The following is a 55,347-nucleotide window of genomic DNA, read 5'->3' as shown; positions in this document are numbered from 1 at the left end:
ACCTGCGGTGAAGGTGAGCTCGGGACCGGGTGACGGCAGGACCTGCCCGGCGCGCATGACGGCGACGATCGACACTTTGGTTCGCGTTCGCATTTCGGTGTCCCCCAGTGTGCGTCCGTCGAAGGGTGAACCCTCCGGAATCGGCAGCTGCTTGGTCATGATGCCGGGAACGTCGCGATGCTCCTCGGTGAGCTGTGCCACCAGCTGCGGGGCGCCGAGCAGGTTGCCGAGCGTCGCCGCCTCGTCGGTGGTCAGCGGCACCGAGGCGATGCACGCATCCGGGTCGTCGGTGCGGGACACGATCAACTCGACGTCGCCGTCCCGATGGTTGATCACGCCGATGCGTTTGCCTGCCCGGATCGCGAAGTCCTTGCGCACACCGATGCCGGGAAGCGGGGTTACTTCTACGTTCACGCGCCTAACGTATCCCAGCCGCGTGACAAGCTCAGCAGCAGGCAGAATGAGCGACCGGGTGTTCAGCCGAGGAGTGAGGGAGTGGCCGTGACTGCAGTGCTGCGCGGCGTGGTCGCGTTGGACGGCCCGTCCGGCACCGGGAAGACCACGGTGGCCAGGCGGCTGGCGCAGCGACTCGGCGCCGGATACCTGGACACCGGTGCGATGTACCGGGCCGTCACGCTCGCCGTGCTGCGCTCCGGGACGGACGTGGGCGACGCGGATGCGGTGGCCAAGGTGGCCGAGCAGGCCGAGGTCGTCGTCGGCACCGATCCGGGCGCGCCGTTCGTCAAGCTGGGGGAGGAGGACGTCAGCGCGGAGATCCGTGGCGAGCAGGTCACGTCCGCGGTGTCCGCGGTCGCCGCGGTGCCGGCCGTGCGGGAGCACTTGGTCGCCATGCAGCGTGCGCTGGTCGCCGAGGGGCTGAAGGCGGCGGGCGGCATGGTGGTGGAAGGCCGGGACATCGGCACCGTCGTGGCGCCGGACGCCGGGCTGAAGGTGTTCCTGACGGCTGACCCGCAGGTGCGTGCCGCGCGGCGGGCCGCCCAGGACAGCGCCGCGGGCCGCCGGGTGGAGCAGGAGTCCGTGCTGGCCGCGGTCGAACGCCGAGACCGGCTGGACGCCACCCGGGCGACCAACCCGATGCGCCCGGCCGACGATGCGGTGCACCTGGACACCAGCGAGCTCGACATCGAGCAAGTGGTCACCGCGCTGCTGGAACTGGTGGCGCAGCGCGACCTGCTGCACACCGGGGCGCCACGGTGAGCGACACCGGATTACCGGCCGGGGCCAGCCCGCTGCTGCACGACGTGGCCAGGGTGATCGCCCGGCATCTGTACCGTCCGGCGTATCGCATCCGGGTGCACCACGCGGACCGGGTGCCGCCGAGCGGGCCGGTGCTGCTGGTGGCCAACCACATGTCGCTGATCGAGCCGCAGCTCATTTTCGGGTTCGTGCCGCGGCGCCCGGTGTTCCTGGTCAAGCAGGAACTGTTCGACACCCTGGGCGGGGTCACCGGCGTGCTGCTGCGCAAGCTCGGCCAGCTTCCGGTGCGCCGGGGCGAGCCGGATCGCACGCCGCTGCTGGACGCCGTCCGGCTGCTCCGCTCCGGCGGCTTGGTCGCGGTGTTTCCCGAGGGTACGCGCGGTTCCGGTAATGTCGAGAAGGCTGAACACGGTGCGGCCTGGCTGGTGCGCGCCTCGGGGGCACGCGTGGTGCCGGTGGCCGCCCGCGGGACGGCGCGGCCGCCGGGAGGGCGGCGACGCTTCCGGCCGACCGTGGACCTGCTGTTCGGTGAACCGTTCACGCTCGACGTCCCGCGCGGGCGGGACGGATTGCGGAGCGGAACCGAGACCGTGCGAACCCGGCTCGCGGCGACCGTGGCCGAGCTGGACGAATGGCGTGCCGGGGCAGGCGGTGCCGCCCCGGGCAGGAGTGAGGCGCGATGAGCGAGGAGACCGAGACCTACGCCGTCGGCGAGCTGCCGGACGTGCTCGGTGACGACGGCGGTACCTGGGAGTCGGAATCGGACTTCGCCGAGGCCGACGCCGCGGGCGAGGCCTCGGACGGGGCAGACCAGCAGGTCGTGCAGGCCCAGCCGGTGGTCGCCGTGGTGGGCAGGCCGAACGTGGGCAAGTCGACGCTGGTGAATCGCATCCTCGGCAGGCGGGAAGCGGTCGTGCAGGACACCCCGGGGGTCACCAGGGACAGGGTCGCCTACGACGCGTCGTGGGCGGGACGCCGGTTCACCCTGGTGGACACCGGTGGCTGGGAGCCGAAGGCCAAGGGGCTGCAAGCGGCGGTGACCGCGCAGGCCGAGCTGGCGATGACGACGGCCGACGTGGTCGTGCTGGTGGTCGACGCCACGGTGGGGGCCACGGCGACCGACGAAGCGGTGGCGAAGACGCTGCGACGGTCGAAACGTCCGGTGGTGCTGGCGGCGAACAAGGTGGACGACGAGCGCCTGCTGCCGGAGGTGGCGGCGCTGTGGAATCTGGGGCTGGGCGAGCCGTATCCGGTCAGCGCGCTGCACGGCCGCAACTCCGGTGATCTGCTGGACGCGGTGGTGGCGGCACTGCCCGATGCGCCGCCCGAGCGTGTGATCACCGGCGGTCCGCGCCGGGTCGCTCTGGTCGGCAAACCGAACGTGGGGAAGTCGAGCCTGCTCAACAAGCTGACCGGGGAAGACCGCAGCGTGGTGCACGAGGTCGCGGGTACCACGGTCGACCCGGTGGATTCGCTCGTCGAACTGGACGGCGAGAAGTGGCGGTTCGTGGACACCGCGGGCCTGCGCAAGCGGGTGAAGACGGCCCGGGGGACCGAGTACTACGCGTCGCTGCGCACCAAGGCCGCGATCGACGCGGCGGAAGTGGCCGTGGTGCTGCTGGACGCGAGCGAGCCGATCGCCGAGCAGGACCTGCGGGTGCTCACCATGGTGGTCGAATCAGGGCGTGCCTGCGTGCTGGCGCTGAACAAGTGGGACCTGGTCGACGAGGAACGGCGGTACCAGCTGGAGAAGGAGCTGGATCGTGGCCTGGTCCGGATCCCGTGGGCGGAGCGGGTGAACATCTCGGCGTTGACCGGGCGCGCGGTGCACAAGCTCGCCCCGGCCATGCGCAGGGCGCTGGCGTCGTGGGATCAGCGGATACCGACCGGGCAGCTGAACGCGTGGCTGTCCGACATCGTCGCCGCCACGCCGCCACCGGTCCGGGGCGGCAAACAGACCAAGATCCTCTTCGCCACTCAGGCGGCCACGCGCCCGCCCACGGTCGTGCTGTTCACCACCGGGTTTCTGGAAGCGGGCTACCGGCGTTTCCTGGAACGGAAGCTGCGTGAGCAGTTCGGGTTCACCGGCAGCCCGATCCGCTTCAACATCCGGGTGCGTGAGAAGAAGGCGCGCAAGTCAGCCAAGCGGCGGTGAGAACTTGCCGGCTTCGTCGGGGCATCGCCGGCTGGCCAGACGCCCCGACGAAGCGGCACGTCTCGCCGAGCGGGGTAAGTCAGGCGACGGACTCGAGGTTGAGCGCTGCCTTGCCCGCTTCGGTCAGTACGGCGGGTACGCGCTCGCCGGCGCGTCCCTTCCGCACCGCGGCGATCAAGCCGCGACGGACCAGTTCACGGGCGGTGGCCTGGTCGCAGAACGCCAGGCCGTCGATGAAGAGGTCCGGTACGCGGCTGCAGGTGAGTTCGGCCGTGTTTTGGGCCACCGCGCGCAGGGTGGCCCGCTCTCGATGGTTCAACTCGACGACCGGCCCAGACACGGTCGCGCTCCCTTCCTGCTTCCCGGCCTGTCGCCGGGACGTTGGTCACTATTAAACCTCGTGATAGCTAAATCACACTGGCGCAATGTGGCCGACGACACAAAGAGGTCACGCCGCGCGGCCCGAATGCGGTATAGGGCCGAGCGCCGCCCGGCCCGCGGGGGTGATCTCGGCGGGGACGCGTTCGCCCGCGGCGCCCGGCCTGCCCGGGGCGATCAGCCCGCGGTGGGCCAGCCGGCGCACGGTGATCTGGTCGCAGCAGGCGAGCCCGTCGATGAACAGGTCCGGCTCCGCGCTCAGGGTGATCTCGGCACCGCCACGGGCCACCGCCCGCAGTGTCGCCCGTTCCCGGTGATTCAGTTGTTCGCCCGGTTCCGCACCGCCCCCGGTCATCGCCGCACCTCCACGATCCCCATTGGTCAGCGCCCGCGTGACTTGCCTGTGTGACTTGCCTGTGTGACGTTGTGTCGCTCGGCACAGTTCCGTCGTTAGCCGAGTGGGTGACCGTGGCGGGTTTCGAAGGCGAGCCGAGACGTGCCGGTGATCGTCGCGCAACGTGCCGCGCTGTCCGGCGCTCGCCGCACGATGCCGGGGCCGCCACTCCGGCCGTTGTGGGTCCGCGCTAGGCTGTGCAGTGGACGGGCTGTGGCGCAGCTTGGTTAGCGCACTTGACTGGGGGTCAAGGGGTCGCAGGTTCAAATCCTGTCAGCCCGACCGCGGAGATGCCCGAGGCATCAGGCCCCGAACCTACCGCCGTAGGTTCGGGGTTTTTGCGTTCCTGTTCGGCCGCAACCGGGTTCGGCGGTGGCTAGGTCTCCGGTGCGGTAATGCCTGCGACGGCGAACCATCGGTTCATGTCCGTCAAATGGTTCATCGACGTCCGGCGGTTTCGTTGCGCCGGTGCGGCTTCGGCCAGCCAGGGTGCGTTCATCTCAGTATGTCACTTGCTTTCCGTCAGCATGCTGTCTGCGCAGGTCAAGTAGGGCACTCGGGTCCAACGGTCGAGTGCTGCCAGGAAGTTCGAGCGCATCGCGACAATTCTGCTCGCGGGATTTCGCAATGGTTGTCCGCGACCTGAGGTCGGGCATTCGAAACTGCCCAGCAGGGGCTGGAATGACGCCGGTAGTATGGCGCTGTGACGGATTTCTGGCTGCAGCGCACGACCACGCGTGCACCGAAATCGTCCAGGCGGAGGCCAGCCGGACACCGCGCAGGCATGTCGATGAGCCGAAAGGATCGCCGCGACGATGCCCACGATGCATGACGTCGCGAAAGCGGCGGGGGTGTCGCAGGCCGCGGTGTCGTACGCGTACAACCGGCCGCACAAACTCTCGGAGGCCCGACGCGCGCACATCCTCGCAGTGGCCGAGAAGCTCGGCTACGCGGGGCCGAACCCGGCGGGACGGAGTTTGCGTACCGGGCAGGTCGGCGCGCTCGGCCTGATGATCACCGATTCGCTGCCGTACGCGTTCGACGATCCGGCGACGACCGAGCTGCTCAAAGGTATCTCCGAAGTGGGGGAGCTGGCGGAAGTCGCGTTGACGTTGCGATGCGCGACTACGGGGCCCTCTTTCTCGGTGACCGCACCTGTGTGCCGTACGGCGACAAGGTGATCGGCACCAACCACGTCCTGCCGACCCGGGGCGCTGCCCGCTACACCGGCGGCCTGTGGGTGGGGAAGTTCCTGAAGACTGTGACGTATCAAGAAGTGCGGGACAAGATGAGTTCGGCCCAGCTTGGCGAGATCTGCGGTCGGCTGTCCAGGGTGGAGCGGTTCGAAGGGCATGCCCGCTCCGGTGACTTGCGCGCCGCCAGATTCGGTGGCGGCCAGATCGACTGGGCCCGCCTGGACGAGCTGACGAAACGGTGAGTGACAACGACCTTCGGTTCGCTTGCCAGCACCTGGCGGGCGTGTGCGAGCACAGCGGTTACCGTGAGGCTGAACCGTCCGCAACGGATGAGTGGACTCGTCGAGCGCTCGGTTCTCGGGGTTTGCGTCACGACGGAGTGTCCAGGATGAAGCTGATCGAGGAGACGCCTTACCGGTTCCGGATCGACCCGTCCGGCGACATGCGCGTGCCGGGCGTGGTCTTCGCGTCGAAGCGGCTGCTGCCCGAGGCTGCCGGGGATCAGTCGCTGCAGCAGGTGGCCAACGTCGCGACGCTGCCGGGGATCGTCGGCGCCTCCTATGCCATGCCGGACATCCATTGGGGATATGGCTTCCCGATCGGTGGTGTGGCGGCTACGGACGTCCGTGCCGGGGGAGTGGTCTCGCCCGGCGGTGTCGGCTTCGACATCTCGTGCGGTGTCCGACTGCTCGGTGCAGACCTCAGCCGTGCGGAGTTCGCGGAGGTCCGCGACAAGCTGATGGACGCACTGGCCAGGAAGACGCCGCGCGGGGCCGGCAAAGGCGCGATCTGGCCCATGAAGAGCCGTCGCGAACTGGAGCGGGTGCTCACCGGCGGCGCGCGGTACGTGGTGGAGCAGGGCAAGGGCAGTCAGCGGGATCTGGATCGATGCGAGGAGTTCGGGGCGGTCTCCGACGCCGATCCGGGCCAGGTCAGCGACCGCGCGGTCGAGCGTGGGCTGGCCCAGCTGGGCAGCCTCGGCTCGGGGAATCACTTCCTCGAGGTGCAGGCGGTCGAGCAGGTCCACGACGAGAAGATCGCGGCCGCTTTCGGGCTGCGCGAGGGCCAGGTGTGCGTGATGATCCACTGCGGCTCGCGCGGACTCGGCCACCAGGTCTGCACCGACCACGTGCGTGGCATGGAACGGGCGATGCCCAAGCACGGCATCCGGGTGCCGGATCGGCAGCTGGCCTGCGTGCCGGTCGAGTCCGCGGAAGGCCGTGCCTACCTCGGGGCGATGGCGGCCGCGGCGAACTACGCCAGGGCGAACCGGCACCTGCTGGGGCTGGCCGCGGCCGAGGTGTTCCGCACCATCACCGGACGCGGCCTGGCGTTGATCTACGACATCTCGCACAACCTGGCCAAGCTGGAATGGCACCAGGTCGGCGGCGAGCGGCGGGAGCTGTGCGTGCACCGCAAAGGTGCCACCCGCGCATTGCCGCCGCGGCATCCGGACTTGCCGCCGGATCTGAGCGAAGTGGGCCAGCCGGTGCTGATCCCGGGCTCGATGGGCACCGGCTCGTACGTGCTGGCCGGTGTGCCCGACGGCGGGGCGTTCCATTCGACGTGTCACGGCGCTGGGAGGGTGCTCAGCCGCACCCAGGCGGTGAAGTCGGTCGACGTCACGAAGATGCTCGATCAGCTCGAGCGGCGGCACGGGATCGCGGTGCGTGGTGCCTCTCGCCGTGGTCTGGCGGAGGAGGCGCCGGAAGCGTACAAGGACGTGTCCGAGGTGGTGTCGGTCGCCGAACGAGCCGGCCTGTGCCGGATCGTCGCGAAGCTGGTCCCGCTGGGTGTGGTCAAGGGATGACGAGCGAGCGCGGACACCGCATCGTGCCGCACACCGCGGACATCCGGATCGAAGCGTGGGCGCCGACGCGTGAGGCGTGCCTCGCCGAGGCGGTGGCCGCGATGGTCGGCAGCTTCGCCGACATCCGCGCGCAGCCGGAACGATCGGTGTCCGCAGAGCTTGCCGCGGACACCGACGACGACCGCCTGGTCGCTGTGCTCGACCAGGTGATCTACGTGCTGGACACGGAGAACGCCGTCGCGGCCGGCCTGACGGTGGACATCGGGTCACGGATGCTGCGAGTGGTCATGCCGGTCGCGGATCTGGAGGGCGTGGAGATCATCGGCGCGGTGCCCAAGGCCGTGGCACTGTCCGGGCTGAGCATGGACCATCGCGACGGTCGGTGGTGCGCGGCGGCCATCATCGACGTATAGCCGCTCTGCCCGGGTCGCGCGCGGCTCCCGCAGGAGAGCCGTTCCGTGTGATGTCGGCAGTACCGGGTGCAACGAATGCTCAAGCGATGTGCACGCGATCAAGTGCCCGATTGATCACGTCGACCAGGGGTTCCTTGCCGCCCTGCTCGAACCACAGCGTCCCGGCGGTGCGCAGCACCGTCATGAACGTCGTGGCGGTGAGCCTGGCGACTTCGTGGGTCATGCCGGGCTCGCGCTCCTGGAGGACGGCGGCGATCTCCCGGGCGAGTGCGAAGTGGTCGGCTGCCTGCCTGGCCATCAGGGACGGATGCCGCATGAGCAGCCGGAACTGCTCGATGCGGGCAAGATCGGGTGTGCTCTTCTCACCGTAGAGCTGGAGCGCGCTGCGCCGAAGGGCGAGCCACGCCTTCTCCCCCGGAGGCCGGCCGCGCAGTAGGTCGAGCAGTTTCCTGGTGCGTTCCCGCTCCGCGTGCAGGATGGCCTCTTCCTTGTTGGCGAAGTAGTTGGAGAACGTGCGCCGGGAGACACCGACCTCGTCGGCGATCTGCTCCACGGTGACGTTGTCCAGCCCCTCGCGAAGCGCGAGCTGCAATGCGACCTCGTGCAACGCCTGCCGGGTCGCCGCCTTCTTCCGATCGCGGAGGGACTCTGCGGTCGCCATGAGAGCACCTTATTCGATATGGCTTATTTCACTCTGCGAAAGTTTGCTCAGTGGGAAACGTTCGCCCGCCCGGCGGCGTTGTGCATCACGGGGGAACAGCCGCGTCGATGGGAAGGAGCCGGATTTGGACACACCAGAGGTGATGGGGCGACGGCAGGTGCTCGAGTCGTTGAGCGGGCTGCTGCTTGTCCTGTTCGTCGCGATGATCAGCTCGACGGTGGTGTCCATCGCCCTGCCGCGCATCATCGGCTCGCTCAACGGCTCGCAGACCCAGTACACCTGGGTGGTCACCGCGACGCTGCTGGCGATGACCGCGAGCACGCCGATCTGGGGCAAGCTGGCCGACCTGTTCAGCAAGAAGCTGCTGCTGCAGATCGGCATCGCCATCTTCGTGCTCGGCTCACTGTTCGCCGGGCTGTCCCAGAACGTCGGCCAGCTGATCGCGGCCCGCGCGTTCCAGGGTCTCGGCGTCGGCGCGTTGCAGTCGCTGGTCCAGGTGGTGATCGCGGCGATCATCCCGCCCCGGGAACGCGGCAAGTACAACGGCTACCTGGGCGCCGTGATGGCGCTGGCGACGGTCGGTGGGCCACTGCTCGGCGGGCTGATCGTGGACGTGTCGTGGCTCGGCTGGCGGTGGTGCTTCTTCGTCGGCGTGCCCATCGCCGTGATCGCATTCGTCGTTCTGCAGAAGACGCTGCAGCTGCCCACCGTGCGGCGCCCGGACACCACGGTCGACTACCTGGGGGCGTCGCTCATCGCCGCCGGTGTCAGCCTGCTGCTGATCTGGGTGTCCTTCGTCGGCAACTCGTTCGCCTGGCTGTCGTGGCAGACCGCGGCCATGGCAGGTGGGGCAGTGGCGCTGCTGGTGGTGGCCGTGTTGGTCGAGGCGCGGGTGGCCGAGCCGGTCGTGCCGCTGCGCATCGTGACCAGACGGACGCCCGCACTGGCCATCCTGGCCAGCATGGCGGTGGGCATGGCGATGTTCGGCGGCGCGGTGTTCCTCGGGCAGTACTTCCAGGTGGGCCGCGGCTATTCGCCCACCGAGGCCGGGCTGCTCACGATCCCGATGATGGCCGGGATGCTGGTGTCGTCCACCGTGTCGGGCCGGTTGATCAGCCGGACGGGCAAGATCAAGCCGTACGTGATCGCCGGGACGGCGATCCTGGTGCTGGGGTTCGTGGGGCTCGGCCTGATGGACCACGCCACCCCGCTGTGGGAGGTCGGCGGTGCCATGGTCGTCGTCGGCATCGGCGTCGGCATGACGATGCAGAACCTGGTGCTGGCGGTGCAGAACGCGGTTCCGCTGTCCGACGTGGGTGCGGCCACCGGCGCCATCACGTTCTTCCGGTCGCTCGGCGGCACCGTCGGCGTGTCGGTGCTCGGTGCGGTGCTGGCCAACCGGGTCACTGCCGATCTGTCCGCGGCCTTCGGCGGGACCGGTGCGTCGCTCGGCGGTTCGGGCGGGCCCAGCGCGCTGAACCTCGAGGCGTTGCCGCCGCAGGTTCGCGAGGTGGTGCAGTCGGTCTACGGGGACGCGACCGCGCACATCTTCCTCATCTCGGCCGCGGTCGCGGTGGTCGGCGTGATCGCCGCGCTGCTGCTCAAGCCGATCAGGCTGCGCACCACGTTGGACATCGAGTCCACGCCGGCGAAGGAAGTGGCAAGGGCCGAGTCCGTTCCGGCTTCGGCGCGCTGACCGTTTCCGCTGCCGCTGCGGACGCGCGACGCAGGGATGCCCGCGTCAGCGGCGACGACGGCCGGTGCGCTATCGTGGAGCGCGCACTCCAGGACGCGGGGTGCGGCGGGCTGTGGCGCAGCTTGGTTAGCGCACTTGACTGGGGGTCAAGGGGTCGCAGGTTCAAATCCTGTCAGCCCGACCATCGAGACGCCTCAGGACATCGGAACCCCTGGATCTACGGGTCGTAGGTTCGGGGGTTTCGTGCTCTCCGGAGGCTGCAAGAGCCGCAGGCACACCCGGGCGTGCGAACACGACCGAGACGATACGCAGATTGATCTCGGTCATGTCGGGCAAGCGAGAACAGCGTCGAGGTCGTCTCGCTCACGGCAGAAGGGAGACGGTGACTGGGCAGTCACACCGGACAGAGCCTTGGTCACGGGGGAGCCCTCCGGCCGGCCCAAGTGGCCACTTGTGGCAGCAGGGGGTGGCGTTCAAGCGCTGTCTTCCTGCCGGTGCATCTCGGATCGAGCGGCCGCCTTGACCATGTCGGTCAGCGTGTCGAGTGCCGGGCTGCGCAGACGCCACCGCTGCCAGAACAGATCGACGTCGACCGGCCCGGTGCCAGGAATGCACACCAGATCGCCGTGCTGCAAAGCGGGGACGAGCTGGGGGACAGGAATCAGGCCCCAGCCGAGGCCGGCACGGACGGCCTCGAAGAAGTCGGCCGAGCTGGGAACCCGATGGATCACGCGGGGCCGTGACGCTTGGTGGGCGGCGAGGACGGTGTCCTGGAGCCGGTCTTTCTCGTTGAACACGAGCATCGGCATGGCGGACCAGTCCACGTCCGCACCGTGCTGATGCTCGGCGAGCAGTTCCGGGGATGCTGCAGCCCGGTAGCGCAGCGAGCCGAGAAATTCGACGTTGCATCCCTGCACCGGCCTTGGCTCCTTGGTGACCGCGGCGAGGACTTCGCCTCGGCGAAGCAGCTCGTGGGAATGCCCCTCGTCCTCGACGGCGAGCTGGAGTGCAGTGTTGCGGAGCCGGCCGATGGCGGACAGCACCGGCCGGAACCACGTCGCCAGTGAGTCGGCGTTGACTGCCACCCGCAGCTCCACGACGTCGTCGTGCCCCAGTTCCGCACCGGCCTCGGCCGTCAGCATCCGCAGCTGCTGGGCGAGCCGGAGAAGTGGCGCGCCGGCGTCGGTGATCTCGGCGGGAGTCGTCCTCCGGACAAGCACCTGGCCTGCGGCTGATTCCAGCGCGCGGATGCGCTGGCTGACCGCGCTGGGGGTGAGGTGCAGCCTGCGGGCTGCGGCCTCGAACGATCCGTCCTCGGCGATCGCGAGCAGCGTTTCGAGCTGGGCGGGGTGGAAGCGCACGAGCTCAGTGAAGCACAGCTTCAAATACTGAAGAATCTTTCGCTGAACTGTTCCCGATCGCGCCTTAGCGTGGAATGCGTGCTCGTTCCTTTCGGTGCCGGGTTCCTGACCGGGGGATCCCTGATCGTCGCCATCGGAGCTCAGAACGCGTACGTGCTGCGCCAGGGGATGACGCGAAGCCACACCGCCGCAGTGATCGCCGTGTGCGTGGTGTCCGACATCGTTCTGATCACTGCCGGTGTCGCCGGTGTCGGGACAGCCGTCGCCCACGCTCACTGGCTCATCGACGCCGTCACCTGGTTCGGCGTCGCGTTCCTGTTGTGGTACGCGGCGAGTTCGCTCCGCCGGGCGTTCTCTCCGGGCGCGTTGATCGCCACCGACGGGAGGCCGGTGGGGGAGTCCCGTGGCCGCGTCATCGCCCGGACCGTTGCGTTGACCTGGCTCAATCCGCACGTTTACTTGGACACCGTGCTGCTGATCGGCTCGATCGCTGCCACGTACGACGCTGCCCACGGTGCGCTCGACGGTCGGTGGTTGTTCGCCGCGGGCGCGGCAACGGCCAGCGTCGTGTGGTTCACCAGCCTCGGGTTCGGGGCACGCAAGCTCGCACCGCTACTGGCCCGCCCGCGCGCATGGCAGCTACTCGAGATCGTCGTCGCCGCCACGATGCTCCTGGTCGCGGCCAAGCTTGTCCTCGCCCGGGTCACCGCACCAGGCGCGTGACGTCCCGAGGAAGCCAGTGCTCGGTCAGGAGCTTGAACATGGCTCCGGCGTCGGCCGCAAGATGCCGCACCAGGTTCCAGGTGTGGAAGTAGCTCAGGTAGTAGGCGGACATCGGTGAGGGTTTCATGGCGGGAACCACGGCGGTGATCTCGTCGTCGTCGTAGAGCGCCCACTGCGCCAAATAGTCGGCGATGTCGTCGTTCGCCCGGCCCTCGGCGGCCATCAGGGCAGTGTTGGCCCACACACCCCACAGCATGTTCTTGGCCAGGTGGATGTCGGCGACATCGCTTCCGTCGTACTCGATCCCGGTGTCCGGAAGCACTGTGTGGCGAAGCCATTCCGTCGCTTCGGTGCCGGGGAAGATGACGGACTCGGCGGCCAGCCCGATGCCTTCGCCGAGCGCGAGAGACGGTGAGAAGAGGAAACGAATTCGCTGGTCGAGGCGGGTGGCTCGACGGATCTTGGTGCGTGTCTCGGCGATGTGGCCCGGGTGGCTTTCGTGGGCCACGTTGTAGATCAGATCGGCGACGTTGAAGGGTCTGCCGGCGTTGACGAAGATCGTCGACGGCGCGGTCGGCCGGTACAGGCCGGCGAAGTGGAAATGAGCGTCAGGCACGACCTGACAGTCGACGGCGTCGTCGGGCTCGATGCCGAGGATTCGGCGAGTACGCACTCGGCACTCGTGATCTGTCTTGAGGACGAGACGTTCCATCAACCGAAGATCGGTGACCGAGTAGTGCCGCTGCCACGCCTGGTAGCGCTCCGCCAGGGACCCGTGCCGGGGCGGCAGCGCTCGGTCGAGCAGTTCGTGGGCGTGTTCGAAGATGGTCTCGGGAATCCACTCCGCCGGCAGGCCGACGATCGCGTCCACCAGGTCGCCGAAGGGCATCGGCTGCCCGGTCGTGAATCGCGCGACTGCCTTCATTGCGTCGAGATGGGCGACGAGGTGCGGCGAGTCTGCGTCAGCCAAGAGCTCGTCTGCCTCGTCGATCAGCAATTCCGCCGCAGTGGGCTCTTCTGCCGCCACCTGTGATTGCCACTCTGCCGGACCGTAGTAGAGCAGGGCGCTGCCATGCAGCAGGCGATTCAGTCGTAACGCGAGGAAGCAGTAGCGGCGCTGCCAGTCCTGATCGTCGCTCATGCACCTGGAAAGTAGTCGTACGGAATTCCGTACGGTGTACGGTGGAACCATGGACTCGGTTTGGTTCCGAACGGAACCCGCTCACCGGCCCCGGCTCTCCCGGAAACGCATCGTGCAAGCCGCCGTCGGCCTGCTCGACGTGAGCGGGCTGGACGGCTTCTCGATGCGTGCGTTGGCCCGGCGGCTCGGCGTGGCGCCGATGTCGGTGTACGAGTACGTGTCGGGTCGGGAGGACGTCTTGGACTTTGCCCTCGACGCGGTGATCGGGGAGATCGAGCCGGCCGCGGACGGTATGCCGTGGCGGGACGCTGTGCTGGAACAGCTGTGCCGGATGCGCGAGGTCATGCTCAGGCACCGCTGGATGCCCACGCTGATGTCGACGCGGCCGCTCATCGGCCCGAACGCGCTGCGTCGTTCGGAGCGGTTTCACGCCTCGTTGATCGAAGCGGGGCTGACGGGCGCCACTCTGGTCGCGGCGGTCGGCGCACTCACCAACTACGCGATCGGGTTCGCGGCGGCGGAAAGCTCCTGGTGGGCCACGGTGCGCACACCCGAAGGTGACAAGCAGATCCGTTCGGCGGTCGCGGAACATCTTGCGGCTCACGCTCCGCTGCTCGCCCAGCATGCTCCGGTCGAACTCGACGATTTCGACGAGCAGTTCAGGCTGGGCGCCGAGGTCATTCTGGACGGAATAGCGATGCGATCGTCCGGCGGTCGGTGCCGATCTGGGAGCCGCGACGACAGTGACCGATCGTGATCACACCCTTCGACGTCGCGTGGCGGTGGGCGATCACACGCGGCCGACGCTGGACTTGGTGCGCGCCAATGCCTCGCGGATGGCGGTCTTGGCCTTCTGGTACGAAGTCCGCACGATGTCAGCGGCAGCGTCGCTGTCCCGATTCCGTACTGCTTCGATGAGGTCCGGCTTGTAGTGCCACAGGCTGACGTTGCCCTTCTCGCTGGCCTTGCTCGCCCAGACGACCTTGTACGGGCGACACCTGTCCCACAGGCCCCGGATGAGGTCGACGAGGACAGTATTGCCCGAGGCTTCGTACAGCGCGCCGAGCAGGAGTTCGTCCTGGTGCAGGGCCTCGGTGACGTCATCGTTCCGGGCAGCCTGCTCGAGCAGCTCCCAGTGTTCCTGCATACGGTCGGCCACCACGAGCGGCGCCGCCCGTGTGCCGAGCCGAGCGCATTCGCCTTCCAGCAGGATGCGCACGTCGTAGGCGTGTTCGAGCTCGGTGACGTCGAGTTCGCGCACGGTGGCGCCTTTGTAGGGCTCGTGCACGGCGAGGCCGGATTCCACCAGTCTGCGTACCGCCTCGCGCACCGGCATCACGCTTGTGCCGACGCGGTCGGCCAGATCGCGGATGCGCAGTCGGTCGCCCGGAAGCAGTTCTCCGTTGATGATCCATCCGCGGAGCAGCGCGAAAACCTGATCGGCAAGGGGAGCGGCGACGACGGGTGCCGCCGGGTCCGCCTGTCCGGGATCGCGTAGGTAAGCCACAAGACGATCCTACCGCGCGAGATCTGTTATCACATCGGGTTGACTGTGATGTGTGATCACATTTACCGTCGTCCGTGTGACGAACCCCGGTTCGGGTGATCGGGCCACGGTTCGGGACGCGGTCGGCGGATCCCGACCACGGCCCGGGCTGCCGACGTTCCGGCAAACCGACCGTGACTCGGGCGGCCGAGGCACCGGCGAACCGAGCACAGGCAGTCCGGGTCGATGGCACCCGGCGCCCGGTCGTCCGGACCGCGCATCGGGTGACGGGCGTGCGGGTGCACCGAACGACAGTTCGGGTGACCAGAGTTCGGGGGCACCCGCAAGCGCCGGGTGGACCTGGGATTCGGGTGCACCGAGGTGCGGTGTTTTGGACTCGGTTTCGGTGACCGGAGCACTGCCGACGGGGAACCCCGGATGTCCCGGCCCGCTAGGGAGTGCAGGACGTGCCGCCTGATCCGCGCGAGCGACGGGCGCCGATGTGAAGGGAGTACTACGTGACTGGCGAGCTGGCGGGAGCCGCCCGATGACGATCGTGGTCATCGGCGCGGGCGTCATCGGACTGGCATGTGCCTACGAGCTGTCCGATCTCGGTCTCGAGGTGACCGTGCTCGACGCGGGCGCGGTGGGCGCAGGAGCTTCGGCTGGCAATGCCGGGTGGATCACGCCGTTTTTGTCAGTCCCCCGGGCCGCGCCAGGCGCGGTGCGGGACGCGGTGCGTAGCCTCTTCAGCTCTGCAGCCCCGGCACGTCTGCGCCCGCATCTGGAGTGGGATTTCGCCTCCTGGGTCATGAGGTTCCTGCGGGCCTGCTCCAAGAGGCGAAGCAGCCGGGCAACGGCCGCCCTCCAGGCCCTCGCCCGTCACGCCCATGAGCACGTCGACTCGCTCCTCGAGCGCGGCGTCACCTTCGAGCACCACACCGAAGGGCTCGCCGTGGTGTTCAAGCGCGCCGCGAATCTTCAGCAGTTCCGGCGGCTGACCGATCGGATGCGCTCGCTGGGCTACGTCGGCGAGATCGAAGTCCACCGCGGCCAGGACATCGTCGCCTTCGATCCTGCCCTCCGCCCGGACCTGGCGGGAGTCGTCCACCTGGTCTCAGAGCGGCATGTACGCCCGGAGACGCTGACTGCCGGGTTGGCGAAAGCCCTGGCAGCCAACGGCGGCGCGGTCATCGAGCACGATGCGGCCGTCCGGCTCCAATCGCGACCCGGTGGGAAATGGACCGTCGACACCTCGGAGGGCCGGCAGCTCGAAGCCGACCAGGTCGTGGTCGCCGCGGGATACGCATCGCGCGCCCTGCTGAAACCACTGGGCGTGCCGGTTCCGCTGGAAGCTGCGAAGGGCACCAGCATGACGGCCTACGGCCGGGGAACGGCGCCCTCTCATCCGCTCAAGCTCTACGAAAGCATGGTCGCGTGCTCGCCGTTCGGTGGTGCGGTCCGGCTGTCCGGCACGTTCGACATCGGACGCCGTGACTTCGAACTCGACCGCAAACGCTTGGACACGGTCGTCCGCGAAGGACTGTCCTACCTGAAGACCTGGCGGCCCACCGAGATCGACGTCGAGTGGGTTGGTCACCGCCCGACGACCGCGGACGACCTGCCGGTGATCGGGCCCGTGCCCACCCACGAAGGCCTCTACCTCGCCACCGGGCACGGCACGCTCGGCGTGACGCTCGGGCCGGTGACCGGGGCCTTGGCCGCCCGCGAGATCGCCCAGCGAACCGAGCATGCCCTGCTCACACCGTTCCGTCTCGACCGTTTCGGCGTGCGTATCCGAACCCCCGAGCTCGTGTGATTGGAGCAGCCCCGTGATTGGTGTCAACCATCCCGTGCAAGGAAACTTCCGCGTACCGGCTCCACAGAACGAGCCGGTCCGGGAATACCGGCCGGGTTCGCCCGAGGCCGAGTCGCTGAAGGCGGAGATCAAGCGGCTTTCCGAGCTCACCCAGCCGATCCCGCTGGCCATCGGCGACAAGGTCTTCGAAACTGAGCGGTCCATGCCGGTCGTGGTGCCCCACGAACATCGCCGAGTGATCGGCAGGCTCAGCCTGGCCGACGAGCAGCACGTCCGCGACGCGATCACGGCCGCGTTGGAAGCACGGCACGAATGGTCCCGCCTGCCGTGGTGGGAACGCATCTCTGTGTTCCTGCGCGCGGCCGAGCTGTTGACCGGCAAGTACCGCGACGAGGTCAACGCCGCCACCATGCTGAATCAGTCCAAGACGTTCCACCAGGCCGAGATCGACGGCGTGTGCGAGCTGGCCGACCTGCTGCGGTACAACGCCTACTACGCCGAAGAGATCTACACCCGGCAGCCCCGTTCGGTGCAAGGCGAGAACAACTACCTGGACCAGCGGGGGCTGGAAGGCTTCGTGCTCGCCGTCAGCCCGTTCAACTTCACCAACATCGCCGGCAATCTGCCCGCCATGGCGGCGATGATGGGCAACACCGTGGTGTGGAAGCCGTCGGAGAAGTCCGCGTTGAGCTCGGACGTCGTCCGGCGGGTCTTCGAGGAAGCAGGGTTGCCGCCCGGCGTCATCAACACCGTGCACGGCGATGGCAAGCTCGTCACCGACGTCGCCATGGCCGACCCGAACTTCGCCGGATTGGCCTTCGTCGGCTCCACCCAGGTGTTCCGCGAGCTGTGGAAGAAGGTCGCCAAGAACATCGACATCTACCGCAACTACCCGCGGCTGGTGGGGGAGACCGGTGGCAAGAACGCGGTGGTCGCCCACCCGTCGGCCGATCTGCAGGCCCTGCTCACCGGTCTGACCAGGGGCGCGTTCGAATTCCAAGGACAGAAATGCTCGGCCGCGTCGCGCGCCTACATCCCGCGCAGCATCTGGAAGCGGTTGAAGGACCGGCTCGCCGAGCAGACCGAATCGCTCGTGGTAGGTGACGTCGCTGACCACCGCACGTTCCTCGGCGCGGTGATTGACGAGGCCGCGCACGACCGCCTGGCCGACGCCATCGCGCGGGCGAACTCGTCCGGAACCCACACGGTGGTGGCCGGTGGGACCACGTCGAAGGAAGTCGGGTACTTCGTGCGCCCGACCATTTTCGAGACCACCGACCCGATGGCCTTCACCATGACCACGGAGTTCTTCGGGCCGCTGCTCACGGTGTACGTCTACGAGGACCGGGACTGGCTGGACACCTTGAAGCTGGCCGACCGGACCAGCCCCTACGGTCTGACCGCATCCGTCTACGCCACCGACCGCAAGGCGATCAACGAGGCACTGGACGTGTTGCGGGACGCCGCTGGCTATCTGGCGATCAACGACAAGTGCGCCGGGATGCTGATCGGCAGGCAGCAGTTCGCGGGTGCCCGGGCGTCCGGCACCAACGACAAGATCGGCTCACCGTTGGCCCTGCAGCGGTGGGTGAGCGGTCGGTTCATCAAGGAGAACCTCGCGCCCGACACCGACTACCGATACCCGTACATGGGCGTCTGACGCCTACCCGCGCAACGGAGTAGACCCATGGCAACGACCGATCCGCTGCTCGATCCGTTCCGGCTCAAGCACCTGCGGCTGAGGAACCGGGTGGTCAGCACGTCGCACGAACCCGCGTACGCCGAGGACGGGATGCCGAAGGAGCGGTATCTCCGGTACCACGAGGAGAAGGCCAAAGGCGGTCTTGCGCTGACCATGATGGGTGGCGCGGCGTGCGTCGCCCCCGATTCACCCGCCTTCGTCAACAACATCGCGCTGTATCGCGACGAGGTGGTCCCGTATCTGGCTGCGATCGCGGACGCGGTGCACCAGCACGGTGCGCTGGTCATGTGTCAGGTGACCCATGCGGGCCGCCGCACCAGCAACTACGCGGGCGACTGGCTGCCGGTCGTCTCGGCATCGGGCGACCGAGAACCCCAGCACCGGGCCTTCCCGAAAGTCGCCGAGGACTGGGACATCGAGCGGATCGTCGCCGCCTACGCGGACGCCGCCGAGCGCTGCCGGGCGGGCGGAATGGATGGCATCGAGCTCATGGCCAACGGGCATCTGCTCGATCAGTTCTGGTCCCCGGCGACCAACCATCGCGACGACGAATGGGGCGGGGACTTCGAGCGTCGCCTGCGGTTTCCGATCGAGGTGATCCGAGCCATCCGGCGCCGCGTGGGCAACGAATTCGTCGTCGGGCTGCGCATGGCCGTCGACGAAGCGCGACCCGGCGGCCTCACCGCCGGCGACGGAATCGAGATCGCGCGCCGCCTGGTCGCGGAGGGGATCGACTTTCTCAGCGTGATCCGGGGCAGTTTGGACACCGACAACAACCTGTCCAGGGTCATCGCCCCGATGGGCACCCCGGCCGCGGCCCATCTCGCGTTCGCCGGAGAGGTGAAACGGGCGCTGGACGTTCCGGTCATGCATGCCGGGCGGATCAACGACCTGGCGACGGCCCGGTACGCCATCGCAGAAGGTCTGCTCGACATGGTCGGCATGACCCGGGCGCACATGGCCGATCCGCATGTGATGCGGCGGGTCGCTGCCAAGGAGGAAGACCGTATTCGGCCGTGCGTGGGTGCCGGCTACTGCATCGACCGGGTGTACGAGGGGGCGGACGCCCTCTGCGTGCACAATGCGGCGACCGGACGGGAGTTCCAGCTGCCCCACACCATCGAGCCGAGCAGCAGCCCGAAGACCGCGGTCGTCGTGGGTGCGGGCCCCGCCGGCCTGGAGGCAGCCAGGGTGCTGGCCGAGCGCGGCCACTCGGTGACCGTGTTCGAGGCCAACAGCCAGCCGGGTGGACAGGTTGCAGTCGCCGCCCGTCTTCCCCGGCGGCGTGACCTGATCGGCATCGTCGACTGGCGCGTGCAGGAATGCGAACGCCTCGGGGTGAAGATCCACTACAACACCGTCGCCGAGTCGGACGACGTGCTGGCGGAGGATCCCGACGTCGTCATCGTTGCCACCGGTGGAATCCCGAACACCGGTGGTGTGGACGGGCCCGCGGATCTGGTGACGGACAGCTGGCAGATCCTGACCGGGGAGGCGAAGCCGAAGCAGTCGGTCCTGCTGTACGACGACAACGGCGATCACCCCGGGATGAGCGCGGCCGAGATGATCGCCACCTCCGGCGCGGATCTCGAGATCGTCACTCCCGAACGCACCGTCGCCCCGCTGGTCGGCAGCACCAACTATCCCGCATACCTGACAGTGTTCGCCGACCACTCGGTGACCACGACGCTCAACACGCGCGTGGTGGCCGTGGAGCGAACCAGCGACCGGCGCATCAAAGCGACGCTGGTGAACGAGTACTCGCAAGCCACCGAGACGCGCATCGTCGACCAGGTCGTGGTCGAGCACGGCACCGTGCCGGTGGACAACCTCTACTTCGACCTCAAGGACCTGTCGGTGAATCACGGAGCCGTCGATTACCCGGCGCTGATCAGCCTGTCGCCGCAACGCATCGTGCGGAACGAGTCCGGTTCCTTCCAGCTCTTCCGCATCGGCGACGCCGTGACCAGCCGCAACATTCACGCGGCGATCTTGGACGCCTACCGCCTGTGCTGGGCGATCTGACCCGGTCGAAAGGAACCGAAGTGTACGACGCAGTTGTCATCGGAGGTGGCCTCGCCGGCCTGGCTGCGGCGCACCGCTTGCGTCACCGCGACATCCTCCTGCTCGAAAAGGGCACCCGCTTCGGCGGTCGTATCCGGTCCGAACGCCGCGGCCCCTACTGGTTGAACTGGGGAGCGCACGTCTACAACGGGCCAGGCTCCGCCACCGGGGCCCTGACGGACGCCATCGGCATCGACTCGGTACCGGTGCCCGGCACCCTCACCGGCCTGGCCATGAACGGGAAGGTGATCACGTCCGGACCGGTCGCCAGCTATCCGTTCCGGGTGCCGATGTCCTGGCGAGATCGGGCCGCCGTGGTCAGGGCGGGCATCAAGGTCCGCCTCGCCGTGATGAGGTACAGCAAGGTCTGCGCGCCGCGAGACGGTGAGGACTACCGCGTCCGGCAGCAGCGCATCTACGACTTCCTCGGAGATCGCACCTTCACCGACTTCGTCGGGCAGCTCCCGGCCGACGCCGACGCGTTGTTCCGGCCTACTGTCAGCCGATCGGCGGGTGATCCGGAGCAGATCTCGGCCGGTGCCGGAGTCGGCTACTTCCAGCTGGTGTGGAGCCGTACCGGCGGACTCTCCCGGAACATCGTCGGCGGGCCGTCGACGCTGACCGAGACGCTCGGCGCCAGCCTCGGACCTGCCGCGAAACTCCAGGCGGAAGCGCACGAGGTCGTGCACGCCAAGGACCACGTCGTCGTGCGCTACCAGCACGCGGGCAAGGAGCACGAGATCAAGGCCCGGTACGCCGTGCTGGCCATTCCCGCTCCGATCGCGCACCGGATCGCCCCGGATCTGGAAGCCGACGTCCGTGCGGCGTTGAGCAAGATCGTGTACGGCCCGTACGTCTCGGTCGCCATTTTGACCAACGAGTCCACGCCCCAGGTGTGGGACGACGCCTATGCGATCGCGACACCGAAGCGGGCCTTCAACGTGTTCTTCAACATGTCCAACACCATCCGGGCGATCGAACGGTCGCGTGGCCGGGGCAGCAGCATCATGGTGTTCTCGCCCGCCCAATTGGCCCGGGCGCTGCTGGACAAAAGCGACGACGAGATTCTCGACGTCTACTACCGGGATCTCGACGACATCTTCCCGGGCTTTCCGTCCCTGGTGGAAGAGGCGCATGTACAGCGATGGCCGCAGGGCCTGGCCTATTGCTTCCCGCGGCGCGGCGAACTCCAGCCAACGCTCACCCGGCGTTCCAGCCGCATCATGCTCGCCGGGGACTATCTCGGCACCTGGTACACCGAGACGGCCGTGCAATCGGGATTCGCCGCCGCCCAGGACATCCTCAGCGCTCTCGCGGTCCCCGCGACGTCGATCGCCTCGTGATTCCGAGCGGAGACAGCCATGGCCGAACTCACCGGCAAGGTTGCCCTGATCACCGGCGCGGCCCGTGGACAAGGCGAGGCCGAAGCACGCCTGTTCGTCGAACGCGGAGCGAAGGTCGTGATCGCCGATGTCCGGGATGTCGAAGCGAACAAGGTCGCGGCCGACCTCGGCGCCGATCGAGCGATCTCGGTGCACCTGGACGTCAGTGACCCGGATCAGTGGTCAGCCGCATTGGCCACCGCGAAATCGGCCTTCGGGTACGTGGACGTGCTGATCAACAACGCCGGGATCTACCACCAGGGGCCGATCACCGAAACGCCACTGCAGACGTACCGGAAACTGATCGACGTCAATCAGATCGGGGTCTTCCTGGGCATGCAGACCCTGGCCCCGCACATGGCGGAGATCGGTCACGGCTCCATCGTCAACATCGTGTCGATTTCGGCGTATGCGCCGCTGGACTACACCGCCGCATACGCCTCGACCAAGTCGGCCCTGCTGGCCATGTCCAAGGCCGCGGTCGGTGAGTTCGGTCCGCTCGGAATCCGGGTCAACATGATCCATCCCGGCGGCGTGTCCACCGAGATGGGCGCGCCGGGCGGCGTGGTGCCAGAGGAGTACGCCAAGGCACCGCTCGGCCGTATCGGACAGCCCGCGGAAATCGCCGCGGTCGCGGCGTTCCTCGCCTCCGACGACAGCTCCTACTGCAGCGGAGCGGAGATCGTCGTGGACGGTGGATGGACGGTCGGCACCCGTAATCCGTGGACCCCGGCGAGGTGAGGCCGCTCGCCGTGACGTCATGCCTGCCGAGAGTCCTCGCGCAGCTTCCCGTTGTCGGTTTCCTGTTTCGGCACCTTCGGAGAATGCCATGGCTCAGTCAGTGATCGACGAAGCACCATATGGTTCGTTCCACCGGAGAATGGTTCTGCTCAGCGCCGGTGGGCCGTTCGTGGACGGCTACGTGCTGACCAACATCGGCGTGGTCAGTGCGCTCATTCAGCAGCAGCTGCGTCTGGACGAGACCGAGTTGGGCCTGGTCGGCGCTGCGGCGCTGGTCGGCCTGTTCGTCGGCGGTCTGGCGTTCGGCCGGGTCACCGACATCATCGGCCGCAAGCTGATGTACACGGTGGATCTGGCGGCGCTGGCGATCGGTTCTGCGCTGTGCCTGTTCGTGCAGGAGGGCTGGCAGCTGATCGTCTTGCGCTTGGTGCTCGGCATCGCCATCGGCGCCGACTATCCGATCGCCACGGCGATCTTGTCTGAATGGCTGCCCCGCAAGGAACGTGGGCGCGCAATGGGGCAGTTGATGGCGTGGTGGTTCACCGGCGCCTGTGCCGCGACGGTGGTCGGCTACGGCATGGTCGAGCTGCTCGGCGACGACTCGTGGCGGTGGGTGCTGGCGAGTGCCGCCGTGCCGACCGTGGTCATCATGATCGCGCGGCGGCATGCCCCGGAATCGCCGCGGTGGCTGGTGGCCAACGGTGAGCGGGACAAGGCGCGCGAGGTCATCAGCACCTCGCTCGGGCACGAGTGCACCGACGCCGAGTTGGACGCGCTCATCTCCGACGAGTCGCCGAGCGGCATGACCTTCTGGAGCGCTTTCAAGAGCGGGTACCTCAAGCGGACGCTGTTCGTGTCCCTGTTCTGGACCTTCCAGATCATCCCGCTGTTTGCGCTCTACACGTACGGGCCCACCATCCTCGCTGCCTTCAAGATCTCCGAGCAATCCCTGCTCGGCCAGGTCCTGATCAGCGTCGTGTTCTTGGTGGGCCTGTTCCCTGCCATCTGGCTCATCGACCGCATCGGACGCCGCCGACTGATCATCTACTCGTTCGCGCTGATGACCGTGCCGCTGGCCGTCCTCGGTGTCGTGCCTGACGCGGCCCCGTGGGTCGTGGTGGTGGCTTTCTGCGCGTACGCGCTGTTCTCCGGCGGTCCGAACATCCTGGAGTGGGCGTATCCGACCGAGCTGTTCCCTACGGAGATCCGGGGCACCGCGGTTGGCATCGCGACTTCGGCCAGCCGGATCGGCGCCGCGATCGGCACCTACCTGCTGCCCTACAGCCTGACGCACCTGGGACTGGGCACCACCATGATGCTCGGCGCCGTCATCACCGCCGCCGGCCTGCTGGTGTGCATCGCCTGGGCTCCGGAAACCAAAGGACGCACGCTGGGTGAAGCGGCTCGGGTCGACGCCCGGCCCATGGCCGATCCGCAGACGGCGATCGGCTGACCGGTGGAATCCGGGCACGGAATCGGTGCCGTGCTGCGTCATCGAAGTCATTGGCGCTAGAAGGGAAGGTCGCGGTGCGGCTTGCCGAGCCGGGGAGGCAGGTGATGGAGGAGGGCTCGGCTCGGCGGCTACCGCGACCTTCCCGGAACGCCGGTCCGCTGGGCGAGGGGGCTGCGGCGACTAGGCGGCGTCGTCGCGCCAGCGGTCCCGACGGGCCTCGGTGAGGGTGCGGTCCAGCCACCGCCTGCCTTCGGCGGCGATGCCTTCGAGCAGGTGCAGTGTGTGCTGGAAGCCGGCCATGTCCAGGTCGATGCTCGCCACCTGCTTGTCCAGCTCCTCCGGCGACAAGCCGATCGGGGGCAGGTCACCGGCGTCGTCGCCGGATCGCGGGGGAGGGATTTCCACGGTGCGTGTCGGACCGTTGGTCAGCGTGAGCGACAAGGAATGACCTTGGTCGGGGCGCCTGGTCACATCGACCGACGAGATGGCGTCGAAGCGATAGTTCCTGCGCTCCTCGCCGACGAAGGTCGCCTTGGTGAACTGCAGTTCGGTGCCGAACTCCCGGACCCCGTCGCGGGACACCAGGACCAGCAGCACGTTGTAGCGGGAGTAGCGGGCCGGGCCGCCGCGCGCCCGAGCGGACTGGCACGGACGAGCCGGAGTGAGCAGGAAGCTGTACTCGACGACGTCGCTCTTGCGGAGCTTGTAGACGTTGAGCGCGCGGTCCAGGAGCACGGCCCGGTCCGCGTTCAGCCAGGCTTCCATCTCCGCTTCCGACGGGCGGTTCTCTCGCAGGAAACGCGCCCACTCCTGGTACGCGATCTCTCGTGCCGTCTTGGCTTTGGTGTACTCGTGCAGGTCGTCCGCGTAGCGGCGGCGTTCTGACACGTAGGTCCACCAGCCCGGCACTGCGACGCGACCGGCCGCAGCCGCGACCACGATCGCGATGACTGCCTGCACGGGTGCGTTCATCACCGCGTGATAGAGCGCCACAAGGGCCGCAACGGCGGCGACACCGAGAGAACCCACACACGTCAGCTGGGTGTTGGCGGAGACGCGCACCGCATCCCGCTCGGCTTGCCACTGCCCGCTGGTGTACCGGTCGCGGACGTCCTGGGCCAGGAACCGGATCAGCCAGTTGATCTGACCGACGGTGACCCGCTGTTCCCGGTAGATCTCGGCCAGCTCGTCGCTGAGCTGGTGCCGGACTCCTTCGGTTTCCTCCAGCCAGCGCTCTGCGGACACTCCCGGGGGCCGGATCTTGCCGAAGTAGTGCTCGAACGACTGGCGTACCCGGTCGGTGAAACCGTCCTGCGGGGCGTGGTTCACCCAAACCAGCCCCTGGCGAATGCGATCCAGCTCGGCCAGCCTGCCGGCTCGGTACTTCCAGTCGAACGCCGCGCGACCGCCGAGGTACGCCGCCGGGATGCTGATCAGGTAAGCGGCGATCGGGGCCAGCGCGGGTTCGCTGACCACCAGCCAGCCGAGAAACAGAATGGCCAGCCCGCCGAGCACCGAGTAGACGATCGTCCGGGTGTGGTCGAACACCTGTGGCTGAATCGGTTGCCGCGCCCGCGGCCCGGCAGGTCTGGGCTGGAAGAATATCCAAGCCCGTTGTGTCCGGTTGTTGCCGAGCTGGGCTTTCCTTGCGGATTCTTTGGTGGATTCCCACAACGCGTCGGTGACGCTGCTGGACAGCACCAGTTCCAGATGTCGGGTGATCTTCTCGCGGATGTCCGGTGGCAATCCGGCGAAAATTCGCCAGCCGGCCGTTTCGTCGTCGGCATTTTTCTCGGATTGACCGATCAGCTGGAAGATTGCCTGGAGTGCGGTGGTCCACCGGCCTTTCGACCACCGGGCGATCTTGCCCGCGATGTCGTCCAGCAGGTGGTGATCCTCCGCGGTCAATTCGCGGCGAGAGCGCTTGCTGAACACCGCGAGCACCAGGTGGAAGCAGACCTCCGGGTTGGTCATTCCCGCTGCCAGCGCGTCCTTCAGGTACTCGCGAGCCTTGCTCGGCACGCCGTGGTCCAGGCAGCGCAGGCCGCGTTCGAATTTCTCCTTGGCGGACAGCTCGTCGGAGCCCAGATACAGCGTGGAGTCGATGATCGCGACGTTGTCGTCACCGTCGATCGCGATGTTGTCCTCGACGGTGTGGCCCTGGAAGACGCCTTTGGCGTTTCCTCCTGCCAGGTTGCCGACCGGTTGCGGCGACTCGGTCATGACTGCACCCCCAGCGCGGTCAGCACGACGGCTACCTTGGCGGCGATGTCGGCGGCGTCAGCGACCAGCCCTCGTAGCCGTTTCAACGCCATGACCACCCGTTTTTCGCTGTGTGGCGTCTTCTGGCGGAGGGCGGAGCGGGCTTGGGCGAGCTCGTCGTGCGCGGCCTCGACCGTGTCGGCGTCGATGCGCCCCTCGGTGGCTGCGCGGTCCAGCTGGTGCCGCAGCGCCTCCAGTTCCGCGGCGATGTCGGTCGGGGACGTCGCCGGGGCCGCGGCCTGGATGGCGATGTTGCCCTTGACGTCGACGCCTTGCACGGCTTGACCGCCGTAGGAGATGTTCGTGACGGGTTGGCCCGGATGGTGTGGTGTGGGTGAGGACGACACGGGATTCTCCGTTTCCGGCCGATCGGCCAGCTGGTAGCAAGATCACAGTCGATCGCGCGGCCGTTCGGGCGGCACGATCGGTCGCCGTTCACTGGGCTGCCACGGTCACGTGGACGTCAGCGCTCGAATGGTTTCGTGCGTGGCGGCAAGATGCTCCCATTACGTGGGAAGACGCGGATTGTCGTTCATCGACCGTGTCGACGGGTTGCGCCGCCCGAGTGCATCAATCCTGCATGACGGTGTACTCGTCGTCGCTGGGTGTGCTTTTCTGTGATCAACCGCGGCCACCTGGGCTTTGCCTCCGGAACTCGAACGCTGCACCGCTTGCTGAAGACCTGCGGGATACCACGGTGCCAGATCCGCCGGAAACGGGAATCTGCCGATCAGGTGGTCGTCCCGCCTGCGACGGCAGAAATACCTGAGTGAGGGAAGGAAATCGGACGAATTTCAGAATTGGGTGGTGTGCTGCCGAATTTGATCATGACTTGGCCTCGACGGCTTCATCACGGCAGGTGACTGATTCCATCAGCGATCACTTCACCACTGCGTGTCCGGCCTTGCCGACCGACGCGTGGCCGGGCACGGCGGGCGCAGGCGAGGAGGACGATGCCGGGTCAGCACGCCCTGGGCAGTATGCGTGACGCCCGCGACATCTTGGAGCGAAACGAACGAGGCGCCCGGGACGACCCGGGCGCCTCGTGGCTCGGTGGCCGGCTGGTCAGCTGCTGCAGGCGCGCACGCTCCGCGAACGCGTCTTGCCCGACCAGTTGATGGTTCCGCGCGCGGTGATGCAGGTGTAGCCGAGGGCCTTGATGCCGACCGACTTCTGGGTGGTCGTTCCGCCGTTGTAGAGCGAGAGGCTGCCGGCGACCACGCGGATCGTGGTGTACCGGGCCTTGCCCTTGGCCGCCCCGGCGTGGATGAATTGCGCGCACTTGCTCTTCCCGCTGTAGCGGTAGACGTTCACGTAGCCGACGGTGCGGCTACCGGCCTTGACCGCGAAGTGCTTGAGCCGTTTCCCGCCGCTCCAGCATGTGGAGACGGTTTGCAGGCTCGCGCTCGCCGTCGCCTCGGTGGCCGGTGCGGTCGGTGTCGCGGCGGCATCGGCCGGCGACATCGTGAGGGTGAGTGCGGCAGCCGCGAGTGCCCCGGCACCGGCGCGGCGCAGTCGCGTGCGTAGTTCGATGGCCATGCGCTGTTCAGGTCCTTCCCTGTCTGCCGGTCAGCGGCATCAGGCGATGCTACGGACGAATCCGGCTGCTGAGCGGCCCGTGGCAGCGACCGGCCATCGGCGCGGACACCAGGACGCTGCGAGCAAGGCGCGAGCACGTCAGGAGCCGGCCGGGACTCCGTGCTCGAGGTAGCGCACCTGGTCGGCGTGCGCGGCGCAGTGAATCCGGCGGGCGAGCCGGGGAACGGTGTACTCGTCCACCTCGTCCAGATCGACGTAGCGGGCGAGGGAGATCTCGCCGTCGGCGAAGGTGAATTCCGTGCCTGCCGGCAGCTCACCACCGTCGAAGACGAAGTTCAGCTTGTCGCCTTCCTGCTCCGACGGTGCCCAGTCGACGACCAGCAGCCGCCCGACGGGGACATCGATGCCGAGTTCTTCGGCGACTTCCCGGTGCGCCGCTTGGCGGGGTGACTCGCCCGGCTGCACGTACCCACCGGGAATTTCCCAATAGTCCTTGTACGTGGTGCGCAGCATCAATACGCGCGACTTGCCTTGATGGAACAGCACGCCTGCGGCGACACGTGGCGTCGCGTACGCGGATTCCAGACCACCCACTCGGCCAGCGTACGCAGGTGGCCCGCGCATTGGCTGTGGCAAAGAGCCAGCTTGCAGCCGGCTGCGTCAGCAGTGCCTCACCGTGAGCTCGAAAGGTGACGGGAGAGCAAGCTTCCGGTGGCGTCCGCGATCAGTTTCCGGGCCAAGTCCAGGTCGTCGATGCACTTCGGGTCGGCCCGGTCGATCGCGACGACCTCGTCGAACGGGCCGGGTGCGGAGCCAGGCAGGCTCGAGTGGCCGACGACCGCGACACACGGCACACCGTGGTTGCGCGCATGTTCCGCTACGACATACGGTGCCTTGCCCCGCAAGGTTTGCCGATCGAGGCGGCCTTCACCGGTCACAACCACGTCGGCATGGGCGATCTTGTCCGCCGCGCCCAGCAACTCGAGGAACGTGCGCGCTCCCGACGTGACCTTTCCCCCGAGCAGCATGCCCGCCCACCCGAGGCCACCGGCGGCACCGGATCCGGGTTCCCGGCACACCCCGCGCACACCGAATGCCGGTTCGAGGACGTCGGCGACATGCCGCAACGCCTCGCTGAGCTGGTGAATCGTCGGCTCATCGGCTCCTTTTTGCGCGGCGAACATCTCCGCGGACCCGTCGGAGCCGACCATGGGCGTGTCGACGTCGCATGCCAGCGTGAGCTGGACGCCGTCCAAGAGGCGAGTTGCCTGCTCGAGACCGTCGACGCCGGTCACCGACGTCAGGGCGCGGGAGTCACCGAACACGTCCCGTCCGTGTGCGTCGAGGAGCCGCACACCCAGGGCGCGCAGCATGCCGGTGCCGGCATCGGTGGTGGCTGAGCCCCCCAAGCCCAGCGTGATCTCGTTGAAGCCGCGTGTGACGAGGCCGTGCAGCACCATGCCGACGCCGTAGGAAGAGGCACGCGCTGCGTCTTGCGCTGTGGGTTTGCGGGCTCCCAGCCCGCAAATCGACGCCACTTCGGCGATCGCAGCTCGACCGGACACCGCCACGGGGGTCTCCTGTCGGTCTCCCCACGCGTCGACGGTGGGGAGGGTTCCCGGCTGCCAGCCTGCCGTGATCGCGGCGTAGACGCTGCCGTCGCCGCCATCGGCGACGGGAACCACGTCGGCCTCGATGTCGGCGGGGACCCCGCGCAGCATCGCCTCCGCGACTTCCCGTGCCGTCAGTGTTCCCTTGAACTTGTCCGGCGCCAGCACGACGCGTCGCCGGTGGATGTCGGCCACAGCGCAACCTCCTCGGCTCGATTGTCCGGGAAGGGACGCGGCTGCGGCGACGTCAGCCTCGGCGGTGGCTAGTGTCCGTGTTCTCCGCCGCGGGCGGTCGGCATCGGGTCGGCCGACTCGGGCAACAGCTTCGGGTACTCGGGAGCCGCGGTGTCCAACGGAACGATGCCGGAACGGACCAGGCCCAGCTGTACCCGCTGACGCGACAACAGAGCATCCGTCAGCCAGTCCAATGCCACGCGAACGCGGTTGCCCGGCATCGCCAGCAGGTGATAGCCGCGCGTGATCACCTTCGCCGGCAAACCGGACATCGGGATGTGCAGCGGGTCCGCGGCCGCGTCCTTGCCGCCGAGGTCGACGACGAAGCCCAGGTCGCGATAGCGATAGCGGCGCGGTGTGCCGTAGCCGAGAGAGGCCGCGACGTTGCGGCCGGCCAGCTTGCCCTGACGCACGGCGTGTTGCGCCGTCATGGGACACAGCTGCCCCGGATCGCCCGGTTTCGGCACGGCGGCAGCGTCCCCGCACGCGAAGATGTCCGGGTAGCCGGGCACGCGCAGTTCTTCGTCGACCACAAGGCGACCCTGCACGGTCTCCATGCCGGTCGACTCGACCAACGGGTCCGGCCGCACGCCGACGCACCACAGCAAGGTCCGGGTGGCCACTTCCGTGCCGTCCTGCAGGACGACGCCGTCCGCGGTGGCCTCGCGGATCGACATCTCCGTCATGACTTCGACGCCACGTCGGCGCAGCACGGCGTCCGCGGCCTGGGACATCTTCTCGTCCAGGCCGGGCAGCACCCGCGGGGCGGTGTCCAGCAGCAGCCACCTGATCGGCTGGCCGGCCAGCTCGGGACGCTTCCTGGCCAGCAACGCGGTGAACAGCTGACCTTGCGCGACCACCTCGGTGCCGGTGTACCCGGCCCCGACCACGACGAACGTGCAGCGGGCGTCCCGCTCGGCCTGGTCGTCGGTGGCGGCGGCCAGTTCGATCTGCCGGGTCATGTGGTCCCGCAGGTACAGCGCCTCGGGAATGCCGCGGAACCCACGGCCGTGCTCGGCCAGCCCAGGAACCGGCAGCAGCTTGTTGACACTGCCGACCGACAGCACCAGACGGTCGTAGGCCAGCGAACGTTTGGTGTTCTCCGGATCGACGTAGGTCAGCTCGTGTGCCTGGTGGTCGATGTCTCGCACGTCGCCGAGTACCAGCCGTACGTTGCGGAGACGACCCGGTACGGGAATCGCGATGGCACGAGGATCGACGATGCCGGCGGCGACTTCCGGCAGCAGCGGCAGATACAGGAAGTAGTCGGTGGGATTGACCAGCACGATCTCGACGTGGTCAGGCGACACCTGCGCCGAGAGCGCCTTGGCCGCGTGATACCCCGCGAAGCCACTCCCGACCACCACGACGCGCCGTCGTGCCATGGCTGACCTCTTTCCCGTAGTCGCTGGTTGTCCAGTGGCTCCCCGGCAGAGGTGCACCTTCAAACACTGCGCACAGCAACCGTGGACGTGGGGGAGGAGAACGAACGGGCCCGGCGTCCGCGGGCAAACGACGAGTTGCGCTCATTCAGGGCACGGCCACGCACGGTTGGTGCCGGTGGGGGTTGTTCGGACTGTTGACGTCTCCTGGGTGGGCTCTCGTACGGCTCGGTGCTCGCGGGGGTGCTCGCGGGGGTTTCTGTGGAGCAGGCGTGCCAGCGTGGCGGTTGCCTGCCACGGCTCGGTGCCCGCGGGGGCTTCCGGCCGGGTCCTCGTGCTCGGCGCGGCGGGACCTTGGTCGGCTTCTCGGTCACGGGACGGCAACGCGCTCGGTTTCTTGCTCACGAACGGTGCGGACAGCTCGACAACCCCGGCAAGCCGCTCGCGTCAACAGCGGCGTAGACCTGGGAGGAATCCGTGCAGCGAAGTGCCGATCGGCTGCGCCCGCGTGCCCGCGGTGCCGCCGTCCTTGTCGCCATGGTTGCGGCCGCCCTGACATCGTGTGAAGTCGCCGGGAATCAGGCCGTTCCGGTGTCGGGCACCACTGCGCAGGAAACAAGCACGACCACGACCGCGCAACCGCAGCCGCGCACCTCGGCCAAGAAGCGGCGGCCGGCGAAGACGAAAACGGTGTATGTGCAGCCCCCGCGCACGCACACGGTCTACGTCCCGCAGCCCGGATCGGCACGCATCCCGGCATCCGAACGGTGGTACGCACAGCCGGAGTGGATCCAGTCGCAGCCGTGGATCGACATCACCCCGGGCACTGGACAGACACCGTGCCAGTGGCTGCACGCCAACGGCTACTCGTATCCGCAGGCGTTCGCGGCCTGGGCGCAGCACGGCTACCCGCCCAATTGGTCCGCGACCAACGACGGCTACCCCTGTCAGCGCTCGTACGGCATGCAGAACTGAAACGCCGGTACGACCTGGTGATTGTCCGGCCGCCGACGTCTGCGCAGCGTGGCTTCACGGCACGTTTCCGCGTATCCCGGCCGGTCCGGTGCGGGATCACGTGGCTGATCGACGGAGTTCGGTGCAGTGCGCGATCGTGAGCCATCTGCGCGTTGCTCGAACCGAGGCGTACCGGCTAGTCATGCGGGCGCGACAGCGGTGTCTTGGCCGGGCCCTCCAGGATGTCGCCGTCGGCGGTGAACCGCGAGCCGTGACATGAGCAGTCCCAGCTGGTCTCCGCACCGTTCCAGGTCAGCGGGCAGCCGAGGTGGGTGCAGGTCGGCTTGACCACGTGCAGCCGGCCGTCGGGATCCCGGTAGGCGCCGACCGTGTCGCCCTTGAGCTTGACGATGCCGCCCTCGCCCGGCTTCAGCTCGGGGTCCGGTGAGCGCAGTGCGCGCATCAGGTGACCACCGGTGAGCTCGACCCCCGACTTCAGGTTGTGCTCGGCCGCCTGCACCACCGCGCGGGTGTCACCGATGCGGCCGGTGTCGAACACCTTCTGCCACGGGTTCGATCGCCCCAGCATCTCGTCGAGCACCATGAGCGCGGCGGCGGTCCCGTTGGACAGGCCCCACTTGCGGAAACCGGTCGCCACGTACAGAGACTTGTGCAGCGGGACTCGCCCGACGTAGGGGACCTGGTCGAAGGTCTGGTAGTCCTGCGCCGACCACCGGAACTCGCACGAGTCCACGTCGAAGGTGTTCTCCGCCCACCGCTGTAGATCCTCGTACGCCGCGGCGTAGTCGGTGCTGTCGCCGGTCTGATGCCCGTTGCCCCCGATGATCAGTCCGTTGCCGCCGTCCGGCGCCAGCCACGGGCGGATGGACCGGGTCGGCTGGTCGATCGACAGCGACATGCTCACCGGAGCCTGCTCACGCAACCGCACGGCGAACGCATACGAGCGGACCGGCTTTGCCCTGGCGAAGAAGCCGCCGGTCAGCCCGGGCGGCAGCAGCGTGGCCAGCAGCGCGTTCTGGGCCCGGATCGTGCCGCGAGCCGTTCGCACGTGCACCCGCCCGCTGCGCTCGTGGTAGCGCACGACGCGGGAGTTCTCGTAGATCAGGCCACCTGCTGCGACGAACGCGTTGGCCAGCCCCGCCAGGTACTTCGCGGGATGGAAATGCACCTGGTCGGGGAAGCGGACCGCGGAGGCCACCGCGTACGGCAGATCGGTCTCGGTCACCACTTCGGCGGCCAGGCCGGCCTGGTTGGCGGCCTCCGCCTCGGCGACGAGGTCCTTCCGCCTGCTCGACTCCTGCGTGTACAGGTAGGACGGCGCCCGGGTGAGATCGCATTCGATGCCGAACTCCTCGACCAGGTCGACGACCTTGTCCATGCCCGCCTGGTTCGCCGCGGCGTACCAGGTGGCTGCTTCGTCGCCCAACCGCCGGCGCAGGCTCGCGTAGGTCAGGCCGTGCTGGGTGCTCACCTTCCCGGTGGTCGAGCCGGTCGTGCCCGACCCGAGTGTGCGCGCTTCCAGGACGACGACGCGGCTCAAGCCGGCTTGCGTGGCCAGCAGGGCGGTGGTCAACCCGACGATGCCGCCACCCACCACGACCAGGTCGGCCCCGATGTCGTCGTCGAGTGCGGGGAACGAGGGGAGGTCGGCCGTGGCGGTCCAGACGCTGTGATGCCGCATGCGCCGGGACTACCCGCAACCGTGACCGGCCACACACCGGCGGCCGGGGCATCCGCCCGGGCAGAGCGCTCGGTGCATGGCTCGGTGCGCACGCGGGGTACCCGGCAGTCACCACACCCAGAAAGAAGGCGATAGGCATGGTCGACACATCGAGAGGCATGGTCGACACATCGAGCCAGGCGGCCGCGCCACCCGCGGCGGACCGCCCGATCGGTCAACTGGTGGGGGACGCCTCGGCGCAGCTGTCCCGTCTGGTGCGCGACGAGATCCAGCTCGCCGTCGCGGAGCTGCGGGACAAGGGCAAGCACGGGGGCATGGGTGCCGGCTTGCTCGGCGCCGCAGGCGTCACGGCGTTGTTCGGGGTGGCGACCCTGCTGGCCACCGCCGTGCTGGCACTGGCGCTGGTGTTGCCGGCATGGGCGGCCGCGCTGATCGTCGCGGTCGTCGTGCTCATCGCGGCCGCCGTGATGGCCCTGCTGGGTCGCAAGCAACTGAAGTCAGCCACCCCCGTCGTCCCCCAGGACACGGTGGGCAACGTCCGCGCGGACATCGACGCGGTGAAGGAAGGACTGCACCGATGAACGGAGCTCACCGCAAGCCGGATGGTGCCGCGGCGGCCAAGCCGACGACGGCCGAGCTGAAGGAAGACATCGAACGCACCCGCGCGGACCTGGCCGACACGGTCGAGGCACTGGCCTACAAGGCCGACATCCCGTCGCGGATGAAGGACCGCGCCCGGGCGACGTCCGCAACGGTCAAGCAGCGCACGTCGCAGATGACCGAGCAGGCCATGGCGAAGCTGCCGCCCCCGGCTCGCGAGAAGGCCGAGCACGCCGTGGCGGCCGCCCGCAGCAATCCCAAGCAGATGGCGGTCGTCCTCGGCATGCTGCTGACCCTGTGGGTCATGCTGCGTCGGGTGGCCAAGCGGAAGGCGGCGGACGAATGAGGATCCTCTACCAACCGTTGAGCCTGGTGGCGAGCGTGCTGGGCGGGATCATCGCTTCGCTCGCCTTCCACCGGCTGTGGAAGGCGACCACCGGCGAGAAGGACGCACCGGACGCCGCCGACCCCGACCGGTCGTGGTCGGAGGTCATCACCGCGGCGGCGGTGCACGGCGCGATCTTCGGCGGGGTGAAGGCGCTGGTGGACCGCGGAGCGGCGACCGGATTCCAGAAGGCCACCGGAACGTGGCCGAAGAAGAGCAAGAAGAACGGCAAGAAGTAGGCGGCACCCGGGTCCGCGGTTCAGCCACCGAGAGGCGGACGACCGCCCGCTCGATCGCATCCCGTTCGCTTGCGTCCTGCAGCCCGCGGCCCAGCCGACGGAGCGCCGGACGGATGCTGCGCTCGGCCTCGAACTGCTGAACGACCCGAGGGTCGACGTAGGAACCGCGGGCAACGGCGGGAGTGTTGCCGAGCTCGTCGGCGACCTCGCGCATCACCGCTGCACGCACGCGTTGCCGCGCTCGCCGACCTCGTGGGGTCTTGTGCTCGGCGAACGCTGCGGCGGCCAGCACCGTGGCGTTCCACGTGCGCAGATCCTTGGCGGTGAAGTCATCGCCGCCGGTCAGTTCTCGCGCCGGTCAGTTCTCGGTAGCGCTCGTCGACGTTCTCGGACCGGACCTCGCGCCACCCCGAGCCGGTGCGGTAGGCGAGTAGGCGCTCGGTGCCCGGCCGTGCCCGGCGCAGCGACCGCACCAGCGCAGCCAGGGCGGCATCGGCGATGACCACCTCACGGAGCGCGCCACCTCTGGCCACATGACGGAACCGGATTTGCTCGCGGCACAACCACACGTGGTCGCGCTGCAACGTCGCCACGCTGACGTTGCTCCGGGCGTACTCTTCGCCGCCAGTGCGGAAGACGCCCAAGCCGAGGATTCGTAACGCCCCAGCGAGCACGCGCTCGCGTCCGGTCCCGCGCGCACTCAGCTGCCGGGCGACCTCCTTGCGGAAGGCAGGCAGCAGCCGGGCGAGCTCCAGGACGCGCTCTTGCTCTTCCTCGCGTTTCGCGCGATGCCCCTGGTCGTGGTACAGGTACTGCTCGCGGCTGGCGTCATCGACACCCATCGCCTGCAGGTGTCCGTTTTCGTCCGGGCGATCCACACGTCACGCCACGCCAGCGGAATGACCAGAGCGTCGAATCCGGTCGCGGTTTTCTTCGTCCACCGGTGCCCCGTCGGCGCTGTGGAAGGAGTGTCCGTGCCCGCGGCGCACGCGTTGATGCCCGGCCGAGACGGATCACTACGCCGCAGCCGCACCGCGCCCCACCGCATCAGTGAGGGGCATGCGCGGTGACTACTCCGCGTCGTGCGCGTCCATGCTGTGCCGGTCAGGCGGGCGCCTTCTCGCGCTCTTCGTCTTCCTCTTGCTCTTCGGCTTCTTCCGGGGCCTCTTCGCCGACCTCGTCGGTCTCCTCGGCCTCGGCCGTCTCCTCCTCCGGCTCGCCGTCGCCGGTGTCGGTGGTCTCGTCCTCGTCGTCGGGGCCGCGTACCACTTCGCCGTCGGCGATCTCCCCCCGCCACGAACCGGTGGCTTCACCGTTGGTGGTCACGAACCGGCGGAAGTGCTTCAGGTCCAGCCGGGCCCGGCGGCCGACCGCCCGCCAGATGTTGCCGGTCTTCTCCACGAACCCGCTGGGGAAGTACTCCAGCACCAGCAGCACCTTGGTCAGGTCGTCGGCGAGCGGGTGGAACGTCACCACACCCTTGGACGACCCCTTGGCGCCGTCCGACGTCCAGGCGATGCGGCGGAACGGGACCTGCTCGGTGACCGTGGCCTGCACCGTCCGACGGGACATCGCCACCTTGAACCGCCAGGTGCTCTCCACCTGGTCGCTCTGCTCGACGCTCTCCACGCCCTTGGTGAACGAGGAGAACTCCTCGAACTGCGTCCACTGGTCGTAGACGACGTCGACCGGTGCGCCGATGTCGATGTCCTCGACGATCACCGTGGCCTTCGTGCTCTTGCTGCCGCCGCCCCCGCCGAACATCGACTTCACCTTCTCCTTCACCCCGGTGGCCGCGCCGCTGAGCGCCGCCTTGCCGGGAGAGCCGCCGTCGGCGAGCTTGTCCGCTGCGGCCTTGCCCGCCTTGCCCAGCGGGCCGCCGTTCTCCGCGGCGTCGTTGAGCTGCTGGGTCACGTCGGTCAGGTTCGAGCCGAGCCGGCCCATCACGCTGGACGACTTGGCCTTGGCGTACGACTTGAGCTCGTCGGTGATCTTCCCGGCGACCGGGCTGTCCTTGACCGCGGAGGCGATCTTGCCGAAGGGGGATGTGCTGTCTGCCATGACCGCTCCTATCGCTTGGCCGACGCGCTGGAGCGCTTGCCGGACGTGGACTTGCCTCGCGAAGACGATCCGGACCGGCTGCTGGTCCCCGAGCGGCCGCCGGTCGTCCCCGTGCGCGTGCTGCGCGTCTTGGCCGTGGTGGAGCTGCCCGCCTTCCTCCCGGTCGAGCGTGCTGTCTTGGTCTGCTTCGTCCGTCCCTTGGCGGTCCTGCTCGACGGTTGCGAGCGTGCGGCGCGGGAATCCTCGGCGGGCTCCTGCGACTCTTCCTCGTCCGAGGCCTTCTCGTCCGGCGTTTCCTCGTCCTGTTCGGCCTGCGCGGATTCGCCTTCCGCCTCGTCGGAGTCCGGGTCGGCGAGCTCGGGCTGCAGAGCCACGGTGCGCTCGTGCAGGCGGTCGGCAAACGCCTCGGCCCGGCTTTCCACCGTGGCCAGCGCCGCCTTGGCCGCCGCGGAGGCAAGCGGTCCGCGGATCTGGCTGATCAGCTCGCCGGCGACCGGCGAGTCCTGCAGTTTCGTCAGCGCCATGCGGGCCAGGTTCTGCGGCTGCAGCATCTTGTTCCTGCCGGTCAGCCACAGCGCCACGGTGATGGCCTTCTTCGCCTTCTTGGTCCGTCCGAGCAGGTACCCGGCCACCAGCGCCGAGCCGAGTCGCACAGTGTCGGCCATTGGTGCTCTCCTTCCCGGGCTCGCGCCCGGCTCGTGCCCCCGATTTGCTTCGCGGTCACCAGCCCCACCGCGACTGGGGTTCCTCCGCCTGCACCGCGGGCAGGAAGCTGAACGTGGGCATCGGGCCGAAGTAGCCGATCCGGACCTCCGGTGCGGTCTGCCCGATGCCGCGCACCGCCTCGTCGGCCTCGCTCAGCCGTGTACGTCGCACGAGCACCGCCCACTTGTCCTCGTGCACGTCGTCCACCGGGAGGCGCACGACCGATTCCGCAATACCGTCGAGAGCGGACATCAGGTTCTCGCCGCGTTCCACCACGAGCTGTTCGACACGCTCCGCGATGCGCTGGCCGAGTGAGACTCGGACGTCGAACGACGTTGTCTGCGCGTCCTCGCGAAGTCCTGGGTCCCCCGCGATGATTTCCCGCAGCAACGCTTCCTCGTCGTGGGTGAATTCGAGGCGGACCTCGACGAACGGCTCCAGTGCGTCCAGGGATGCGCGCAGCCCGGGAGCGGTGAGCACTTCCCGCCGCACCGCGGCGTCGTCGGGCGCAACCGTGCCGAACTGCATCGGGAGCACCACCTGCTGCGATGCGAGCGCGTTGAGCACGTCGAGGTGGCCGACCGCGTCTTGTTCGGTGAGCTCGTAGGCGTCGGGCAGGTCGCTCACCACGGCCGCGATGTCACCGTCGACGATTCCGCGTACCGGCGTGGCGGGATCACCGATGCCCGGCCCTTCGGGCATGGTGTCCTCCGCGCGGACGACGCCGTAGACGTAGACGGTCACCAGCGTCACCGTTGCGCTCGCCGGGAGCGCGCAGCGCTGCGGCCTGCGGGCGCCTTGCGCGACTTCCGCTCCGATGCCTCTTCCTGCTCGGTGTCGTCCTCGTCGTTCTCGTCGTCCTCGTCGTCCGAGCCGGTGAGGGAACCGAGCAGGTCCTTGGCGGAGTCCTTCACGCCTTCCAGCGCGCCCTTGGTCTTGTGCTGGGCGCCGCCTTCGGTGATCTTCTCCATCATTCCCGGCAGGCCGCCGACCTGGTCGTTCGGCTGCAAGTCCAGCCGGTTCACCGCTTCCGCGAAGCGCAGATACGTGTCCACGCTGGCGATGACGATCCGCGCGTCGATGGTGAGCAGTTCGATGCCGACCACGGCCACCCGGATGTAGGCGTCGATCACGATGCCCTTGTCCAGGATGACCTCCAGCACGTCGGCAAGACTGCTCGGTCGCGGGGCCCGGTTGATTCCGTGTGCGACGGTCATGGCTTCCTCTCCATCTCGGCGAGAAGCTCGGCGGCGTCGAACGGCAACGTCGGGCCGGAACCGACACCGAAGGTCTCCCGCAACTCCTCGAATCTCTCTTCCAGGGCGAGCAGCGCCTGGCCGAGCCGCTCCACCTCGTCCGCGGACAACCCGCTCGCGTCGACCCGCCGCAGCGCCTGGCGTTCCAACAGCTGGCGCACCAGGTCCAGCACGGCCACGACGAGCCCGCCGAGTCCCCGGCCGACGTCGTCCGGATCGGCGTCCAGCCGTAGCGGTTTCCTGCCGCGCGGGGCGGTCATCGTGGTTCCTTCTCGACCGAACCGACGGCCACCAGCAGCAGCCGCAGATCGAGCCGGATCAGGTCGACGCCCGCCAGCGAGATGAGGATGTCGCCGCTGACGACGGCGCCGGTGGACACCACCCGGTCGAGCAGGTCGACCAGGCTGGTGCCTTCGGCGGTGATCACATCCGACATCGATCAGCCTTCCTCGGAGGACACGAAGCTGTACGGCGGCCACGGCCCGGTGAGGCGGACGGCGACACCGGAGGCGGACAGCGGATGGGCCAGGTGGCCGAGTTCTGCCTGGAAGGCCGCTTCGTCGTCGGCGGCGACCAGGTATGCGACGTCTGCGAGCACGCCGGCGTTGGCGGATCGGCGCACCGACGCCGAGCTCCGGGCGCTCAGACGGTCGTGCGCCCGATCGATCGCGACCGTCCGATCACGGCGACGGCGCTCCTCGGCCGCGAGCGCTTCCCGCCGCTGGGTCAGGTAAGCCGTTCCCGATGGCGATCCACCGGTTCGTGCAGCGGCGGGGGAGGGCGTCGGGGTACTGTCCGGGACGCCCTTCGCCTGGTCGTCGGGAAGGAACTGCACGCCCCATTCCCGTCGGCCGCGGAGTTCGGCGAGCTGTTCTCGAGCGCTCTCCCCACGACTGTGCAGCAGCTCGCGGGCGGCGTCGTCGTCGGCCACCGCGGTGCCGAGCCGCAGCGGCAGCACGGTCGCCTGGCCGGCGGCGACCCGTACGACGTCGTCGTGCTTGCGGGCCAGCCGGGCGAGCGGGCCGTCCTCGGTGATCTCGTCGGTGGGCAGGTCGGCCAGGTCGCTCACCGCCATGTCCGAGACGACCAGCGCGAGGCCTTCCGAGCCGATGCAACGCAGCCCGTCACCGGTGCCGTCGAGCTCGGCGAAGTCGAGGTCGGCGCGATCGGTGATGGCGTAGGCGTACAGGCAGCGTTCCAGGCCGGCGGCCGGGCGCGCCCCGTTGGCCGGGGCCGGTTCGTGCCCGGGCGACCGGTCCGGTTGCGAGGTCCGATCGACGGCGGGGTCGTCCACCGCCGCCACGCCTGGCGCGGTGTTTGCGGGGTGCTCGCCCGGCGCTGCCGCGGCCGCGCGCAGGGCTTCGGCCACGATGGCTCGCCGCAGCTGGTCCACCAGGTCGGCGCGGGCCAGCTCCCGGGCTTCCTCGGCCGCTTCCGTCAGCAGCCCGCGGGCGTGCTCGCGGGCCAGCCGGGTCAGGGAACCGTCGTTCATTCCCGACGCTCCCGCTGGATCCGTTCCAGCTGCTGCCGGAGCTGCCGGTTCTCCTCCACCAGCGCCTGGTGGTCGCCGCCCTCCGGCAGGGCGGCGCGGTCGCCATCGGTCACTTGCTGCCGGGGCGCCTGCGAGGAGAAGAACGGGTCGGTGGTCCACCAGTCCATGCCCATCTCGCGTGCGGTGTCCGCGGAGGCGATGAACAGGCGCAACTTCAACGACAGCAGTTCGATGTCCAGGACGTTGACGACGATGTCGCCGGCGATCACCACGCCCTTGTCCAGCACCCGCTCCAGGATGTCGGCGAGGGTGTCCGGCTGGCGGCGCGCCAGAGCGGTCGGCTGCACGGTCATGTCGGATCAGTCGCTCCTCGGTGATAGCGGCGGAGCCGCTCGTATCCGGCCAGGTCCCCGGTGCTGGTGATGTCCACCCGGTAGGTCGCCAGGACGTCGGTGGACGACGGGATGCGCTCGAGTTCGACCACGTCGACCAGCACGGACCAGCCGCCGTCGTCGTCGGACCGCACACCGGTGACCGCCTCAGGGTCCGCTGCTGACGGTCGGCCACGGCAGGCTCGACCGGGACGGGCTGCTCGAGCTGCTGGCGGCCGCCGGAGTCGAATTGCTGGTCGACGTGCGCCGCTACCCGCACAGCCGCGCGAATCCTCAGGCAAGGCGAGAAGCGCTCGCCGGCTGGCTACCGGGCAACGGCATCGGCTACCGCTGGGACCAGCGGCTCGGCGGGCGGCGGCGGGTGGAGCCGGACGCGGTCGACACCTGGTGGCGGGTCGCCCAGTTCCGGGCCTACGCGGCATGGACGCGCACGCCGGACTTCCGGGATGCCATGCGTGAGTTGCTCGACGACGCTGCGGTGCATCGCACCGTGATCATGTGCGCCGAGGCGGTGTGGTGGCGTTGTCACCGCAGGCTCATTGCCGACGTGGCGGTGCTGCTGCACGGAGTCGAGGTGATGCACCTGCTGCCCGAAGGCAGGCGTGTGGACCACAAGCCTGCGTCGGGCGCTCGCGTCTGCGGACACGGTGTGGTGTGGGACGGCGGGCGGTGATCTCATGCGGCGACCCGGGGACGACAGGACAGTCCCCGGGTCGCCGGTGCACGCGTGCTCGGCGCATCAACTGGTGTCGTCGGCGCCGTCGGCGCGCGGGCAACTGGTTCCCTGGCACCGGGTGATTGCGGCGCTCATGGCACTGACAGCGCCTTCAGCAGGTCGCCGACCTCGGGTTGGTCCAGCGATCGGGCGACGTCCGCCTGCGCGACGATGCCGACCATGTCGTGCCCGTCGATGACCGGGAGCCTGCGCACCTGGTGCTGCGCCATCGTCTGCAGAATCTCCTCGGCGCCGTCGTCGGCCCCGATGGTGACCGGCTTGCCCTCCGCCAGGTCGCCGACCCGCACCGCGCGGGGATCTTTGTCCTGCGCGAGCACCTTGGTCACGATGTCCCGGTCGGTGATCATGCCCTTCAGCCGGTTGTCCTCGCCGCAGATCGGCAGCGCGCCGACGTCGAGATCGGCCATCCGTTTCGCCGCATCGAGGACGGTGTCGCTGGTCTTCGCGCACTGCGCGTCCGGTGTCATGATTTCCCGTGCTGTGCTCATGGCTGGTCCCTTCTCGTGGGTGATGGGCATCCGGCTACCCGGTGCCCGTTGTCGCTCAATCCCGCCCGTCACGGACGCAGCAGGATCTTGATCGCGCCGTCGCTTTTGCGCTGGAAGTCCCGGTAGGCCTGGGGCGCCTGGTCCAGCGGCAGATGATGGGTGGCGAGCGATTCCACGCCGAGCGGGTCGTCGTCCCGCATGACCAGCGGGAGCACGTGGTCGATCCAGGTCTTGACGTTGGCCTGGCCCATGCGCAGCTGGATCTGCTTGTCGAACAGCTCCAGCATGGGCAGGGGGTCGAGCGCTCCGCCGTAGACGCCGGACAACGAGATCGTGCCGCCGCGGCGGACCGCGTCGATGGCCGCATACAGCACTGACAGCCGGTCGACCGCGGCCTTCTCGGTCAGTTTCGCCGAGAGCGGCTTGGGCAGCATCGACACCAGCATCTGCCCGAAGTGGGCGATGGGGGCGCCGTGCGCTTCCATGCCGACCGCGTCGATCACCGAATCCGGACCGCGGCCGCCGGTGAGCTGGCGCAGCGTGTCCACCGCGTTGCCACGAGCTTCGCCGACGTCGACGGTGATCGCTCCGTACTCCCTGGCCAGCTGCAGACGTTCCGGCACCAGGTCCAGGCCGATCACGGTCTCCGCGCCGCGCAATGCGGCGATCCGGCACGCCATCTGACCGATCGGTCCCAGGCCGAACACCGCGACGCTGCCCCCGTCGGGGATGTTGGCGTACTCGACGGCTTGCCACGCGGTCGGCACGACGTCCGACAGGTACACGAACCGGTCGTCCGGCGGCCCGTCCGGGACCGGGATGGGCCCGAAGTGGGCTTGCGGCACCCGCAGGTACTCGGCCTGTCCACCCGGGACCTGCCCGTAGAGCTTGGTGTAGCCGAACAGCGCCCCGCCCTTGTCGTACTTGCGGACCTGGGTCGTCTCGCATTGGGAGGTCAGGCCGCGGGAGCACATGAAGCACGATCCGCACGCGATGTTGAACGGTACGACCACCCGGTCGCCGGGTGCGATGTTCCTGACGTCGTCCCCGACTTCTTCCACCACGCCCATCGGTTCGTGCCCGAGGATGTCACCGGGCTCCAGGAACCCGCCGAGCACTTCGTACAGATGCAGGTCGGAACCGCAGATCCCGGTGCTGGTGACCCGGATGATCGCGTCGGTCGGTTCCTGCAGCTGCGGGTCGGGCACTTCTTCGACTGTCACGTCGCGCTTGCCCTGCCAGGTGACGGCCTTCATCGCGGTACCTCCTGCGGGGAGTGTTCGGCGGATTTCCTGTCGGCTACCCGCAGAGCGCACCCCGCCAATCCCTTCCGCTGCGTCGCTGCCGGTGGCGCTGGGTACCCCGTCGCATGAGCCGAGCGCAGCTTGCCACGAAGCTGATGGAGCTCGCGGGCACGACGTATGCGGAGGAAGCGGGTATCACCCTGCGGAACAAGCCGGCGCCCCTGTATCGGCTGCTGGTGCTGGCGACCCTGCTGTCGACCAGGATCAAGGCGTCCATCGCCGTCGCCGCCGCCCGAGAGCTGCGGGAGTTCGGCACCCCGCGCACCATGCGCGATGCCACCTGGCAGCAGCGAGTCGACGCACTCGGTCGCGGCCATTACGTGCGGTACGACGAAAGCACGGCGACCGCGCTGGGCAAGGGCGCCGAGCTGCTGCTGAACGACTACCGCGGGGATCTCCGCCTGGTGCGCGAGCGTGCCGCAGGCGACCTGGCGAACCTGCGCAGCAGGCTGACCCGGTTTCCCCGCCTCGGCCCGGTCGGCGCCGACATCTTCTGTCGCGAAGCCCAGCAGGTCTGGCCGGAGCTGCGGCCGTACGTGGACGCCAAGGCGCTTGCCGGAGCGCGCGCGGTCGGTTTGCCGGACCGGCCGAAGGCGCTCGCCGGACTGGTCGACGACGCTGACCTTGCTCGCCTGAGCGCGGCATTGGTCCGCGCGAGCCTGGACCGCGAACTGGCCGCACGAGTCCGAGGGTGAACGCGCCGTCGCCGGCGTGCCGCGGGCGGAAAGCCACCGGTGGTGACCTTGCGAGGGAAGCAGCGGGTGGGCCGCGCCGGGCCGGCGTGATCGATCCGGGGGTGTGGGCGTCGCTTTCGGTCGTGGTGGGTGCGGCGCGCCGGGGCTTGTCGCTTGCCGGGTAAGGCTCCCCGGATTGCGCGGCGTCCGGCCGTGGACCCAGCGGGATGTCGATCCAGCGGGTATAGGTGAACGTAGCGGCGGTGTACCGGTACACCCTGGCGGGTACACCGGGGAATGCGTGACGGGAGGAGGCGGTGATGACCGAGGAGTACGGCGATCACGCGTTCGACAAGCCCGAGGCCGACTCGCTGGACCAGCAGCGACCGACCCGTCCGGAGCCTGCGGTGGAGCCCGTCGGCCAGTTCGAGGCGTCCGACGGTGACCTGGCCGATCAGGCGACCGTGGTGCGCCTCGACGAAGACGACTTCGTCGAATGACTTCGCGGGCGCTGTTCGGCGCGTACCTGGTCGTCGTCTTCGGCGGCCTGCTGTACTTCCTGCTCATCTCGCTGCTGAAGTAGGAGTGCACGTGGCGGCCGAGCCCGGGCGGTGGCGGCGGTTCCTGCGGGACAACGGAATCGGACTGGCGTTCGGCCTGCTGTTCCTGCTCGCGCTGACCGGACAGGCGTTCGCCGGACTGGCCGCGTTCAACCACGAGCAGTCGATCACCGGTGAGGAGCCGATCGGCTTCGGCGGATACGTCACCTCCGCCGAGTTCGCCGTCGATGTCGCCGAGAACTGGCAATCGGAGTACCTGCAGTTCTTCCTCTACATCTTCGCCACGGTGTGGCTGGTCCAGCGCGGGTCGCCGGAATCCAAGCCGGCGCGGCGGATCGGATCCGAGCCGGAGCGCGATCAGCGGCTCGGGCCGCACACCACCGAGGACTCGCCGCTGTGGGCCCGCGCAGGCGGGTGGCGCGCCGTGGTGTTCTCCCGTTCGCTCGGCCTGGTCATGCTGGTGATCTTCCTGCTCAGCCTGCTGGCCCAGGCCGTGGCCGGGCACGTGGCGTTCAACGCCGACCAGCTGGCGGAGAACGCGCCGACGGTGTCGTTCGGCGAGTACCTGCTGGCCGCCGACTTCTGGAACCGCACCCTGCAGAACTGGCAGTCGGAGTTCCTTGCCATCGGGTCGATGGCGGTGTTCAGCGTGTACCTGCGGCAGCGGGGGTCACCGGAATCCAAGCCCGTCGGCGCGCCGCACCACGAAACTGACGTCAGCGGGTAGCCGGCCCGTGGTCGTGCGTGCGACGACCCGGTTCGCCGGCCGGTCACGCGGGCGTGGTCTCACCGCCGAGCGCGGCGAAGACCTGACCGCTGTAGTACGACGACAGCCGCTCCGACGCCAGGAACACGTACGAAGGGGCGAGCTCGTCCGGCTGCGCGGCTCGCTCCATCGGGGCCTGTTCACCGAACGACCCGACGCGTTCCGGAGGGAACGTCGCCGGGATCAACGGCGTCCACACCGGGCCGGGCGCGACGCAGTTGACCCGGATCTTCCGGTCGGCCAGCGCCTGCGCCATCGAACGGGTCCACGCGATGATGGCGCCCTTGGTGGCCGAGTAGTCGATCAGCGTCTTGTTCCCGCGGAGCCCGTTGACCGAGCTCGTGTTGATGATGGCTGCGCCTTCCCGCAGGTGGGGCAGGGCCGCTGCGGTCACCCGGAAGTAGCTGTGCACGTTGACGGCGAACGTGTGCAGCCATTGCTCGTCGGTGAGTTCTTCCGGTGAATCGACCGGCTGCTGGGTCGCGATGTTGTTCACCAGCACGTCCAGCCGGCCGAACGCGCTGATGGTGTCGGTGACGACGTCGCGGCAGTGGCCGGGCTCGGCCAGGTCACCGGGCAACAGCAGGCAGCGCCTGCCTTCCGCGCGCACCAGGTCGGCGGTCTGCTGCGCGTCGGTGTGCTCGTTCAGATAGGCCACCGCCACGTCCGCGCCCTCTTTGGCGAACGCCACGGCCACCGCGCGGCCGATGCCGGAATCGCCACCGGTGACGAGGGCAGCACGGCCGTCGAGCAGCCCACGTCCCCGGTAGCCCTCCATACGGTCGTGCGGTTCCGGCTGCATGTCGCCGGTCTCGCCGGGGGCGGTCTGCTGCTGCTGGGGTTGCTCTCCGGAAACGGACATGGTGGCGCTCCATTCCGCGGCGCTGCCGCGTGATCGGAAGTAGGTGGACTCGGGTGCGGGCGGCGTGACGGGTCAGCGTTCACTGTCGGACGCGAGGACGGGGCGGTCTTCGTGCGCGGACTGCTCGAAGGCGACGTAGAAGCCGGCGACCATGGTCAGCGCGTAGACCACGACGTTGCCCCAGCCGATGTTGAACCCCGCGTCCGGGTTGGGATCGATCGCGGCCGGGATGCCGTAGGCGAACAAGCCCAGGCACGCCACCCCGACCGCCATGCCGAACACCCGGCGGACCACGGGAAATGCCTTCAGGGTGACGATCAACGCGGCCACGCCGATGACGGCATGGACGATGGTCAGGATCGCGTCGACGCCGAAACCGGCGACCATGTTCTCGGTGTATGCGTGGGCGAGTGATCGGGGTGCGAGCACCACGGCAGCGATCGCGACGAGCAGGTAGAACGCCGCGAGCACCGCGGTGATCGTTCGAGCGCGATTCATGGCGGGTGACTACCCGTGGCTCCGTCCGGCGAATCGTGGCGATCCAGCGTGCCCGCAACCCGCATGCGCATCGGTGCGTGCGTGATCAGCACGTTCTGCGCACGGGTAGCGTCTGGACCGCGCTGGTGGCGGTTCTGCCCGCGGCGTCGGTCGCGGTGACCTGCCAGCTGACCTGATCGGTGCCGGTCACCGGGCCGATGCGGCCCGCGTACTCGTTGCCGCCCGCCGGCGACATGTCCATCGAGTGCGGCTCGCCGGAGCCTTGCTGCCAGACCAGCACCACCCGGACCACGTCCTTCCCGGTCACCGTCGCCGTCGCCGACGTCGCGGAGCAAGATCCACCGGGACTGAGAGACGCCCGGTCGGTCGACAGGTTGCTGATCGCCGGGGGCGTGGGCCGCTGTGGGCGGTCGGCTGGGCCCGCAGGTTCGGTGCGGGCCGGGGTGGTCGGCGAGGGGGCAGGTACCGCGTCGGTCGATCGTGCTGCCGGGGTGATTCCGGCAGGCTCCGACGGTCTCGGAGTGGTCACGGGCGCTCTTGACGTACTCGATGGGGTCGACGGGGTGGTGGAGGGCGGCCCGCCGGCGGCCACGGATGACGGGACCACGCTCGGCGTGAGGGTCACCGTCGCATCGGCACGCACGCCGGCGGCCGTCCTGGTCTCCGTCGGATCCGGCTCGTCCGGGGTCAGCAGCAGCGCGAGCCCGGTGGCCAGTACGGCGATGATCGCCGCGGCGGCGGCCGCGGCCCTGCCGCGAGTCTGCCGGTAGCCACCGAGCCGCTGGTGCGAGGACACCAGGCGGATGTCGTCCAGCGTGCGCTGCCGCAGGTCTTCCGGAGCCGGGACCAGCGGCACCGCGGACAGCAATGCCAGCGGGCTGACCATGCGCTCGCGACGCTCGCCGCACACCTCGCACCGGTCGACGTGGCGCGCCACCCGCTTGCGGATCAGCGGGGACAGCGTGCCGTCCCAGCCCCGCAGAAGCGCTTCGAGATCCGCGCAGTCACCGCGCCCGGTGCGGCCGACCAGCAGCGCGGTGAGCGAACGCCGGACCTGCTCGCGAACCCGGCTGAGCATCACCGTCGCGTGGTGTGCGCTCACCCCAAGCGCAGTGGCGAGCTCCCGGCCCTCGAGCCCGCCGCGCAGGTGCAGAAACAGCACCGCACGGTCGCGCTCCTCGAGCCCGTTGGCCGCCGCCACGACCAGCTCGCGCAGCTCGCTCTCGGTGTACTTCCGGTGGGCGTCACTGCCGGACGACGTGTCGGTCATCTCCGGCACCTCGGCGGCCGAAGCCTCCCGGGCTCGCCTGCGGATCGCGGCCAGCGCCTCGGTACGGCAGATCGCATACAGCCAGGGGCGGAGCTTGCTGGGATCGCGAAGCTGGCCGATCTTGGCCGCCGCCGTGACGAACGCGTCGTGCAGGACGTCGGCGGCCTCCTGCCGGTTCCGCACCATCGCGTAGCAGTAGTCGTACAGACGATCGGCACAGGCGTCGTAGATCTCCGCCCAGGCTTGCTGGTCTCCTTCGATCGCTCTCGTCGCGACGGCGACATCGTCCATGGCAGGAGCCTATGGCCTGCCCGCCTCGGCGATCTTCTTGTTCCGCCTGGTCGGGGCATCACTGTCACCCTCTTCGTCCGGTTCGGCGCCGCAGCGCCACTGCCGGTGAGAGGGCTACGCCATTCGGGTGGTCACAGAAATGTCCCGGAAAAAAACTGTGACCGGGGCAGGTGCCGGTGCCTCATGCCGTCGTCAACACCACGACGACAGGGAGATCGACATGGCAACCGAGCGAGGGAGGGTGGCCTGCTGGGCGGCGCTCGGGCTGAGCGTCCAGCTGGCGCTGGGTGCGGGCCTGCCCGTCGTGGCGCATGCCCAGCCCGCAGCAGCGAACGCCCTGGCGCGCACCGCGCTGGCCGCGAAGATCGACGAGGTCCAGCCGATGGCCGGGGGCAAGGCACTGGTCGCCCCGCTGACCGCGGTCAAGGCCGGGGCGAAGGACCGTTGGGTGCTCAAGCTGGACCTGTACGTGGAGAACACCGGCTCCGGCGTGCTGGACGCGGACAAGGTGCGGGTCACCTACCAGGGCTCGAGCGCCCCGTCGGCGTGGGAGGAGCCGGTGAACGTCACCATCGGCGTCGGCCAGACCCAGATCGTGCAGGTGCTCGACGGGTTCAAGCGCGACCTGGTCGGCCCGGTGCCCGATTCCGCGACGGTGACGGTCGAGTTCGCCCAGAACGTGGCCCCGCTCACCACGAAGCTGAGCCTGGCCGCGCACAAGAACCCGGCGCCCAACGGCGCCTACTTCTTCCCCGCGAAGGCCGGCGACCTCGGCAAAGGCCAGTACTGGAGCTGGCGCACCCGGCACATGGGAGCTGCGCCCGGCGTGACGTGGACCGACCGCAACCGATTCGCCTACGACATGGGCGTGTCGCGGTGGGACAAGAAGGCCAAGGAATGGACCGGCCTGCGCGAAGGTGCCGATCCGGGCAACCCGAAGAACGCGGACTACCTGGTGTGGGACAAGCCGGTGTACGCGATGGCCGACGGCAAGGTGATGTACTGCCGGGAGGACGTGGTCGACCACGAGGGCAGCGGCGGCGGCCCGGCCAATTCCGTCTGGATCGACCACGGAGGCGAGTTCGCCGGGTACGTCCACCTGAAGCTGAACAGCATCCCCAGCTCCGTCTGCCCGCAGGGCTCGGAGAAGAAGTGGGGGATGAACGGCAAGACGGTGACGGTCAAGGCCGGGCAGCTGATCGGCCGGGTGGGCAACACCGGCAACAGCTCGGCGCCCCACCTGCACCTGGAAGTGCTCGACGGAGTGCCACCGGGCAACCCCGGCGCCAGCCCGCGGCCCAACGGGCTTCCCGTGCTGTTCCAGAACGCCCTGGTCCGGGGTGACCGGGCCGACGTGGACCCGGACGCCGGCCCGATCGACTGGACGACCGCGCGTGGCCAGGCCATCGGCTGGAACGCCCTGGTGCTGCCCAACCGCTGCGGTTTCGACGTGATCCCGTCCGGCCTGTCGGAGTGGGCCAGGCACGGCATCACCGCGGCGTGCTTCCAGGACGTGGTGAACCGCGCCACGGCGGCCGGCTACGAGCCCGCAGTGGTCGACGGCTACACCGTTGGTGGCAACACGTACTTCAACGCCGTGTTCCAGCCGAAGGACCAGCTGCCGTCGGCCACCCGGCACGGGCTCACCGCTGCCCAGCTGGACAAGCTGGTCGACGAATGGGGCGAGCTCGGCTACCGGATCCGGCACCTCGACGGCTACCAGTACAACGGGATGCCCCGATACGTCGCGATCTTCGTCAAGGACGGTGGACCGCGGCAGTTCGTCACCCACAGCCTGTCGTCCTATGCGCACCAGGCCGTGTACAACCTGCTGACCGGCGCCGGATGGCGCCCGGTGATCAACTCCGGGGTGTCCGACCACTACCTAGTTCGGTACTTCGCGGTGTACGAGCAGAGGTCGCTGGGTTCCTACCGCGCCGAATGGGCGATCCCGGAGGCCAACTACCAGGAGTTCGCCGAAACGCAGCTGGCCCTCGGCCGGAGACCGCTCTACCTGAACGCTTACAACCACGGCGGCAAGGCGTATCTGTCCGCGATCTACACCTCCACCGTCCCCGGGCCGTTCGAAGCTCGGCACGGGCTGACTGCTGCGCAGTACCAGGCCGAGTACGACACATTGGGTGGGCAAGAAGTACCGAACCCGTCAGGTGACCGGATACGCGAGCGGTACCGGACACCGCTTCGCGGCGGTCTGGCGGCCGTAGCACCGGGCACCTCGGCCCGCTCCCCGGAGATCTCCGAGCGAGCGGGCCGAGCGTCGTCGCGGCGGGAGCGTGGGCCTGGTTCGCGCACGCGACGAGTCGTGCTCCCGATGCGCGATGTTCGCTGCCGGCTACCAGGACGGCGTGGGCCATTACACAGCCGCCGGGTGTGTAGTGATCTCGCCGGGCCGGGTAGCCGAAGGGAACCCCATTGAGAGGAGTGCCCATGAGCACGATCACGGCCTCGGTCGACGTGAACGTCCCGATCGCCCCGGTGTACGACCAGTGGACGCAGTTCGAGACGTTCCCGCAGTTCATGGAAGGCGTGGACCGTGTTCAGCAGCTCACGCCGACCAAAACGCACTGGGACGTGTCGGTCGGCGGGGTACGGCGCGAGTTCGACGCGACGATCACCGAGCAGCACCCGGAAGAGCGCGTGGCCTGGAGATCGGACAACGGTCCGCAGCACGCGGGTGTGATCACTTTCCACCGGCTCGGTGACGACCAGACACGGGTCACCGCCCAGATGGACATCGACCCGGAGGGCTTCGCGGAGAACGTGGCCGACAAGTCCGGCTTGCTCAGCCAGCGGGTGGAGGGCGACCTGAAGCGGTTCAAGGAGTTCATCGAGCATCAGGGGCACGCCACCGGCGCTTGGCGCGGCGACGTGAACCGTCCGGAGTAAGTCCGGCCGACCAGCTTGCTGTGCCGCCGTGCACCTTCGGGTGTGCGGCGGCACAGTCGTATGCACGACTGCACCGCCGAGAACAGCACTGAACATGCATCGCGGCCGAGCTCCATCGGGTTCGTCGACCACGGGCGGGGGGAGGGGCGGCGCGTGGACGAGGTTCCTGCGCGATGCAGGCCAGCTCCCGTCAGCGTGCCGGTGCTCGGGCGGTGTGTCATCGGTTCACAGCTTGGCCGCCGACTCCGCGGGGATGAGCAACACGTCCCGCGAGTCGTGGAGCGGCAGCGGGCCGGTCGAGTACAGCTGGCTCGTGGTGAGCAGATGCAGGCGGGATCTCCCGACGGCGAAGACCACATAGCCGGCCGTGTGGAACCTGAGCAGGAGTGACCGCAGCCTGCCGGGGGAGCGCTGCACCTTCACCATGACGGTCGCCCTGCGGGCGAGCACGTTCTCGGCGGCCGCCTCGAGAATCGCGGCCTCGCACCCCTCGACGTCCAGCGTGACGAGGTCGGCTTGGGCCAGTACGCCTGCTGCCGGGACCGTCGGCACTCTGATCGTGCGCGCTGTCGGACGGCCGGCAACGCCTTCCGCATGCCCGACGACGTAACCGCCGGTCGGTGCGACATCGCGGTCGTGGTCCGGGACAGCGAGCTCCGCGTGGCCCGGCTCGGCCACGTCGAGCGCAGCCGCATGGATCACGGTGACGTGTGACAACCCGTTGAGCTCCACGTTCCGGCGCAGGACTTGGGCGGAACCGGGATGTGCTTCGACAGCGGTGTAGACGGAGCCAGCAGGCTGCGCCTGCGCACCGACGACGGTGAAGAAGCCGATGTTGGCGCCCAGCTCCACGACGGTCCCCGCGTTCCGGCACAGATCCCGCCAGATTTCGGCTGCCACGCCCGCGTGCTCCTGCACGCCGCACCAGTACAGCTGCCGAATCGCCCGCGACTCCGCCGTGACCATGCGGACGCGTGGGGCACCGGGCACCGCGCAGGCCTCGATCGGCCCGAACGGGCGGTGCCGGAGCACTGCCACCAGCGGACGCGAGACCCAGCGCATCCGCCCCGACGTGTATGCGCCCTGCACCTTGCGCATGACCACGGCCGGAACCAGGCGAAGCGGTGCCACCAGCACAGCCCGGGCCACCTGTCCGGCGCGTTTGAGCAATGACCGTGCCACATGAACGACTACGGATCGCAGCACCGAACAGTGCACTCGTTCATGAACCGGACGGCGTTCGCGGGCGGATGATCCGAGTTCCGGTGTGCATGTCCCGCGTAGGGGAGGGATGCACGCGAGCCGTGAGGAGCGGTGGGGCGGTGGCCGGGCCGGGGGAGCAGGCCTGTCAGCGGGGCGCGCGACACGGGCCACCGCGTACAGTGCTGCTGCGGAGCGACTTCAGCGGCCCGCCTTGGCCGGCTGGCTGTGCGGGCGGGAGTGGCAGGCGAGCAGGGGCTGGAGCCAGCCGAAATCGACATCACTGCGGGGTCGCCGACCTGTCGAGCCGTGATCCGCAGCCCGCACGTCCGGGAGCCGATTCCGCGGGCCGTCGCGATCAGCCCGCGGCGCAGAACTCGTTGCCTTCCGGATCGAGCATCAGCCACCAGTGCCCGGCCGGCACCTTGTCGTATTCCTGCACGCGTTTGGCGCCCAGCGACTCCAGCCTGCTCACCAGCGCCTCGAGCCCTTCATCGCCCGCGTGCACGTCGATGTGCAGCCGGTTCTTGACCGACTTCTCCTCCGGCACGTCCTGGAACAGGATCCGCCGTCCCTTGCCGATGCCGGACACCGGGTCGTACGGGTCGTCCGGATGCCGGATCGCGGCGAAGCCGCGGAAGTACTTCCGGCCGCCGTGCTCGACGACCGCTTCCTCCGGCAGCTGGCCGGCGGCAACGAGCTGATCGATCAGCGCGCCCGCGTCCTCCACCTGATAGCCCAGCGCGTTCGCCCAGAAATCGGCGATGGCGATGGCGTTCTTGCTGTCGACGATCAGCTTCCAGTGCAGTGCCATGCGCCCGTTGTACCGCCGAGGACCGACAGTTCCGCGGCGCGCGGTACCGTGCCCGCCACACCGGCGAGGCCGCGATCGGCCCCGGCCGACGACGACGCGTCAGCCCCGTTCGACCAGATGGCCCACCAGGTCCGGCACCCGGCTGGCCTGCCCCGATCCGTCCCGCCGGTGGTCGACGTCCGGCAAGTCGACCGGCTCGCCCTTGCGGGACGAACCCGCGGGCCGCGGCCCGACCCACGCCAACGACAGCTGCGACTCCCCCTTGAGGAAGCGCTGCGCCCGCACACCGCCGGTGGCGCGGCCTTTCGCCGGGAACTCTGCCAGCGGGGTGACCTTGACCGTCTGCTGGGTCGCGGTCACCACCATCGGCTCGCCGTGGTCGGGATCGTCGGTGGCCACCGCGCCGAAGAACACCACCCGGGCGTCGCCGCCGAGTTTGATGCCCGCCATGCCGCCGCCCCTGAGCCCTTGCGGCCGGACCAGCGAGGCGGAGTAGCGCAGCAGGGAAGCCGCCGAGGTGACGAACACCAGCGTCTCGTCGCCGCTGGTCAGCCACGTGGCGCCGACCACCCGGTCGCCCTCCTTCAGCGAGATGACCTCGAATTCCTCGGCCCGCACCGGCCAATCCGGGGCGCACACCTTGACCACGCCCTTCTCCGTGCCCAGCGCCAGGCCGGGGGAACCTGCCGCCTGCTCGCCCAACGGGGCCAGGCCGACCACCTTCTCACCCGCTTCCAGCGGCACCAGTTCGGTGACCGGGATGCCGCCGCCCAGCGACACGGTGCCGACCTGCTCGGGCAACACCGGCAAGGGCAGCACGTCGGTCTTGAACGCGCGGCCGCGGCTGGTGATCAGCAGCACCCTCCCGCGCGCGGTGGTGTGCACCAACGCGGCCACCGCGTCGTGCTTCACCCGCCCGCTGCGCCGCCGCTTCTCCAGGACCTCCTCGGACTCCGCCGCGGTCCTGGCCAGCAGTCCCGACGCCGACAGCAGCACCTGGCACGGGTCGTCGCTGACCTCCAGCGGGCCCTTCGGCTGGGCGGCGAGCACCTCCTTGAGGTCGCCGTCGATCAGCGACGTCCGCCGGGGCGTGGCGAACTTCTCCGCCACTTGCGCCAGCTCCTCCGACACCACCCGCTTCAGCTCGGCCTCGTCGTCGAGGATCTTGTTCAGCTCGGCGATCTCGGACCGCAGCTTGGCGTGCTCGGCGTCCAGCTCGAGCTTGTCGTACTTGGTCAGCCTGCGCAGCGGGGTGTCCAGGATGTAGGTGGCCTGCACCTCGGTCAGGTCGAACTCGGCCATCAGGGCTTCCTTGGCCGCCTGCGCGTTCTCGCTGCCGCGGATCAACGCGATCACCCGGTCGATGTCCAACAGGGCCTTGAGCAGGCCCTCGACCAGGTGCAGCCGTTCCTCGCGCTTGCGCCGCCGGTACTTGGTGCGCCGGGTCACCACGTCGTAGCGGTGGCGCAGGAAGACCTCGAGCAGCTGCTTGAGCCCCAGCGTCCTGGGCTGGCCGTCGACCAGCACCAGGTTGTTGATGCCGAACGACTGCTCCATCGGCGTCAGCCGGTACAGGTCGGCCAGCAGCGCCTGCGGGTTCACCCCGACCTTGCACTCGATGACCACCCGGGTGCCGTTCTCCCGGTCGGTCAGGTCCTTCACGTCGGCGATGCCGGTCAGCCGCTTGGTCTTGGTGACCTCTTCGGTGATCTTCTCGATGATCTTCTCCGGGCCGACCGCGTACGGCAGCTCGGTGATGGTGATCGCCTGCCTGCCCCGGCTGCCGGGCAGCGGCCCGATCTGCACCTTGGCCCGCATCCGCACCACGCCACGGCCGGTCTCGTACGCCTTGCGCACCTCGTCCAGCCCGAGCAGCTGACCACCGGTCGGCAGGTCGGGGCCCGGCACGAACTCCATCAGCTTGTCCAGCGAGGCGTCCGGGTGGTCGATCAGCCACCTGGCGGCGTCGATCACCTCGCCCAGGTTGTGCGGAATCATGTTGGTCGCCATGCCGACTGCGATCCCCGACGTGCCGTTGACCAGCAGGTTCGGGAACGCCGCAGGCAGCACCGCGGGCTCCTGCAGCGACCCGTCGTAGTTCGGCCGGAAGTCGACGGTGTCCTCGTCCAGCTCGCCCACCATCAGCATGGCCTCCGCCGACAGGCGGGCCTCGGTGTAGCGGCTGGCCGCCGGGCCGTCGTCGGGGGAGCCGAAGTTGCCGTGGCCGTCGACCAGCGGAACGTTGAGCGAGAAGTCCTGCGCCATCCGCACCATGGCGTCGTAGATCGCGGCGTCACCGTGCGGGTGGTACTTGCCCATCACGTCGCCGACCACCCGCGAGGACTTCACGTAGGCGTGCCCCGGCCGGTAG

At 68.9% G+C, this 55,347-nt stretch carries 58 protein-coding genes, 2 tRNA genes and 1 pseudogene (2 of these 61 only partly in view); 28 read left to right on the top strand and 33 right to left on the bottom strand.

What is annotated here, in order from left to right:
- Window positions 1-414 carry the 5' portion of a cation:proton antiporter regulatory subunit gene (locus YWY_RS0108480; protein ID WP_028847264.1) on the bottom strand. It extends 69 nt beyond the left edge of the window, so the window shows 414 of its 483 coding nt (coding positions 1-414); the start codon lies at window positions 412-414; the stop codon falls past the left edge of the window.
- A gap of 108 nt (window positions 415-522) precedes the next feature.
- Between YWY_RS0108480 and cmk the strand changes: the two genes are divergently transcribed.
- The 3 genes from cmk to der are packed head-to-tail and all read left to right on the top strand — an operon-like array spanning window position 523 to window position 3,373.
- Window positions 523-1,218: a (d)CMP kinase gene (gene cmk / locus YWY_RS0108475; protein WP_028847263.1), complete on the top strand. Its 696-nt coding sequence runs from the start codon at window positions 523-525 to the stop codon at window positions 1,216-1,218.
- Window positions 1,215-1,901: a lysophospholipid acyltransferase family protein gene (locus YWY_RS0108470; RefSeq protein ID WP_028847262.1), complete on the top strand. Its 687-nt coding sequence runs from the start codon at window positions 1,215-1,217 to the stop codon at window positions 1,899-1,901. Before cmk ends, YWY_RS0108470 begins: the two co-directional genes overlap by 4 nt.
- Window positions 1,898-3,373, top strand: a complete 1,476-nt coding sequence (gene der / locus YWY_RS0108465) for a ribosome biogenesis GTPase Der (protein WP_051310064.1) — start codon at window positions 1,898-1,900, stop codon at window positions 3,371-3,373. The genes YWY_RS0108470 and der overlap by 4 nt, the downstream gene beginning before the upstream one ends.
- Window positions 3,374-3,452: 79 nt before the next feature.
- Here der and YWY_RS0108460 read toward each other — a convergent pair whose 3' ends face one another.
- Complete coding sequence (locus YWY_RS0108460) at window positions 3,453-3,713, bottom strand: hypothetical protein (RefSeq protein ID WP_028847260.1); 261 nt, start codon at window positions 3,711-3,713, stop codon at window positions 3,453-3,455.
- A gap of 108 nt (window positions 3,714-3,821) precedes the next feature.
- A complete protein-coding gene (locus YWY_RS0108455) occupies window positions 3,822-4,106 on the bottom strand; it encodes a hypothetical protein (protein ID WP_028847259.1) in 285 nt (94 codons plus the stop codon).
- A gap of 246 nt (window positions 4,107-4,352) precedes the next feature.
- Here YWY_RS0108455 and YWY_RS0108450 point away from each other — a divergent pair.
- The 5 genes from YWY_RS0108450 to YWY_RS0108430 all read left to right on the top strand — a co-directional run bounded on the left by YWY_RS0108450 (window position 4,353) and on the right by YWY_RS0108430 (window position 7,564).
- A tRNA-Pro gene (locus YWY_RS0108450) sits at window positions 4,353-4,427 on the top strand.
- 542 nt (window positions 4,428-4,969) lie between these two features.
- The gene (locus YWY_RS0108445) at window positions 4,970-5,326 is read left to right on the top strand and encodes a LacI family DNA-binding transcriptional regulator (protein WP_211227503.1); all 357 of its coding nucleotides are present in this window, start codon (window positions 4,970-4,972) and stop codon (window positions 5,324-5,326) included.
- Entirely contained in the window at window positions 5,323-5,583 is a 261-nt protein-coding gene (locus YWY_RS0108440) for a histidinol dehydrogenase (RefSeq protein ID WP_245566602.1), read from the top strand. Before YWY_RS0108445 ends, YWY_RS0108440 begins: the two co-directional genes overlap by 4 nt.
- A 146-nt stretch (window positions 5,584-5,729) precedes the next feature.
- Window positions 5,730-7,151 (top strand): RtcB family protein, encoded by a 1,422-nt coding sequence (locus YWY_RS0108435; RefSeq protein WP_028847256.1) that lies wholly within the window; start codon window positions 5,730-5,732, stop codon window positions 7,149-7,151.
- The gene (locus YWY_RS0108430; RefSeq protein ID WP_028847255.1) at window positions 7,148-7,564 is read left to right on the top strand and encodes an archease; all 417 of its coding nucleotides are present in this window, start codon (window positions 7,148-7,150) and stop codon (window positions 7,562-7,564) included. Before YWY_RS0108435 ends, YWY_RS0108430 begins: the two co-directional genes overlap by 4 nt.
- A 79-nt stretch (window positions 7,565-7,643) precedes the next feature.
- Here YWY_RS0108430 and YWY_RS0108425 read toward each other — a convergent pair whose 3' ends face one another.
- Window positions 7,644-8,225: a TetR/AcrR family transcriptional regulator gene (locus tag YWY_RS0108425; RefSeq protein WP_028847254.1), complete on the bottom strand. Its 582-nt coding sequence runs from the start codon at window positions 8,223-8,225 to the stop codon at window positions 7,644-7,646.
- A gap of 142 nt (window positions 8,226-8,367) precedes the next feature.
- Here YWY_RS0108425 and YWY_RS20970 point away from each other — a divergent pair, with 142 nt between their 5' ends.
- Both YWY_RS20970 and YWY_RS0108415 read left to right on the top strand, forming a co-directional pair.
- The gene (locus tag YWY_RS20970) at window positions 8,368-9,921 is read left to right on the top strand and encodes an MDR family MFS transporter (RefSeq protein WP_051310062.1); all 1,554 of its coding nucleotides are present in this window, start codon (window positions 8,368-8,370) and stop codon (window positions 9,919-9,921) included.
- Between the two features lie 106 nt (window positions 9,922-10,027).
- Window positions 10,028-10,105, top strand: a tRNA-Pro gene (locus tag YWY_RS0108415).
- Between the two features lie 289 nt (window positions 10,106-10,394).
- Here the strand turns inward: YWY_RS0108415 and YWY_RS0108410 are convergent.
- On the bottom strand, window positions 10,395-11,282 hold the full coding sequence (locus YWY_RS0108410) for a LysR family transcriptional regulator ArgP (RefSeq protein ID WP_028847253.1): 888 nt from the start codon (window positions 11,280-11,282) through the stop codon (window positions 10,395-10,397).
- On the opposite strand from YWY_RS0108410, the gene YWY_RS0108405 reads away from it, so the two are divergent.
- Window positions 11,271-12,005, top strand: coding sequence for a LysE/ArgO family amino acid transporter (locus YWY_RS0108405; protein ID WP_342665103.1), 735 nt, complete (start codon window positions 11,271-11,273; stop codon window positions 12,003-12,005). The genes YWY_RS0108410 and YWY_RS0108405 overlap by 12 nt on opposite strands.
- Here the strand turns inward: YWY_RS0108405 and YWY_RS0108400 are convergent.
- The gene (locus YWY_RS0108400) at window positions 11,986-13,146 is read right to left on the bottom strand and encodes a hypothetical protein (RefSeq protein ID WP_028847251.1); all 1,161 of its coding nucleotides are present in this window, start codon (window positions 13,144-13,146) and stop codon (window positions 11,986-11,988) included. The two genes, YWY_RS0108405 and YWY_RS0108400, sit on opposite strands and share 20 nt — an antisense overlap.
- A gap of 49 nt (window positions 13,147-13,195) precedes the next feature.
- Between YWY_RS0108400 and YWY_RS20965 the strand changes: the two genes are divergently transcribed.
- Window positions 13,196-13,903, top strand: coding sequence for a TetR/AcrR family transcriptional regulator (locus YWY_RS20965; protein ID WP_051310060.1), 708 nt, complete (start codon window positions 13,196-13,198; stop codon window positions 13,901-13,903).
- Between the two features lie 33 nt (window positions 13,904-13,936).
- Here YWY_RS20965 and YWY_RS20960 read toward each other — a convergent pair whose 3' ends face one another.
- On the bottom strand, window positions 13,937-14,653 hold the full coding sequence (locus YWY_RS20960; RefSeq protein WP_084609115.1) for a GntR family transcriptional regulator: 717 nt from the start codon (window positions 14,651-14,653) through the stop codon (window positions 13,937-13,939).
- Between the two features lie 526 nt (window positions 14,654-15,179).
- Here YWY_RS20960 and YWY_RS23190 point away from each other — a divergent pair.
- The 6 genes from YWY_RS23190 (at window position 15,180) to YWY_RS0108360 (ending at window position 23,793) form a co-directional block, all read left to right on the top strand.
- Entirely contained in the window at window positions 15,180-16,451 is a 1,272-nt protein-coding gene (locus YWY_RS23190) for an NAD(P)/FAD-dependent oxidoreductase (protein ID WP_028847250.1), read from the top strand.
- 13 nt (window positions 16,452-16,464) lie between these two features.
- Complete coding sequence (gene pruA / locus YWY_RS0108380) at window positions 16,465-18,111, top strand: L-glutamate gamma-semialdehyde dehydrogenase (protein WP_028847249.1); 1,647 nt, start codon at window positions 16,465-16,467, stop codon at window positions 18,109-18,111.
- 27 nt (window positions 18,112-18,138) lie between these two features.
- A complete protein-coding gene (locus YWY_RS0108375) occupies window positions 18,139-20,178 on the top strand; it encodes an FAD-dependent oxidoreductase (RefSeq protein ID WP_028847248.1) in 2,040 nt (679 codons plus the stop codon).
- Window positions 20,179-20,198: 20 nt separating this feature from the next.
- On the top strand, window positions 20,199-21,560 hold the full coding sequence (locus tag YWY_RS0108370) for an FAD-dependent oxidoreductase (RefSeq protein ID WP_028847247.1): 1,362 nt from the start codon (window positions 20,199-20,201) through the stop codon (window positions 21,558-21,560).
- A gap of 18 nt (window positions 21,561-21,578) precedes the next feature.
- The gene (locus YWY_RS0108365) at window positions 21,579-22,340 is read left to right on the top strand and encodes an SDR family NAD(P)-dependent oxidoreductase (protein ID WP_028847246.1); all 762 of its coding nucleotides are present in this window, start codon (window positions 21,579-21,581) and stop codon (window positions 22,338-22,340) included.
- An 88-nt stretch (window positions 22,341-22,428) separates the two neighbouring features.
- Complete coding sequence (locus YWY_RS0108360; protein WP_028847245.1) at window positions 22,429-23,793, top strand: MFS transporter; 1,365 nt, start codon at window positions 22,429-22,431, stop codon at window positions 23,791-23,793.
- A 180-nt stretch (window positions 23,794-23,973) separates the two neighbouring features.
- On the opposite strand, the gene YWY_RS0108355 is transcribed toward YWY_RS0108360, so the two are convergent.
- From YWY_RS0108355 to YWY_RS20945, 6 genes are all read right to left on the bottom strand, one after another.
- Window positions 23,974-26,016, bottom strand: coding sequence for a hypothetical protein (locus YWY_RS0108355; protein ID WP_028847244.1), 2,043 nt, complete (start codon window positions 26,014-26,016; stop codon window positions 23,974-23,976).
- Window positions 26,013-26,402, bottom strand: coding sequence for a hypothetical protein (locus YWY_RS0108350; RefSeq protein WP_156899152.1), 390 nt, complete (start codon window positions 26,400-26,402; stop codon window positions 26,013-26,015). The genes YWY_RS0108355 and YWY_RS0108350 overlap by 4 nt, the downstream gene beginning before the upstream one ends.
- Window positions 26,403-27,120: 718 nt before the next feature.
- The gene (locus YWY_RS0108345) at window positions 27,121-27,594 is read right to left on the bottom strand and encodes a hypothetical protein (protein ID WP_028847242.1); all 474 of its coding nucleotides are present in this window, start codon (window positions 27,592-27,594) and stop codon (window positions 27,121-27,123) included.
- A 138-nt stretch (window positions 27,595-27,732) separates the two neighbouring features.
- Window positions 27,733-28,188 carry an NUDIX domain-containing protein gene (locus YWY_RS0108340; RefSeq protein ID WP_038044790.1) on the bottom strand — a complete coding sequence of 152 codons (456 nt, stop codon included), beginning with the start codon at window positions 28,186-28,188 and terminating at the stop codon, window positions 27,733-27,735.
- Window positions 28,189-28,265: 77 nt separating this feature from the next.
- A complete protein-coding gene (locus YWY_RS20950; protein ID WP_038044789.1) occupies window positions 28,266-29,399 on the bottom strand; it encodes a glycerate kinase in 1,134 nt (377 codons plus the stop codon).
- 68 nt (window positions 29,400-29,467) lie between these two features.
- The gene (locus YWY_RS20945; RefSeq protein WP_051310056.1) at window positions 29,468-30,823 is read right to left on the bottom strand and encodes an NAD(P)/FAD-dependent oxidoreductase; all 1,356 of its coding nucleotides are present in this window, start codon (window positions 30,821-30,823) and stop codon (window positions 29,468-29,470) included.
- 588 nt (window positions 30,824-31,411) lie between these two features.
- Here YWY_RS20945 and YWY_RS0108325 point away from each other — a divergent pair.
- Window positions 31,412-31,795 carry a hypothetical protein gene (locus tag YWY_RS0108325; protein WP_156899151.1) on the top strand — a complete coding sequence of 128 codons (384 nt, stop codon included), beginning with the start codon at window positions 31,412-31,414 and terminating at the stop codon, window positions 31,793-31,795.
- A gap of 175 nt (window positions 31,796-31,970) precedes the next feature.
- On the opposite strand, the gene YWY_RS0108320 is transcribed toward YWY_RS0108325, so the two are convergent.
- Window positions 31,971-33,476, bottom strand: a complete 1,506-nt coding sequence (locus tag YWY_RS0108320) for an FAD-dependent oxidoreductase (RefSeq protein WP_028847239.1) — start codon at window positions 33,474-33,476, stop codon at window positions 31,971-31,973.
- A gap of 158 nt (window positions 33,477-33,634) precedes the next feature.
- On the opposite strand from YWY_RS0108320, the gene YWY_RS0108315 reads away from it, so the two are divergent.
- Genes YWY_RS0108315 through YWY_RS0108305 form a run of 3 tightly spaced genes read left to right on the top strand, consistent with a single transcriptional unit; the run spans window position 33,635 to window position 34,700 of the window.
- Entirely contained in the window at window positions 33,635-34,057 is a 423-nt protein-coding gene (locus YWY_RS0108315) for a phage holin family protein (RefSeq protein WP_028847238.1), read from the top strand.
- Window positions 34,054-34,422: a DUF3618 domain-containing protein gene (locus tag YWY_RS20940; RefSeq protein WP_038044788.1), complete on the top strand. Its 369-nt coding sequence runs from the start codon at window positions 34,054-34,056 to the stop codon at window positions 34,420-34,422. Before YWY_RS0108315 ends, YWY_RS20940 begins: the two co-directional genes overlap by 4 nt.
- Window positions 34,419-34,700: a DUF4235 domain-containing protein gene (locus tag YWY_RS0108305; protein WP_028847237.1), complete on the top strand. Its 282-nt coding sequence runs from the start codon at window positions 34,419-34,421 to the stop codon at window positions 34,698-34,700. Before YWY_RS20940 ends, YWY_RS0108305 begins: the two co-directional genes overlap by 4 nt.
- Before the next feature lie 223 nt (window positions 34,701-34,923).
- On the opposite strand, the pseudogene YWY_RS24915 reads toward YWY_RS0108305, so the two are convergent.
- The 11 genes and pseudogenes from YWY_RS24915 to gvpO form a co-directional block, all read right to left on the bottom strand.
- A pseudogene (locus tag YWY_RS24915) lies at window positions 34,924-34,992 on the bottom strand (hypothetical protein); the annotation flags it as partial.
- 37 nt (window positions 34,993-35,029) lie between these two features.
- Complete coding sequence (locus tag YWY_RS24410; RefSeq protein WP_211227502.1) at window positions 35,030-35,542, bottom strand: hypothetical protein; 513 nt, start codon at window positions 35,540-35,542, stop codon at window positions 35,030-35,032.
- A 262-nt stretch (window positions 35,543-35,804) separates the two neighbouring features.
- Window positions 35,805-36,761 (bottom strand): SRPBCC family protein, encoded by a 957-nt coding sequence (locus tag YWY_RS0108295; RefSeq protein ID WP_028847236.1) that lies wholly within the window; start codon window positions 36,759-36,761, stop codon window positions 35,805-35,807.
- A gap of 8 nt (window positions 36,762-36,769) precedes the next feature.
- Entirely contained in the window at window positions 36,770-37,426 is a 657-nt protein-coding gene (locus YWY_RS20930) for a hypothetical protein (RefSeq protein WP_051310054.1), read from the bottom strand.
- A 55-nt stretch (window positions 37,427-37,481) separates the two neighbouring features.
- Complete coding sequence (locus tag YWY_RS20925) at window positions 37,482-38,219, bottom strand: GvpL/GvpF family gas vesicle protein (RefSeq protein WP_051310053.1); 738 nt, start codon at window positions 38,217-38,219, stop codon at window positions 37,482-37,484.
- Window positions 38,216-38,683: a gas vesicle structural protein GvpA gene (locus YWY_RS0108280; protein ID WP_028847235.1), complete on the bottom strand. Its 468-nt coding sequence runs from the start codon at window positions 38,681-38,683 to the stop codon at window positions 38,216-38,218. Before YWY_RS0108280 ends, YWY_RS20925 begins: the two co-directional genes overlap by 4 nt.
- Window positions 38,680-38,982, bottom strand: coding sequence for a gas vesicle protein K (locus YWY_RS20920; RefSeq protein ID WP_084609113.1), 303 nt, complete (start codon window positions 38,980-38,982; stop codon window positions 38,680-38,682). Before YWY_RS20920 ends, YWY_RS0108280 begins: the two co-directional genes overlap by 4 nt.
- Window positions 38,979-39,158: a gas vesicle protein GvpJ gene (gene gvpJ / locus YWY_RS20915; RefSeq protein WP_038044787.1), complete on the bottom strand. Its 180-nt coding sequence runs from the start codon at window positions 39,156-39,158 to the stop codon at window positions 38,979-38,981. The genes YWY_RS20920 and gvpJ overlap by 4 nt, the downstream gene beginning before the upstream one ends.
- 3 nt (window positions 39,159-39,161) lie before the next feature.
- Window positions 39,162-40,214, bottom strand: coding sequence for a GvpL/GvpF family gas vesicle protein (locus YWY_RS23185; protein ID WP_051310052.1), 1,053 nt, complete (start codon window positions 40,212-40,214; stop codon window positions 39,162-39,164).
- Entirely contained in the window at window positions 40,211-40,567 is a 357-nt protein-coding gene (locus YWY_RS20905; RefSeq protein ID WP_051310051.1) for a gas vesicle protein, read from the bottom strand. Before YWY_RS20905 ends, YWY_RS23185 begins: the two co-directional genes overlap by 4 nt.
- Complete coding sequence (gene gvpO, locus YWY_RS24610; protein WP_038044786.1) at window positions 40,564-40,740, bottom strand: gas vesicle protein GvpO; 177 nt, start codon at window positions 40,738-40,740, stop codon at window positions 40,564-40,566. Before gvpO ends, YWY_RS20905 begins: the two co-directional genes overlap by 4 nt.
- 95 nt (window positions 40,741-40,835) lie before the next feature.
- Between gvpO and YWY_RS24605 the strand changes: the two genes are divergently transcribed.
- Entirely contained in the window at window positions 40,836-41,279 is a 444-nt protein-coding gene (locus YWY_RS24605; protein WP_245566601.1) for a DUF488 domain-containing protein, read from the top strand.
- Between the two features lie 134 nt (window positions 41,280-41,413).
- On the opposite strand, the gene YWY_RS0108245 is transcribed toward YWY_RS24605, so the two are convergent.
- Together YWY_RS0108245 and YWY_RS0108240 are read right to left on the bottom strand one after the other, a co-directional pair.
- Window positions 41,414-41,830, bottom strand: coding sequence for a CBS domain-containing protein (locus YWY_RS0108245; protein ID WP_028847232.1), 417 nt, complete (start codon window positions 41,828-41,830; stop codon window positions 41,414-41,416).
- Between the two features lie 68 nt (window positions 41,831-41,898).
- Entirely contained in the window at window positions 41,899-43,086 is a 1,188-nt protein-coding gene (locus YWY_RS0108240; protein ID WP_028847231.1) for a zinc-dependent alcohol dehydrogenase, read from the bottom strand.
- A gap of 113 nt (window positions 43,087-43,199) precedes the next feature.
- Between YWY_RS0108240 and YWY_RS0108235 the strand changes: the two genes are divergently transcribed.
- The 3 genes from YWY_RS0108235 (at window position 43,200) to YWY_RS0108220 (ending at window position 45,095) form a co-directional block, all read left to right on the top strand.
- Entirely contained in the window at window positions 43,200-43,829 is a 630-nt protein-coding gene (locus YWY_RS0108235; RefSeq protein WP_028847230.1) for a hypothetical protein, read from the top strand.
- 299 nt (window positions 43,830-44,128) lie between these two features.
- A complete protein-coding gene (locus YWY_RS0108230; RefSeq protein ID WP_028847229.1) occupies window positions 44,129-44,308 on the top strand; it encodes a hypothetical protein in 180 nt (59 codons plus the stop codon).
- A 91-nt stretch (window positions 44,309-44,399) separates the two neighbouring features.
- Window positions 44,400-45,095, top strand: a complete 696-nt coding sequence (locus tag YWY_RS0108220; RefSeq protein WP_038044831.1) for a DUF6766 family protein — start codon at window positions 44,400-44,402, stop codon at window positions 45,093-45,095.
- 43 nt (window positions 45,096-45,138) lie between these two features.
- Here the strand turns inward: YWY_RS0108220 and YWY_RS0108215 are convergent, their stop codons facing one another.
- The 3 genes from YWY_RS0108215 to YWY_RS23180 form a co-directional block, all read right to left on the bottom strand.
- Entirely contained in the window at window positions 45,139-45,996 is an 858-nt protein-coding gene (locus tag YWY_RS0108215) for an SDR family oxidoreductase (protein ID WP_028847227.1), read from the bottom strand.
- Between the two features lie 72 nt (window positions 45,997-46,068).
- The gene (locus tag YWY_RS0108210) at window positions 46,069-46,494 is read right to left on the bottom strand and encodes a DUF4383 domain-containing protein (RefSeq protein ID WP_028847226.1); all 426 of its coding nucleotides are present in this window, start codon (window positions 46,492-46,494) and stop codon (window positions 46,069-46,071) included.
- An 85-nt stretch (window positions 46,495-46,579) separates the two neighbouring features.
- On the bottom strand, window positions 46,580-48,055 hold the full coding sequence (locus YWY_RS23180) for a sigma-70 family RNA polymerase sigma factor (RefSeq protein ID WP_051310049.1): 1,476 nt from the start codon (window positions 48,053-48,055) through the stop codon (window positions 46,580-46,582).
- A 220-nt stretch (window positions 48,056-48,275) separates the two neighbouring features.
- Here YWY_RS23180 and YWY_RS0108200 point away from each other — a divergent pair, with 220 nt between their 5' ends.
- Together YWY_RS0108200 and YWY_RS0108195 are read left to right on the top strand one after the other, a co-directional pair.
- Window positions 48,276-50,492 carry a peptidoglycan DD-metalloendopeptidase family protein gene (locus YWY_RS0108200; RefSeq protein WP_169725228.1) on the top strand — a complete coding sequence of 739 codons (2,217 nt, stop codon included), beginning with the start codon at window positions 48,276-48,278 and terminating at the stop codon, window positions 50,490-50,492.
- Window positions 50,493-50,503: 11 nt separating this feature from the next.
- On the top strand, window positions 50,504-50,962 hold the full coding sequence (locus YWY_RS0108195; RefSeq protein ID WP_028847224.1) for an SRPBCC family protein: 459 nt from the start codon (window positions 50,504-50,506) through the stop codon (window positions 50,960-50,962).
- Window positions 50,963-51,187: 225 nt separating this feature from the next.
- On the opposite strand, the gene YWY_RS0108190 is transcribed toward YWY_RS0108195, so the two are convergent.
- From YWY_RS0108190 to YWY_RS0108180, 3 genes are all read right to left on the bottom strand, one after another.
- On the bottom strand, window positions 51,188-52,093 hold the full coding sequence (locus YWY_RS0108190) for an FkbM family methyltransferase (protein WP_156899150.1): 906 nt from the start codon (window positions 52,091-52,093) through the stop codon (window positions 51,188-51,190).
- A 427-nt stretch (window positions 52,094-52,520) separates the two neighbouring features.
- On the bottom strand, window positions 52,521-52,976 hold the full coding sequence (locus YWY_RS0108185) for a VOC family protein (RefSeq protein ID WP_028847222.1): 456 nt from the start codon (window positions 52,974-52,976) through the stop codon (window positions 52,521-52,523).
- A 99-nt stretch (window positions 52,977-53,075) separates the two neighbouring features.
- Window positions 53,076-55,347, bottom strand: partial view of a DNA gyrase/topoisomerase IV subunit A gene (locus YWY_RS0108180; protein ID WP_028847221.1) — the 3' portion only. It continues 212 nt past the right edge of the window; the window shows 2,272 of its 2,484 coding nt (coding positions 213-2,484); the start codon falls outside the window, past its right edge — the gene reads right to left on this strand; its stop codon occupies window positions 53,076-53,078.

Source organism: Thermocrispum agreste DSM 44070 (assembly GCF_000427905.1).
GTDB lineage: Bacteria > Actinomycetota > Actinomycetes > Mycobacteriales > Pseudonocardiaceae > Thermocrispum > Thermocrispum agreste.
This window is presented reverse-complemented; position numbering and strand designations above follow the sequence as displayed.

Coding starts and splice junctions, on each gene's coding strand:
- YWY_RS0108430 (WP_028847255.1), top strand. CDS start 7,148: ATGACGAGCGAGCGCGGACACCGCATCGTGCCGCACACCGCGGACATC.
- YWY_RS20930 (WP_051310054.1), bottom strand. CDS start 37,426: ATGGCCGACACTGTGCGACTCGGCTCGGCGCTGGTGGCCGGGTACCTG.
- YWY_RS0108280 (WP_028847235.1), bottom strand. CDS start 38,683: ATGACCGTCGCACACGGAATCAACCGGGCCCCGCGACCGAGCAGTCTT.
- YWY_RS0108200 (WP_169725228.1), top strand. CDS start 48,276: ATGGCAACCGAGCGAGGGAGGGTGGCCTGCTGGGCGGCGCTCGGGCTG.
- YWY_RS0108245 (WP_028847232.1), bottom strand. CDS start 41,830: ATGAGCACAGCACGGGAAATCATGACACCGGACGCGCAGTGCGCGAAG.
- YWY_RS0108360 (WP_028847245.1), top strand. CDS start 22,429: ATGGCTCAGTCAGTGATCGACGAAGCACCATATGGTTCGTTCCACCGG.
- YWY_RS0108235 (WP_028847230.1), top strand. CDS start 43,200: ATGAGCCGAGCGCAGCTTGCCACGAAGCTGATGGAGCTCGCGGGCACG.
- der (WP_051310064.1), top strand. CDS start 1,898: ATGAGCGAGGAGACCGAGACCTACGCCGTCGGCGAGCTGCCGGACGTG.
- YWY_RS20905 (WP_051310051.1), bottom strand. CDS start 40,567: ATGACCGTGCAGCCGACCGCTCTGGCGCGCCGCCAGCCGGACACCCTC.
- YWY_RS23190 (WP_028847250.1), top strand. CDS start 15,180: ATGACGATCGTGGTCATCGGCGCGGGCGTCATCGGACTGGCATGTGCC.
- YWY_RS20940 (WP_038044788.1), top strand. CDS start 34,054: ATGAACGGAGCTCACCGCAAGCCGGATGGTGCCGCGGCGGCCAAGCCG.
- YWY_RS0108315 (WP_028847238.1), top strand. CDS start 33,635: ATGGTCGACACATCGAGCCAGGCGGCCGCGCCACCCGCGGCGGACCGC.
- YWY_RS0108355 (WP_028847244.1), bottom strand. CDS start 26,016: ATGACCGAGTCGCCGCAACCGGTCGGCAACCTGGCAGGAGGAAACGCC.
- YWY_RS23180 (WP_051310049.1), bottom strand. CDS start 48,055: ATGGACGATGTCGCCGTCGCGACGAGAGCGATCGAAGGAGACCAGCAA.
- YWY_RS0108455 (WP_028847259.1), bottom strand. CDS start 4,106: ATGACCGGGGGCGGTGCGGAACCGGGCGAACAACTGAATCACCGGGAA.
- YWY_RS0108425 (WP_028847254.1), bottom strand. CDS start 8,225: ATGGCGACCGCAGAGTCCCTCCGCGATCGGAAGAAGGCGGCGACCCGG.
- YWY_RS0108195 (WP_028847224.1), top strand. CDS start 50,504: ATGAGCACGATCACGGCCTCGGTCGACGTGAACGTCCCGATCGCCCCG.
- YWY_RS20945 (WP_051310056.1), bottom strand. CDS start 30,823: ATGGCACGACGGCGCGTCGTGGTGGTCGGGAGTGGCTTCGCGGGGTAT.
- YWY_RS20920 (WP_084609113.1), bottom strand. CDS start 38,982: ATGACCGCCCCGCGCGGCAGGAAACCGCTACGGCTGGACGCCGATCCG.
- YWY_RS0108435 (WP_028847256.1), top strand. CDS start 5,730: ATGAAGCTGATCGAGGAGACGCCTTACCGGTTCCGGATCGACCCGTCC.
- YWY_RS0108305 (WP_028847237.1), top strand. CDS start 34,419: ATGAGGATCCTCTACCAACCGTTGAGCCTGGTGGCGAGCGTGCTGGGC.
- YWY_RS23185 (WP_051310052.1), bottom strand. CDS start 40,214: ATGAACGACGGTTCCCTGACCCGGCTGGCCCGCGAGCACGCCCGCGGG.
- YWY_RS0108210 (WP_028847226.1), bottom strand. CDS start 46,494: ATGAATCGCGCTCGAACGATCACCGCGGTGCTCGCGGCGTTCTACCTG.
- YWY_RS20965 (WP_051310060.1), top strand. CDS start 13,196: ATGGACTCGGTTTGGTTCCGAACGGAACCCGCTCACCGGCCCCGGCTC.
- YWY_RS0108320 (WP_028847239.1), bottom strand. CDS start 33,476: ATGCGGCATCACAGCGTCTGGACCGCCACGGCCGACCTCCCCTCGTTC.
- YWY_RS24410 (WP_211227502.1), bottom strand. CDS start 35,542: ATGGGTGTCGATGACGCCAGCCGCGAGCAGTACCTGTACCACGACCAG.
- YWY_RS0108345 (WP_028847242.1), bottom strand. CDS start 27,594: ATGGCCATCGAACTACGCACGCGACTGCGCCGCGCCGGTGCCGGGGCA.
- YWY_RS0108365 (WP_028847246.1), top strand. CDS start 21,579: ATGGCCGAACTCACCGGCAAGGTTGCCCTGATCACCGGCGCGGCCCGT.
- YWY_RS0108375 (WP_028847248.1), top strand. CDS start 18,139: ATGGCAACGACCGATCCGCTGCTCGATCCGTTCCGGCTCAAGCACCTG.
- YWY_RS20970 (WP_051310062.1), top strand. CDS start 8,368: ATGGGGCGACGGCAGGTGCTCGAGTCGTTGAGCGGGCTGCTGCTTGTC.
- YWY_RS0108240 (WP_028847231.1), bottom strand. CDS start 43,086: ATGAAGGCCGTCACCTGGCAGGGCAAGCGCGACGTGACAGTCGAAGAA.
- gvpJ (WP_038044787.1), bottom strand. CDS start 39,158: ATGTCGGATGTGATCACCGCCGAAGGCACCAGCCTGGTCGACCTGCTC.
- YWY_RS0108230 (WP_028847229.1), top strand. CDS start 44,129: ATGACCGAGGAGTACGGCGATCACGCGTTCGACAAGCCCGAGGCCGAC.
- YWY_RS0108445 (WP_211227503.1), top strand. CDS start 4,970: ATGCATGACGTCGCGAAAGCGGCGGGGGTGTCGCAGGCCGCGGTGTCG.
- YWY_RS0108400 (WP_028847251.1), bottom strand. CDS start 13,146: ATGAGCGACGATCAGGACTGGCAGCGCCGCTACTGCTTCCTCGCGTTA.
- YWY_RS0108215 (WP_028847227.1), bottom strand. CDS start 45,996: ATGTCCGTTTCCGGAGAGCAACCCCAGCAGCAGCAGACCGCCCCCGGC.
- YWY_RS0108295 (WP_028847236.1), bottom strand. CDS start 36,761: ATGGCAGACAGCACATCCCCCTTCGGCAAGATCGCCTCCGCGGTCAAG.
- YWY_RS0108185 (WP_028847222.1), bottom strand. CDS start 52,976: ATGGCACTGCACTGGAAGCTGATCGTCGACAGCAAGAACGCCATCGCC.